Raw genomic sequence first — 56,042 nt, 5'->3', positions numbered from 1 at the left:
TCCTGTCCTCCTTCACGGCCGAAGGCAATGGAGACCATATCCAGGATGGGGATGGTGAGGAAGCTGGCAAAAGGCAGGCGGTGCCACGGAACCACAATGCACAGCGCCAACAGGAACGCCTGGCTCAGCAGGAAAATAAGGAACAGGGGGTTTTCGAGCGTGGCGGGGAAAAACAGCCAAACCAGAATGGCCGAAAGACAGACACACACCGATAACGGCAATTGGCTGAGGACAACCCGCATCCGCAGGGTATGTTCGTGGAACGAGCGCTGAAAAACCAGCAATTTCTTCTTTTCACCAATATCCCAAGCAGAGGGTTGGGTCATGGCACAACCACCTCGGGTGCGGAAGAAATTCGGTTCATGGGATCAGCCTAACCATAACGGATATACTTCTGAGGTTATCGAAGGGGCTGAGGGGCAGCGATGAGTGAAGTACGTGTGGGGCTGGTCATTGAAGATGACCAGGATATTCGCGAATTGGTGCGGGTGGTTCTCTCCCAGGCAGGTTTTGACGTTCACACTGCGTCGACGGGTTCGGCAGGTGTTACGTCTGCCCGCGAATTGAATCCGGACGTTATTACCCTGGACCTTGGCCTTCCTGATATCGACGGTTTCGAGGTCGCACGGCAGATCCGCAAGTCCTCTGACGCGTACATCATCATGCTCACTGCCCGGGCCGAGGAACTCGATACGCTCATGGGCTTGGAAGCCGGTGGCGACGATTACCTCACCAAGCCCTTCCGGCCGCGCGAGTTGCGCGCCCGCGTGGAGGCCATGATGCGGAGGCCGCGTGCGTCGTCGGACGTCAAGAGCGCGCCGGAAGAAACCGATCCCGAGATGATCCACAACGGACTGGTCGTTTCAGCCGGTTCCCGCACGGCAACCCTGAACGGCACCGAGCTGAAGCTCACCCGCACGGAGTTCGACCTCTTGCTGGCGTTGCTGGAGACCGGCCGTATTGTGCGGACCAAGGCCGATCTTGCCCGTCGCCTTCGCAATGAACCGTACGACGTCGGCAGTTACGTCAGCGACGCGGACGAACGTGCCGTTGAGGTACATATGGGGAACCTGCGTAAGAAGCTGGGCGACAGCATCCAGGGACCCCGCTGGCTCGAGACGGTCCGCGGCGTGGGCTACAGGCTCGCTCCGGCCGTGAACAACAACTAAGCCACCCGCGGTATTTACGGGAGCGGGGTTTCCAGCTCCCGGATGGTGCCGACGACACAATTCTCGATCGTGATGACCTGATCCACGAGTTCGGGCAGGTGACTGGCGTTCGGCAACAGCCGGATGCTCATTTCCAGCTCCGTCGCCAACCGGTTCATGCAGACTGCGCCCACCATGTGGCTGGATGTTTTCAGGCTGAGGACGGCGTCCATGGCGTCTTCGATGTCGAGGTTGTCCAAGGCCCGATGCAGACGGGAAACCCGCCACGGCAGCAACGCTACGTAGTTGCGGACAAACGCATGGATGATGGCTGGGTCTCCGCCGAGCTCGGCCTGGAGTTCAACGAGGACGGTGTGATCCACCACGGCGTCTGTGCACTCGTCATACTCAGACACCAAACCCCTCCCGCCTCCGAACAATAGGTTCACGATTCAACAGTAGGACCCGCGGAACAGCCCCAACGCCAGAAAAGTAAAGATTGATCCAATCTTGAGCGGACTCAGAGGGAGTCTTGATTCCCGGGCCGGAAAGTAGCAAAGAACACAAGAAATCCCGGGACCCGGGACACTTCAGGACGTGAACAAGGGAGAGGTAAACCGCATGGACACTGGTGCTCGCCCATCACCTGGGCTGATGGTCATCATCGTCTTTTGCATGACCATCCTTCTCGGCATTGGCGGCACCGCCGCCTACGCATTGTGGACACAGAGCTCACATAGCGCGGGCTCCGATCACCCTGTCGAGTCCGCCCCGTCCACGTCCTCCAAGCCGTAATTGGGTCGGGCCCCCAGAAAGGCCGTCAACCGGTTTTCCAGGGCCGGCAGGTCCTTCAGCTCGCATTCCCAGACCGTCAGCACCTCCCAGCCTGCACTGCCAAGTTGCTCCCGCTGCTGAGCGTCTCTCTCCTTGGTCCGGGTGCGTTTGGCTTCCCAAAATGCGGCATTTGCCGCAGGAGCATGCAGGCCCACTTTGCAGTCGTGGAAGTGCCAGAAGCAGCCGTTGACGAAGATGACTTTGCGACGGGCGGCGAACACCAGATCGGGACGGCCGGGGAGCTTGGTTCCACCGGATTGCCCGTGCAGGCGATACCTGTAGCCCTTGGCGTGCAGGAGCCCGCGGACCAGTAACTCCGGTTTGGTGTTCTTGCCCCGGATTTTGGACATGTTGCGGCTGCGCTGTTCCGGCGTCAGCAGGTCACGGCTCTCGCCCATAACAACCAGCCTACCCAGGGACTTTTTGTACAGATAATGCCCTTATGGAGCGCTCTAAGGGGCAGTATCTGTACGAAAACTCCTGGAGCCGTGACGGGAGCATTCCGCGCTCCAGCCCAACGGCGTAACCTGGACTTTCATCCGCCGCCGGCACTGGGGACAAAAGCGCGGCGGCTCCATCGCCAACTGCTGCTGGCAGCTTTGGTGGGCGTTCGACGTCGGGCTGTCACCTCCGCAGCGCCCGCAGTAGGCGGCCGGATCCGCGCCGCTCACAGCGACTTCTGGAGTTCCTTGATGGGCATGTTCAGCTCCACCAACAGGTTCAGGTCGGCGTTGGCGGGCCGGCCCAGGGTTGTGAGGTAGTTACCGACGATCACCGCGTTGATCCCGCCGAGCAGGCCCTCGCGGGTGCCGAGGTCGCCGAGGGTCAGCTCGCGGCCTCCCGCGTAACGGAGTACGGTGTGCGGCATCGCCAGGCGGAACGCAGCAATGGCGCGGAGGGCATCCTTGCCGTCCATGATTCCTTGGTTCTCCAAGGGTGTTCCGGGGCGCGGGTTGAGGAAGTTCAGGGGAACTTCGTGGGGTTCCAAGGCTGCGAGCTGGGAGGCAAGTTCCGCCCGCTGTTCCAGGGACTCACCCATGCCGATCAGGGCGCCGCAGCACAATTCCATGCCCGTCGCCTTGACCATGGCGCAGGTTTCCAGGCGTTCTTCGTAACTGTGGGTAGTGACCACTTCGGGGAAGTAGCTCCGGGCGGTTTCGAGGTTGTGGTTGTACCTGTGCACGCCCCATCCGGCGAGCTGGTCCACTTGGCGCTGGGTCAGCATGCCCAGCGAGCAGGCGATGTTGATGTCCACTTCTTCGTTGATGCGGTCGATCGCGAACTTGATCTGGTTCATGAGCTTGATGTCGGGCCCCCGGACGGCCGCGACGATGCAGAACTCCGTGGCTCCTGTTGCGGCTGTTTCCTTGGCGGCTTTGACGAGTTCCGGAATGTCCAGCCATACGCCGCGGACGGGGGAGTCGAACAGTCCGGACTGGCTGCAGAAATGGCAGTCCTCGGGGCAGCCGCCGGTCTTGATGGAGATGATGCCCTCCACCTCCACGTCCTCCCCGCAGTGCTTCAAGCGAACCTCGTGCGCAAGTTGCAGGGCCGCCGGGATGGCGTCGTCAGGCAGCTGCAGGATCTCGACAAGCTGGCCTTCATCGAGCCCTTCGCCGCGTTCCAGGACTTGCTTTCGCGCGGTGTCGAGGATGGCGTAGCGGGTGGCTTCTTGGGGTGCGTGGGTCATGTCCTCGACGGTATCCGTGCAGGTGGGAGGCCATTTTGTGGGGTGCGCACAAAGCGAGACTGCGGATTTTGGCGTTGTTTTTGGGACGGCTGGTGCAGAAGTTACACCTGCGAAACATGGCCGTGACTGAATTGACGCGCTGCGTGACTAGCGTCGTGGACGAGCCAAGGACCACGAAGAAAGCGAGCCCGCATGAGCGACGACAAGACGAGCACCGCAACGCTGGAGCCGACGACGGCGGCAAGCACCGCCGTCGCGCCCGGTACCTCAGCTGTCCCAGCGTCAGGCAACGCCGACGCCATGAGCGCCGCGAAGGAAAGCCTGGAGGACTACACCCTCCGGTTCGCCCCGCGCTCTTACCGGAAGTGGAGCGCGGGCGTGGTGGCCACGAGTGCCCTGGGCGGCATCGCCTACCTTGCCGACTTCTCCATCGGCGCGAACATCGGCATTTCCTACGGAACAGTGAACGCGATATTTGGCATCATCGTGGCCGCTGTGATCATCTTTGCCACCGGCTTCCCGCTTGCCTACTATGCCGCCCGGTACAACATCGACCTTGACCTCATCACCCGCGGCTCAGGTTTTGGCTACTACGGCTCAGTGGTCACCAACATCATCTTTGCCACGTTCACCTTTATCTTCTTCGCGCTTGAAGGCTCCATCATGGCGCAGGGGCTGCAATTGGGCCTGGGCATTCCGCAGTGGATCGGTTACGCGGTGTCCACCATCATCATCATTCCGCTGGTCATTTACGGAATGAAGACGCTGGCCACCCTGCAGGTGTGGACCACTCCACTGTGGCTGCTGCTGATGGTGGTCCCCGTGGGGTACCTCCTGCTGTCCCACCCCGAAAGCATCGATGCCTTCTTCGCGTTCACCGGTGCTGCGGGCGAGGGTGGCCCGAACCTGGCCTCGGTGATGCTCGCCGCCGGCGTCTGCCTCTCCCTCATGGCGCAGATCGCAGAGCAGATCGACTACCTGCGCTTCATGCCTCCCAAGACGGCCGAGAACAGGGGCGCTTGGTGGCGTGCGGTGATCCTCGCCGGACCGGGCTGGGTGATTTTCGGTGCCATCAAACAAATCATTGGCCTGTTCATCGCCATCTACCTCATTGCCAAGCTCGATCCCGCAGCTGCGGTCCACGCAAATGAACCCGTCCACCAGTTCCTGGGCGTCTATGAGGAAATGATGCCGGCCTGGCTCGCCATGACGCTCGCTGTGGTGCTGGTTGTCATTTCGCAGATCAAGATCAACGTCACCAACGCCTACTCCGGTTCGCTGGCATGGACCAACTCCTTCACGCGCATCACCAAGACGTACCCGGGCCGCATGGTGTTCGTGGTGGTGAACCTGGTCATTGCGTTGATCCTCATGGAGTCGAACATGTTCGAATTCCTGAACACCATCCTGGGCTTCTACGCCAACTGCGCCATGGCCTGGGTTGTGACGGTGGCTTCGGATATCGCCATCAACAAGTACCTGTTGAAGATCTCACCCAAGGTTCCCGAGTTCCGCCGCGGCATGCTTTACGCCGTGAACCCTGTGGGCTTTGCTTCAATGCTGGTCTCAGCCGGGGTGTCCATAGCTGTGTTCTTCGGTGCGTTCGGTGCCGCGGTCCAGCCCTTCTCGCCTATCTTTGCCGTGGGGCTGGCTCTGGTGCTGCCGCCCGTGTTGGCGTTGGCGACCAAGGGCCGGTATTACCTGCGGCGCACGGACGACGGCATCGACCTGCCGATGTTCGACGCCGACGGCAACCCCAGCGACGTGAAACTGCTGTGCCACGTGACGGGCCTGGAGTTCGAACGTCCGGACATGCTCCGGTCAGGTCAGGACACGCCCGACGGCGAACCCCAGTACATCTCATCTCTCGCCTTGTCCACGGATAAGTCGGGTGAGCTGGTGCTCCCGGCGCAAAAGTAGCCTCCCCGGACCCGACGTACTTCGGTTCACGCGAACGCCCCGGTTCCCTTCAAGGGAACCGGGGCGTTCGCGGTGTTCTGTGTGTTGCTGTGGGGGCTTACTTGTCGAAGGCGTCCTTCGCGGCGTCCTTGACGTTCTCGCCGGCCTGCTTGGTCTTGGCCGCTGCCTGGTCGGCAACACCTTCGGCCTGCAGTTTCTCGTTGTTTGTGGCGTCTCCCAAGGCTTCCTTGGCCTTGCCGGTGACTTCCTGTGCCTTGTTGCTGATCTTGTCTCCGAGTCCCATGGGGTCTCCTTCGATGTAGTCCAACGCTGACAATTGCTAGGCTAACGAGCGATTCTGGGTACTTCCTGAAAGCGTTCGGGCAAATGTCAGGATGCTTACACTGATCTCATGGCTGAAGGAACCCGGGACGGGGAAACGGAACAGGAAGAGCTGGACGAGGACCTCGCCATGGCCCTGGTCAACCAGGTGATCCAGCCGGCCGCGGAGGTCCCGGAAGAAGCCGAGGCGCCTCAAAGCCCTGACTTGCCTGCGGCCAATGCGCCCCGGCTCCAGGAGCTCGCCGGATGGACCGAGCCCACCAAGCCCCGCCCGGACTATGGCGAGCAAAGCTACATAGGCAACCACAGGATGATGGGCATGCGCGCTCTAATCACTGGCGGAGAGAGCGGTATAGGCAGGGCCGTTGCCCTTGCCTATGCCCGTGAAGGCGCGGACGTCGCCTTCACCTATCTGCCGGAGGACGAGCAGGATGCCGAACAGACCGTCAAGCTCATCGAAGACGCCGGTGGCCGGGCACTGGCGTTGCCGGGGGACCTGCAGGACGAGGAATTCTGCCAGGAAGTGGTTGCGCAGACCGTTGCAGAATTCGGTGGGCTGAACGTCGTCGTGAACAATGCCGGAATCCGCGTGCCATGCAAGGAAGGCATTGAAGGCCTCTCCACCGAACAGTTCGACAGGACCTTCAAATCCAACGTCTACGCACTTTTCTGGCTCTGCAAAGCTGCCCTGCCGCACCTGCAGCCCGGAGCCGCGATCATCAACACCTCCTCTATCGAGGCCTACCATCCAAGCCTTGGACTCATGGATTTCGCAGCCAGCCAAGCGGCGGTAAAAAGTTTGACATTTTCCCTGGCCGAGTCCTTGGGACCCCGGGGGATCCGCGTCAATGCCGTGGCTCCGGGGCCAATTTCGACGGCGGCCCACTCACCTCAGGAGTCCCCGCAGCCCTCGGAGCCCCCTGAGGTCCTTGCCGCGTACGGCAAGGACGCCCCGCTGGGCAGGGAAGGGCAGCCCGCCGAACTCGCCTCAACCTACGTGCTCCTGGCCACGGAGGAATCCAGCTACATTTCCGGATCGGTCATCGGCGTGACCGGGGGAATGCACCTGGCCTAGGCATCAGAGCAGTATCGCGTCAGGGCTTGATCGCGCCAGGGCTTGATCGAGTCAGGGCTTGAGCACCACCTTGATGCACCCGTCCTGCTTCTTCTGGAATTTCTCGTACAGTGCAGGCGCCTCATCCAGGCCTCCAGTGTGGGTGACCAGGTGCATCACTCCCAGGGGATCGGCGTCGTCCTCCACCAAGGGAAGCAGATCGTCTATCCAACTCCGCACATTGCATTGACCCATGCGGAGCTGGATTTGCTTGTCAAACATGGTCATGAGGGGCATGGGATCGGCCTGGCCGCCATAGACCCCGCTCAGGGAAAGCGTGCCGCCGCGGCGCACCATGTCAACGGCCGTGTGGAGGGCCGCGAGCCGGTCAACGCTCATGGTCTCCATGGCTACCTGGGCCGGTTTGTCCGGGAGGAGGGACACTGCCCGGTGCAGGAATGAGGCCACCGGCGAACCGTGGGCCTCCATACCTACAGCATCCACCACGGAGTCGGGTCCCCGGCCAAGTGTTTCCTCGCGGACCTTCGCAGAGACGTCCGAGCTGTAATCCAGTGTCTCCACGCCGTGGGATTCAGCCATGGCGCGGCGTTCGGGGACGGGGTCAAAGCCAATGACGCGGAACCCCTTGTGGAGTCCGATCCTTGCCGCGAACTGGCCCACGGGTCCCAACCCCAGGACAGCCAAGGTCCCGCCGTCAGGAACGTTTGCGTACTCCACTGCCTGCCAGGCGGTGGGCAGAATATCGGAAAGGAAAAGGTAGCGTTCGTCGGGCGCGTCCGAGTCCACTTTCACCGGGCCATAGTCAGCGAACGGAACGCGCAGGTACTGCGCCTGCCCGCCTGGAACGGAACCATAGAGTTCGGAATAGCCAAACAGCGCCGCTCCTGAGCCTTTCGCCTTGACCTGGGTGGTTTCGCATTGGGACTGCAGGCCCTGGTTGCACATGAAGCAGTGCCCGCAGGAGATGTTGAACGGCACCACCACGCGGTCGCCCTTCTTGAGGCGGTGGACCTGCGATCCGACATCTTCCACGATGCCCATGGGCTCGTGACCAATGACATCTCCCTTATGCATATATGGACCCAGGACCTCATAAAGGTGGAGGTCCGAGCCGCAGATGGCGGTTGAGGTGATGCGGACAATCGCGTCCGTGGGCTCCTGGATCGAAGGATCGGGTACGTCTTCGACGCTGAGTGAACGCCGGCCTTGCCATGTCACTGCTTTCACGTTTGGATCTCCCTGCCTTGCTGCCGGGGTGGGTCCCGCTCTTCTGGAGACCTTTCCAGCGAAGCAGAGATCATGTCCTGGCACAAGGTTGCCCACTCTCGACACGGGTCGCTGGCGAAGCCTACATTGAGGCCATGAGCGAAGAACCAAACAAAGCCGAACAGGCACCTTCCGGATCGTCGGAACCGGAGGCGCCTGACGCCGTCGAACGTGACAAAGGGACTGTCGGATCGGGCGACTTCACGACGGAACTTGACCCCACGTTCATACCGGATGACACCGGCGCGACGCCGGAAGAAAAGCGCGCCAGGGAACATCCCGAGGAGACTGGCAGCTGAAACTAGTAAGTAACCTGATAACTAGCTACGATACAAGGAGAGGCGGGACCGGAATCGTTTGGGAATGACCCGATTGGGGTACACCTCGAACACTGAACAGCAAGGGCTGCGAGCGGCGCCCACAGAAGTCCGCTCACCAGGGAGGCAATCCTTATGGACACAGGACAACTGGTACTGATCATCGTGCTGGCCGTGGTGGTCATCGCCGTAGTGATCGTTGCGGTAGTCATCGGACGCCGTAAGAAGGCCGAAATCAACCATCGCCGGGCAGAGGAATTGCGCGAAAAGGCCCAACGGGAAGCAATTGGCGCCCATCAAGCCAAGGCTGAGGCCGCGCAAGCCGAGGCAAGTGCCCTCCAAGCCGAGGCCGAAGCGAACCGGCTCCGCAAGGATGCCGAACGGCACGCCGAAAAGGCCGACGAGGCGCACGGGCGCGTGGAGGAGCACCTTCGCCACGCCGACAAACTTGATCCAAACGCCACAGCGGGCCGGTCTGCCGATGACGGCCGTGCCAACGATCGTGGCCCGGGCAACGTGGACCGCGACGACGCCGACCGCTCCAACGTCGCTGAGGGCGAGCGGCTGACGCGCGACCGGAGCAGGCGCGAAGGCTCCACGCGGGAGGACGAAAGGAACCTGTAGTTTCGACGACGAAGCGGAGGTAGGGAAGTGAGTATTGTGGTGAGGCGGACAGGTCAGGCAATCCGTACGACCGAGTCGAAGACAAATCGACATGCAGTGGACGTGGTCCTCGGCCATCTTGGCGAGATTGGACCAGCTGTGGCGGCCCTGCGCCGTGAGTCATCGAGGTTGGCTGAATGGGGCGAAGAGCTTGCGCGTGTCCGCCTCCGGGGCGGAAGCGTATTCGCTGCTGGAAGCGATGGCTCAGCCCATGAAGCCCAACGGTTCGCCTCCGAGCTCACGGCCCATGATGCCGCCCACGATCATGGCGGCAACCCTGACTCCTTCAAGGCCGTCGTCGCCAACAAAGATGCCGGAGAGACCATCGCCGACCAGATCCCGTCGCTGGTCAAAAAGGGCGACATCGTGGTGCTCCTGGCAGCCAAAGGCATTACCGACGACCTCCGTAACGCTGCAGCTGCTGCCAAGAGCGTCGGGGCGCGGGTGTGGGCGTTGACTGGCCGGGACTCCAAAGAACTGGGCCAGTCGGTCAACGAAGCCATCAATATTAACACCGATCCGCCCCACGCCGAGGAAGCCCACCTGGTTGCGGTCCTGGCCCTTTGCGAGTGCTTCGACGAGTCCATGCGGGAGCTGGCCAAGTAACGGCGCGGTGGTGTGCCTGCCCAAGGCGGGCTCGTCGCCGTGGCACGCTTTTCCTGTGAAGAATACGGTTATCAGCTACTTTGCGGTGCTCGCGCTCGCGGGTCTGGTGTCTCTCAGCGTCCTCGGCGCGTCCATGCTGCAACACGACGATAACAGGGGCATCGCCGTCCTTGCCCTGGTGGTGGGCGGGCTCCTGCTCACTTTCGTCTACGGGATTATGCTTGGCCGGGCAGCCCGCGCCGCGGAGCGCAATCTGCGCTCTAACAAAGCCGGCGTGCCGGAGTTGAAAACGATCACCATCGACGCCTCCGCGGACTTCGCCTATGCACCTTCCGCAGTCTGGGCGCTGGTTCGTCCTGCCGAATCGCCACTCTCGTTCGTGGATGGCGTTTACCACGCGATATCGGTCCCTGCTGTTGATGGAGGGCCTGGCGAACTGCAGTGCTTCTTTCATCGCAACGGCGAGATCGGCGCCATTGAAGTGCTCGAGGAGATCCCCGAGCAGATGGCAGTCACCCGTTCCCTTCTCCCTGCCGGCCGAATGGACATGGAGACCAGGTACCGCTTGGAGGCTACGGGGCGCGGATCTCGGCTGACCATCGAGACTGACTTTGAACTGCCCTCCGAAGTGGACATCGACCAGGAGGCAGGCCGCAGCTTTTGGAACTCCTACTTTGACAAAGTGGGGGCGTTGCTGGACCAGCAGGCTGCCGAAGTTGTCGGACCCGGGATTTTGTGATCTGTGCCTCAGGCGGAATAGTTGCAGACGCCATGCAGTTGTGCGCAATGAACCTGTTTCATTCTGAAAGGAACCGCGCATGCTGTTTTCCCCCTTGGCCCTCGGCGAGCTGGAGCTTGCCAACCGCTTGGTGATGGCCCCGCTGACCCGCCTGCGCGCAGGCCAGGATGGCGTACCGAACGACCTGATCGCCGAGCACTACCGCCAGCGCGCCTCCCTGGGGCTGATCGTGAGCGAAGGAACCTACCCGGCTCCGGCGGGCCAGTCCTACCCCGGCCAGCCCGGTCTCGTCACCGAAGCCCAGGTTGCAGGCTGGAAAAAGGTCACTGACGCTGTCCACGCCGAGGGTGGCCGGATGTTCGCCCAGATCATGCACGGTGGCCGCGTTTCGCATGCCGACATCACGGGCGGACACGAGATCGTGGGCCCCAGCGCAGTCGCCATCGACGGCGAGGTCCGCACCCCCAATGGCAAGCAGCCCTACCCGGTGCCGCGTGAACTCCGCACGGACGAACTGCCGGGAGTCATCCAGGAAATCGTCACCGCCTCCAAGAACGCGATTGAGGCAGGATTCGACGGCGTTGAACTCCACTCCGCCAACGGTTACCTCCTGCACGAATTCCTTGCCCCGAACTCCAACGTCCGCACCGACAGCTACGGTGGTTCCCCCGAGAACCGCGCCCGCTTCGTGATCGAGACTGTCAACGCTGTGGTGGAAGCCCTGGGAGCCAACCGCGTTGGAATCCGGATCTCCCCGGAACACAACGTCCAGGGAATTGCCGAAACTGACGCCGCCGATGTCCGGGCTACCTACGAGGTCCTGGTGGACACCATCGCACCGCTCAACCTGGCGTACCTGAGCATCCTGCACCACGACCCCAAGGGCGTGATGGTCCAGGACCTCCGCGAGCGATTCAACGGAACGTTCCTGGTCAACACGGGCTTCAGCGAGATCACCACCCGCGATGAGGCCTTCGCCATCATCGAAGAAGGCCTCGCCGACGCAGTAGTGGTTGGCCGCCCGGCCATCGCCAATCCGGACCTGGCCCGCCGCTGGCGTGAAAGCCTGCCGCTGAACGAACCGGATGCCTCCACGTTCTATGCGGACGGCGCCGAGGGTTACACCGACTACCCGTTCTACGCGAACTAAACAGCAGGAGAAGCACGACGCCGGCACCCAGCCAGGGTGCCGGCGTCGTGCTTTAAGCGCTGGGCACCAAAGCAAGGCAGAATGTGACGGCCGCTCCTTGTCGGCCTCGGGACCGCGTTCCTATAGGATTTGTGGCATGTCTGAACCTTCGCCGGCAGTCGCCCGCCCCGGCTTTCCTGTCAGCCGCCAAGTACTGGCCGACCACGTTTATGAAGCTTTGCTTGAATGGCTCATGGACGGCCGGCTGGAGCCGGGGGCCGCACTCAGTATCGACGGAATGGCACGGGAGCTGGATGTCTCGCCGACGCCCGTGCGCGAGGCACTTGCGCGGCTGGAACACACGGGTATGGTGCGCCGCGTCGCCCTGAAGGGGTACCGGGTGGCTCCAGTGTTCACGCGGGAGGACTTTGCCGAGCTCATGGAGGCGCGGCTGTCCATCGAGCCGGTCAATGCCCGCTTGGCTTGTGCGCGCATGACGCCCGAAGGTTTGGAGTCCCTCAAGCAGGCCGTGGAGGACTTGAAGACTGCCCCCCGAGGCGGCACCTTCGCTGAATACCGCAGTTACCTCGAAGCGGACGAACGGTTCCACCAGCTCATTGCCGCCCAGGCCAGCAACCAATTCCTTCTGGCGGCGTACAACACTTTGGGTGGTCAGATCCAGCGTTTCCGGCTGTTCGGGGGAGTGGGCATCACGGATGCCGAACAGGCAATCTCGGAGCACCAGGCTGTCCTGGAGGCCATGATGAGCGGCGACCCCGAGCAGGCCGCACAGAAAATGATCGAACACGTGGAGAAGGTCCGCGGACGCGCGATGGCGGACGCTCCCCAAGAGTAGCCATGCTCCTCCCGAGGTCCGCCGGTTCAGCCGGCGGACCCTTTTTGTGACCCCCTTCACGAACATACGTAAGACATATAGGATCTACGAAGTTTCCAAAAAAGCTTGACAGTTTCCTCTCAGTCGTAAATCCTATAGGAAACAGGATTCCACGAAGGAGTGATTATCATGGCGTACACCGCCGAGAATTGGCCCATAACAGCGGCCCTCCTGCAGTTCCCCGGCAAAGACGTCACGGGCAAGGACATCAACGACGCCGACGCTTCCGTGTGGGCAGAGGTCCTCCAGGAAGTGAAAGAAGCAGGTTTCGCCAACGCGGACCTCACCGACAGCTGGGTGCGTCCCGGAGACCTCAGCAAGGACCGCCTGGCCGAGTTCAAGCAAACGGCGGACCACGTCGGCATCGGCGTACCGGTCATCTCAGCCATCCGTCGCAGCGTCATCCACGCCACGGACTGGGCCGACAACCTCGCCTACAGCCACCGCACCATAGACGCCGCTGCAGAGCTCGGCTGCGAGGTAGTCTCCATTGGACTCCACCAGGCCATCACCCCGGAGCAGCAGAAACAACTGTGGTTCTGGACCGTGGAGGGTTACAAGGACCCCTTGGGGGACAAGGAAGCCTGGGGCAACGCTGTCTCCCGCATCCGTGAACTCGGCAAGCACGCAGCGGAGGCGGGCATCCTGCTCTCCCTGGAAATGTATGAGGACACCTACCTGGGCACGTCCGATTCTTCTGTCCAACTGGTCCAGGACATCGGCCTGGACAACGTTGGCCTGAACCCGGACATCGGCAACCTGATCCGCCTGCACAGGCCCATCGAGGACTGGCGGGAAATGGTGGCCAAGACTTTGCCGTACTCCAACTACTGGCACATGAAGAACTACATCCGCGACGAAGACGTGGCCCGCGACAGCTACATCACCATGCCCGCGCCGATGGAAAGCGGGCTCATCAACTACCGCGAAGCTTTCAAGGTAGCGCTTTCAGTGGGCTTCCAAGGCATCCTCTGCACGGAACACTACGGAGGCGACGGCCTCAGTGTCACCGCGAGCAACCAGGACTACCTCCGCCGGCATGTCCTCCCCAAGGCCGATGGCTATGCGCTGGGCAAGAGCCAAGTGGCCCAGGGCCGTCAGCAGCCCGCGGAGGCTTTGGCAGGAGCCGCGAAATGACGCAGATCTTCGACAATCCGGCAGACTTCGCCGACGAAGCACTGGATGGCTTTGTCGCCGCAAACCGCAACTACGTGGCCCGTGTTGACGGCGGCGTAGTCCGCTCCACCGAAGTTCCTGCCGGCCAGGTAGCACTGGTGGTTGGCGGCGGTTCGGGCCACTACCCGGCTTTCGCCGGGCTTGTGGGTCCGGGCCTGGCAGCAGGTTCCGCCTGCGGCAACATGTTCGCTTCACCGGCAGCTGGCCAGGTGTACCGCGTGGCCAAGGCTGCCAACGCAGGGGGCGGAGTCCTTCTCAGCTACGGAAACTACGCCGGCGACGTCCTCCACTTCGGCCAGGCCCAGCTTCGGCTCAACGCCGAGGGCATCGAAACCCGGACGGTCACCGTGACCGATGACATCGCGAGCGCCCCTATCGAGCAGTTGGAGAAGCGCCGCGGCATCGCGGGGGACCTCACCGTGTTCAAGATCGCCGGAGCCGCCGCAGAAGCGGGACTGGACCTTGACGGCGTCGAGCGCTTGGCCATCAAGACCAACTACCGTACGCGTTCCCTCGGCGTGGCCTTTGACGGCTGCACCCTCCCGGGCGCCAAGGACCCGCTGTTCCATGTACCCGCGGGGCAGATGTCCCTTGGCCTTGGAATCCACGGCGAGCCCGGCATCTCCGAGCACCCCATGCCCACAGCTTCCGAACTCGCCGAACTCCTGGTGTCCAAGCTCCTGGCGGACAAGCCTGAGGACGCTGGAGAACGCGTGGTGGCGATCGTCAACGGCCTGGGCACCGTGAAGTACGACGAACTTTTCCTGCTGTTCGGCAAGATCGAAAAGCTGCTCAGCGCAGCCGGACTCACAGTAGTTGAACCCGAATGCGGCGAGCTGGTGACCAGCCTGGACATGTCCGGACTCTCGCTGACGCTGCTGTGGCTGGATGAGGAACTTGAGCAGTATTGGGCCGCCCCTGCGGACACTCCGGCGTTCCGGAAGGGCAGCATGTCACCGCGGGCAGCCCGCGCCGAGGCGACGCTTGACGACGCCGAAACCGCCGATTTCGAACAGCCCACCGTGGCTGCCGCCGAACTCGGCCGCGAGGCCGTGGCCATCCTCGCCCAGGTGAGGGACGTCGTCGTCGAACATGAAGAGGAACTCGGCAAGCTGGACGCGATCGCGGGCGATGGCGACCACGGTATCGGCATGCGCCGCGGCGTGGACGCTGCCGCGGCCGCCGGGGAGGCTGTAAGCGGTTCTTCGGTAGCCCGGATCCTGGCCAGCGCGGGCGAGGCATGGAGCGAGCGTGCCGGCGGCACATCGGGCGCATTGTGGGGTTCGGCCGTCATCGCGGCCGGGCAGTCGCTCGGAAACCGTGAGTCCTACGACTCCCGGGATGCCGCCGCAGCCGTAAAAGCCTTCGTCAGCGCCATCACCGAACTCGGCAAAGCCGAGCCGGGCGACAAGACCATGGTGGACGCGCTCCTGCCGTTCCGGGACGCTTTCCTGGCTGAGCTCGACGGCGGTGCTCCCGTTGACAGGGCGCTGGCAGTAGCCGCTGCGGCGGCCGAGTCCGCTGCCGCGAGGACAGCGGAGTTACGTCCCCTCAAAGGCCGCGCACGTCCCTTGGCCGAGAAGAGCCTCGGCCACCCTGACCCCGGTGCTGTGTCCTTCGGCTTGATTGCCGCAAGGATCTCCCACCACATCGATTCACAACTGGCTGCCGCGACTACCGCGGTATCGGCCGGAAACGGAGCCTCGGAATGAGCAACACCCAAGGCTGGCGCATCGTCGTCGGCAACGATGAAGCAGGCGTGGAATACAAGAACGCGTTGAAGGCCTTGCTTGAAGCCGACCCGCGTGTCGCATCCGTGACCGACGTCGGAGTAGGCCCTGACGATTCCACTGCCTACCCGCACGTGGCTGTCGATGCCGCCCGCAAGGTAGCTGAAGGCGAAGCTGACCGGGCCTTGTTGATCTGCGGAACCGGCCTGGGCGTGGCTATCGCAGCCAACAAGGTGCCCGGCATCCGTGCCGTCACCGCCCATGACAGCTACTCCGTGGAACGCTCCGTCCTGAGCAACAACGCCCAGGTCCTCACCCTTGGACAGCGCGTGATTGGCCTGGAACTGGCCAAAAAGCTCGTCGGGGAGTGGCTGAGCCACCGCTTTGACCAAAATTCATCCTCCGCCGCCAAGGTGGACGCCATTTGCTCGTACGAGCCCGACTACACGAAGGCAGTCTGATCATGACTTCACCAGAAACCCAAGCCCGGAAGATCGCCGTCGTAGGCTCCGGTTACATGGGCGGCGGCATCGCCCAGGTCCTGGCGCTCGGTGGCGCCCGCGTTGCCCTGGCGGATGTTTCTGCCGAGGTAGCCCAGAAGAACTACGAGCGTTTGCTGGAAGAGTCCGAGCAGTTCATTGCTGACGGCCTCTTCCCGGAAGGGTCCACGGAGATCCTCAAGCAGAACCTGTGGGCGGCCAAGGACATCGAAGAAGCCGTTGCGGACGCCGACTTCATCGAGGAGTGCGTTCCGGAGGTCCTGGAGATCAAGCACCAGACCCTCGCCCGGATCAGCGCGGCTGCCCGCCCGGACGCCCTGATCGGCTCCAACACCTCCACCATCTCCATTGCAGCGCTGGCCGAAGCCGTGACCAACCCGGAGCGGTTCCTGGGCATCCACTTCTCCAACCCGTCGCCGTTCATTCCGGGCGTCGAGGTCATTCCGCACGCAGGAACTTCCGCCGCCACGGTCGCCGCCTCCCGCGACCTCGTGCACGCAGCCGGCAAGCAGACCGCCGTCGTCAAGGACGTCACCGGATTCGTGCTCAACCGCCTGCAGTACGCGCTGTTCCACGAAGCCGCGCAGCTGGTGGAGCAGGGCATCGCAACAGCGGACGACGTCGACACCCTGGTGCGTACGACGTTCGGCTTCCGCCTGCCCTTCTTTGGCCCGTTCGCCATCGCGGATATGGCCGGGTTGGACGTCTACAACTTCTGCTACAAGTCGCTGCAGACCGGTTTCCCGGAGCGTTTCGCAACGCCGAAGATCCTCTCGGACCTGGTGGAGGCCGGCAAGCTCGGCACCAAGACCGGTGCAGGCTTCCTCAACGTTCCGGCAGAACGCACCCCGGAACTGATCGCCTACCGCAACAAGGCCTACGTCGCCATGCAGAAGCTCATTGAAGAGCTCGGCCCGGCTCCCATCAACTAACGGAGGAGAACCACATGACTTTCCCCGCATCACGGACGGCTATCGTCACTGGAGCTGTCTCAGAGCGCGGCATCGGGCGCGCAACGGTCAACTACCTGGCTGCGCAGGGCTGGAACATCGGCATCATCGACCTTGACGATGCCGCGTGCAAAGCTGCCGCCAAGGAAATCGCCTCCGAATACGGGGTCCAGGCCCACGGCGTCGGAGCCAATGTTGCCAGCGAAGCCGAAGTCCGTGCAGCCATTGACGAGCTTGAAAACGAGCTGCCGCAGATCGTGGCGCTGGCCAACGTGGCCGGCGTCAGTTCGCCCATCGGCTACCTGGAACTTGAACCGGCCGAGTGGGACCGGGTGCTGAACATCAACCTCAACGGTGTCCACTACGCCACCCGGCGCGTGGCCGAGTCCATGGTGAAGAACCGGATCGGCCGCATCGTCAATATTTCCTCGGTCTCCGCACAGCGCGGCGGCGGTACGTTCTCCAAGACCCCCTACTCGGTAGCAAAAGCGGGCGTCATTGGCTTGACCCGTGCGACGGCCCGCGAGCTGGGCGAATACGACATCACCGTCAACGCCATCTCACCCGGCCCCATCGATACCGACATCATGGGCGGCACCCTGAGCCAGGAACGCAAGGACGAGCTCACCAAGGACCTTGTGGTGAACCGGGTGGGCTCCACGCGTGACATCGCAGCGGCCATCGCCTTCCTCATCAGCGAGGACTCCGGATACATCTCCGGCCAGACGCTGAATGTGGATGGCGGGCTGTACATGCACTAGGCCTTCGTCGATGAAGACCTGGACTCGAGAACGAAAGATCTATCTTGCCGTGGGCGTCCTCGCCTGCGCTGTGGGCCTGGTGCTCATCTTCCTCCCGCGCTGATAACCCGCTTAGGTTATCTCCCCCCCAATTGACTACTCAAAGAGGAGTTTCGATGTCTGTTGCCTCGAGTTCCACCAAGGAGCTCTTGGACTCGCCGGTTCTGAAATCCGCGATCTCCAAGGCTTCATTCCGGCTTATGCCCATGCTGGTCATCCTTTATGTGGTGGCATTCCTTGACCGCACCAACGTTGGTTTTGCTGAAGCCGCCCTGGGGGTGGACAAGGGCATCACCGCCGGGGCCTACGCACTGGGTGCGGGCATCTTCTTCATCGGTTACGCGCTGTTCGAGATCCCCAGCAACCTGCTTCTGACCAAGTTCGGCGCCAAGATGTGGCTGGCCCGCATCGCGGTCACCTGGGGCATCGTGTCTGCGTGCTTCGCTTTCGTTCAGGGTGAGACCTCGTTCATCATCCTCCGGTTCCTGCTGGGCGTCACCGAAGCAGGGTTGTTCCCGGGCGTCATTATGTTCCTCGCCGCCTGGTTCCCCAACAAGGTGCGCGTGAAGATGTTCGCCATCTTCTACCTGGCACAGCCGCTCTCGCAGATGTTGGGCGCTCCGTTGTCCGGTTGGCTCATCAACATTGGCGACCAGGTTCCCGGCGTTGCCGGCTGGCAGGTCATGTTCTTCGTCGAAGGCTCACTGGCCATCCTGGCCGGTATTGCCTCATTCTTCTTCCTGATCAACAGCCCCCAGGACGCGAAGTTCCTGAGCAAGGAAGAAAAGGTTGCCCTGACCGATGTCATGGCTTTGGAGGACACGGTCAAGGAAGAATCCGGTCCGCGCGGCGTCATGGCCGCGATGCGCAACGGGCGTGTCTGGTACTTCACCATCATCTACTTCTGCCTGCAGATCGCGGTGTATGGCGTTACCTTCTACCTTCCGCAGCAGGTAGCCCAGCTCACCGGACAAAAGGTGGGGCTCGCCGTCGGGCTGATGGCCGCCATTCCTTGGTTCTTCGGTATCTTTGCCTGCTACTTCGTCGGCAAGGCCGCGAACACTGTGGTGCGTCGGCGGATCTGGGGCACGGGACTCTTCGTTTCCACCGGCCTGTGCATCTTCGGTTCCGCCTGGGCCGGCGCCAATCACCTTCCGGCGCTGGGCATCATCTTCATTACCCTTGCGGTGTGCAGCTTCCTGGCAATTGGTCCCATCTGCTGGTCCTATCCGACGGCGTTCCTCACCGGCACGGCTGCAGCCGCCGGCATCGGCCTGATCAACTCCCTGGGAAACCTGGGTGGCTTCGTCGCTCCGATCCTGCGCACCACGGTCAATGAAATGACGGCGTCGGATACGGGAACCATGGGCGTCTACGCACTTGGCGTCCTGCCCTTCCTGGCCGCGGCGATGATGTTCGGCACCCGGGCATTCTCCAACAAAGCCGACGAGCTGCTTGGTAAGTAAGAAATGGATCGGACAGCCATGAATACTCCAGAAACCTTGTACATCGGAGTCAGTACCAAGATGTACATGGGGTACGCCGGCAGCCTTGCCTGGCTGGAGCAGTTGGTGGCAGAAGTGGACGCCCGTCCGGCCCTCGCGGCCGGGCGGGTTGTCCCGTTTGTCATCCCGTCGTTTCCGGTCCTTCCCGCCGCGGCTGAGCTGGCTGCTGGTTCTCCGCTGGTCCTGGGCGCACAGAACTGTGGCTGGTCTGATGGCCCGTGGACCGGCGAGGTAGCCCCATCGATGCTGGCGGAGCTCGGGGTTGTCCTGGTGGAGATCGGCCATGCCGAACGTCGCCGCCACTTTGCCGAAGACGATGCCATGGTGGCACTGAAGGTGGGCGCCGCCGTCGAGTCCGGCCTGACACCGTTACTGTGCGTGGGGGAGGACAAGGCCTGCGCCCCCGAGGCTGCGGCAGAGGTCGTCTACCACCAGATCAAGGCAGCCGTCTGCGGTGACTGGTCCTTGGCTGTTCGGCTCGTCGTCGCCTATGAACCGGTGTGGGCAATCGGCGCTCCGGAACCGGCCTCGGCAGAGTACGTTTCAATGGTGGTGGGCGCGTTGCGCGCCGCATTGGGGCAGCATGGCCTGGCCAGCCTCCCGGTGATTTATGGGGGCTCGGCGAAGCCCGGACTCCTGCCCAAGCTCTCGGGCGTATCAGGCCTCTTCCTTGGCCGCTTCGCGCACGATGCCGCCAACTTCGGCCGCGTGTTGGACGAAGCCCTCGCCCTGGCCAAGTAGGTCGCAGTTCAGGTCGTTCCCAGCGCTGGGAACGACCCCAAGTGCGACTCAGTTGGGTGCGGAGGCGCGTTGGCACAGCGCCACGAAGCCGCCGAGGTTTTCGAGTCCCTCAGGATGCGTCGGCAGGTAGTTGGTCAGCTCGGGAGAACGCACGACGACGGCGCGCCACTGACCGCGCGACACCGCCACGTTGATCCGGTTGCGTGACAGCAGGAACTCCATGCCGCGGGGGACTTCGCCGGCGGCGGATGCAGCCATGGACACGATGACCACCGGCGCTTCCTGGCCTTGGAACTTATCTACCGTGCCTACGCGGACCTTGTTCAAGCCGGCGGCGTGCAGTTCATGCTTGATGAGTTGAACCTGCGCGTTGTAGGGCGCGACCACCAGGATGTCGGTTTGGTCCAGGGGACGGGTTTCCGGGGATTGGGACGGATCCTGCCATTTCAGGCCGAGATGGGTCCGTACTTGCCTGGCCACCTCCGCAGCTTCCTCGGGTGAGGACGTCGAGTTCCCGGTGTGGTCCACGTAGATGCACGAAATGCCTGATTCGGCACCTTCCAGCCGGCGCTGTGATGCCGCTGGGGCTGCCTCCAACCGGGAGTCGTAGGACAGTTCGGACACGGCCCCGCAGAGATCCGGGTGCATCCGCCATGACAATGCCAGGAAGTAGCCGAGCTCAGGTGGCAAGGTGTTGTAGCCGTCGGAGAGCCAGCCAAGCGCGGACTCGTCGACGGGTTCGGGATGCTTGCCCTGGGTGACCTGCGGCAGCTGCTGCGGATCGCCTAGAAGGAGAAGCCGCTTGGCAGCACGACTGACCGCCATGGTGTTGGCCAGGGAGAACTGGCCGGCTTCGTCGATGACCAGCAGGTCCAGTGATCCGGCCGGAACCTCCTTGCCCACCATGGCCCAGGCGGTGCCCCCGATCAGGGCGCCACCGGGCATGGCCAGGGCTTCGCTGACGTCGGCCTTTCCGCACCCGCTCCACGGCACAGGATCGTTGTGCTTGACCTCCTTGGCAACCCGCTGAGGGTCCACGCCGGCCTTCTCGACGGCGGCGCACAGCATGTGTTCAACCACCGCATGGGATTGTGCCACGACGCCGACTTTCCACCCATCGGCCACAAGCCGCGCCAGAACGTGCGCACCGACATGGGTCTTTCCACTACCTGGAGGACCCTGCACCGCAAGGTAGGAATGGTCAAGGTCCTTGACTGCTGCGGTAATGGCATCAACATACCCATCGGGACAGGCCCCCACGGCAGGCAAAACTTCCAGGCTTCGAAGCCGTGGAGGTTGCCGGCGGACCAGGTCCAGTGCCGGGTCTTTTGGCCAGGACGGGAGCGCCGCGCGGAGTTTTGTTGCCAGTGCCGCGAGGGCTGCCCTCTGGCCGCTGGTCGGGATGGGGCTGTCGGGAGTCAGCGCCATGGGAAGTTGGGTGAACTCCGTGGAGTCCTTGCGCAGGCTTTCGGATATGGTGACTGACTCGAAGTCCCCGTCTTCGCCGACCTCGGTAACTTTGGTGTTGCTCCAGCCGGCCCGGCCGAGGACCGACGACTCCTTCGGGAGCAATGAGTCAGGCAGCGGGGGCTCGTACATTCTGAAGTAGCTCTTGCCTGGGTCCAGTCCCGCGCCGTCACCTGAGCGTCCGAGCAGCTTGATGACCCGCGCCGGATTACTGCGGGGCGTCGGTTTGGCCCAATCCTGGAGAAGCTCGGCATGGTCCACGATGAACAGATCACGGCCGTCATCCCATTGGGACGTTGGCTTCTCCAGGCGATCGAAGTGGCTCCACCAGTGTTGCTTGTCCTCGCGGCGGTGGTAGCCCACGCCCGCGGCGACAATCCCTATGGCGCGGGCATCCGGAGAGGAACGCTCGGTCTCGGGGAGCTGGGCAAGGTACTCAAAAAGTGCCGTCTCCTCAGGCGCGGCCTCGTACTTGGTTGTGTCCTTGCCATTCTCCGAATCACCTGGCTCCGGGTCACCAGGTCCAGCAGTGAAGGAGCCCGGGGCGATGGAGCGCTCCGCGGCCCGGGCAAGCAGCCAGTTCCGCAGCTCCAACGTGGAGAGGCAGTCGTACTCGTTGTAGTCCCGGATGCCTTCAAGGATCCGGGCTGCCGTGGCAGCCTGGCCGGTATCCCTGGCCGTACAAAAGTCCGCGTAGGCAACCACGGAAGCTCCGGCGTCGGTCACGTCACCGGAGCGTAAGTGCCGCCCCATGTAGAGCGGCTCGAGCTTTTTGATGCTGTAGGAGTTCGCGGAGATTCTGATGCTGTGCCGGACGGTATCGTAAAGGTCCACCAGGACGCCCTGCTTCAGAAGATCGTCGACGGCGGTTTCGCCCACCACATGCGTCAGGGACAGGTTCCTCAGCGCTGTTTTCTCGTACGCGGCGTAATGGTAGATGTGCATGCCCGGGTACTGTGCACGCCGTTTGGCAACGTAGTCCAGGAAGTCCACGAAGGCCTTGCCTTCCTCGGCCCGGGAATGAGCCCAGAACGGGCGGAAGACTGGGCTGGCACCAGGCCCCACAGGGTTCTCGATGACGCCGAACAGGTATTCCAGCCCCCACTTCCCCGTGACGGGGTCCTGCCACAGGGGATCGCCTTCGAAGTCGAAGAAGATGTCGCCGGGATCCGGAGCAGGCAACCGCCCCAGGGTGTTATCTGCCAGGACGTTGTAGCTGATTGCCTTGGCTTCTCCGGACGGGTCCGTGTACTGCACTGTGCCATCCGGGGTGCCGGCTCCAGTCTGCAACCGGGCCTGTTCGCGCATCCGCAACAAGGTGGGATCGCCCGCTGCCGGTAAGGCGGCCAGTTGGTCGATGGTGGTGACGCCGTCCTCGATCAGTTTCTTGCGGCGGCTGATGCGCATGCCCGCAACCATGAGCAGATCCCTGTGCAGCTGGACCTGTTCGGCGCAGTAGTCACAACGGCCGCAAGCAGAGTACCGGGGGTCTCCCCAGGCAACAGGCTGGTCCCCTGAGACGTGTGAAGTGGTCATTTCAAGGAACCGCTCGCGCCGTTCCTTGAACACGGGGAGGATCTGGGAAAGCGGGTGGTCGCTGTGGACGCGGTTGCCCAGCACCAGGGTGACAGTGGGATCCGGCGTGATCCCCGCTTGGATCAGTTGGTCTCCATAAGCTGCCAGTTGAAGCAGGGCCGTGACTTTGGCATGCCGGGCCAACTTGGTATCGAATACCGCATACTGGCCGCCCGGCTTCTTGACCAGGAAGTCGGAGCGGCCATGGAAGGTGCCATCAAAGAAGGCGGCTTGGAAGACGATGTCCGCTCCGGACCGCAAGGCGTCGATGGATTCCGCGTGCTTGGCCGAAAGGGTGGCGCGGTCCATCGCGGTGGCGGGAACGACGTCGTAAACGCCTTTTCGCGTTGCCGGGTCCCACGGGCCAAATTCGGCCACGAACTCATCCAGGACCCGATGCTCGTGGACATCGCCAAGCTGGGCAGTGCGTTCCAGCATGGCATCCGGTGGGAAGTCCGGCCGGGGAGTCCGGCCCAGCTTTTCGTCGAGCTTGCGCAGCAGCTGGTACTCGCAGGTGGCGGCAATAACGAGATCGCTGGCCGAGAACACCAGATCCTGCGGGGCGCCTGCCAGCTCCGGATCGAGAAAGAACATTGCGGGCCACCTGCCTTCCTTGCCGTGAATACCATTCAAAGCCAAGCTATCAGCGGACCCGGACAAAATAGCGTGCGCTCCACTTAGACTGCACCCATGACTGAAACACCCACCACAGACCCAGCGTTCGAGGCCGCCTACCAGGCCGCACAGAAGAGCCTCAGCGAGGGCGGAATTCCCATCGGGGCAGCGTTGGCCCGAGGCGGGGAAATCATCGCTACCGGGCACAACGAACGTGTCCAGCACGGCGACCCGATTGCCCACGGGGAAATGTCCGCACTGCGTGCCGCGGGCCGGCAGAAGAGTTATCGGGACACCACGCTGTACACCACCCTCGCGCCCTGTGCGATGTGCACGGGGACCATCATCCAGTTCAAGATTCCGCGGGTTGTGGTGGGGGAGGCGGAGACCTTCCCGGGTGAGTTCGACCTCCTCCGCTCCCGCGGTGTGGAGGTCGTGGTCCTGGATGATCAGCGCTGTGTGGACATGATGCGCACCTTCCAGGAGGAACACCGGGAACTCTGGGCTGAGGACATCGCCGAGGCCTGAAATTCATCTGGTCACCGCTACTGGTCGAGCGTAGGCTGGCATCATCGGCGTTGGAGCCGAAGGGCCCCGCGTCGATAATCCCCATCGATGAAGGAGGACCCATGAGTGTCGTACGTGAATTCATGACGACGGACGCCAAGTGCGTCGTCGAGGACCAGACCCTTGAGGTAGCCGCCCGCATGATGAGGGATATGGACTGCGGTTCACTTCCCATCTGCGGCAACGACGGCAAACTGACTGGTTTCATCACCGACCGCGACATTGTGGTCAAGTGCATTGCCGAGGGAAAGGATGCCCGGGAGGTCCGTGCCAGCGAGCTCGCCCAAGGCAAGCCGTACTGGATCGACGCAGATGCCAACGTGGACGAGGCCATCCGGATGATGGAAGAGCACCAGGTACGCCGGCTTCCCGTCATCAGCGACCACGCCTTGGTGGGCATCATCAGCCAGGGTGACATTGCCCGCAACCACTACGCCGAACAGCGCCTGGGCGAAATGGTGGAGCACATCTCGGCCAAGGAGCACATGTCGCACCAGTAGCCGCCGGAGGGCAAGGCCAGCCGCCGCGAGGCACTCCCGGACGGGAACGCCTCGCGGCCCGTTTCCCACACGGGAGCCCGCGTGAGGCAAACTGTCATGGTGACTTCACATCTCCAACACCAGTCAGCTGACTCTGCCATCCACGCACAAATCGCCGAAGAACTCGGCGTCAAGGCCTGGCAAGTAAAGGCCGCGGTGGAACTGCTCGACGCCGGATCCACCGTCCCTTTCATCGCCCGCTATCGCAAGGAAGCCACCGGGACGCTCGATGACACCCAGCTGCGCGACCTCGAAGAACGCCTCAGGTACCTTCGCGAGCTGGAAGAGCGTCGAAAGGCCGTCCTGGAGGCGATCGCCGCCCAAGGCAAGCTGACCCCGGAACTGGAAGCCGCCGTCGTCGGAGCCGATACCAAGGCGCGGCTGGAGGACATCTACCTCCCCTTCAAATCCAAGCGCCGCACCAAAGCCCAGATCGCCCGCGAAGCGGGGTTGGAGCCGCTGGCCGATGTCCTGCTCGCCAACCCGCAACTGGACCCGGCCACCGAGGCCGCCAACTACCTGAACGCGGAGCATTCCATCGATGACGCCGCCTCCGCGCTCGCCGGTGCCCGTGCCATCCTGGTGGAGCGCGTGGGGCAGGACGCGGATCTTGCCGAGGACCTGCGTGAACGGCTTTGGAAGCAGGGCCGCATGGTGTCCCGCGTGAAGAAAGGGATGGAGGCCGAGGGCCAGAAGTTCAAGGACTACTTCGAGTTCACTCAAGTGCCTTCCGGTATGCCATCGCACCGGGTGCTCGCGCTGTTGCGCGGCGAAAAGGACGGCGTCCTTGAGCTGGACCTCGCCGAGGCGGACCCCGCGGACGACGACGCCCTGGCCGCCGCACGCGGCAAGTACGAGAACGCCGTGGCCAAGTGCCTTGGGGTTTCCAACCAGGGCCGTCCTGCCGATGGCTGGCTGATGCAAACTGCCCAGCTGGCGTGGCGCGGCCGCATCCTGGACCGCCTCACCACGGACCTTCGCGGCCGCATGTTTGCCGATGCCGAGGACGAGGCCGTCCGCGTTTTCGCAGCGAACCTGCGCGATGTCCTCCTTGCTGCTCCGGCCGGCAACCGCGCCACCCTGGGCCTGGATCCAGGGCTCCGGACCGGTGTGAAAGTGGCCGTGGTGGATGGGACCGGCAAGGTGGTCACCACTGACACCATCTACCCGCACGCTCCGGTGAAGAAGTGGGACGAAGCACTGGCCACCCTTCACCGGCTGGCCAAGCAGCACAACGTGGAACTCGTGGCGATCGGCAACGGAACTGCCTCCCGCGAGACGGACAAGCTGGCCACTGAGCTCATCAAATCCCTGGAAGCCTCGGGTTCCAAGGGAATCCAGAAACTGGTGGTGTCCGAGGCCGGAGCTTCCGTCTATTCGGCCTCGGCCCTGGCGGCGTCCGAGCTCCCGGGTATGGACGTTTCCCTGCGTGGAGCCGTCTCCATTGCCCGCCGCCTGCAAGACCCTCTGGCGGAGTTGGTGAAGATCGAGCCCAAGTCCATCGGAGTCGGCCAGTACCAGCACGATGTCACCGCAGCGAAGCTGGACCGTTCCCTGGATGCCGTAGTGGAGGACTGCGTCAATGCTGTCGGCGTGGACGTGAACACGGCTTCACCTGCCTTGCTGAGCCGGGTGGCCGGCGTCGGACCTTTGCTCAGCGAGAACATCGTGGCGTACCGGAACGAGAATGGGCCGTTCGCCAAGCGCAGCGACCTCAAGAAGGTGCCGCGGTTGGGCGCCAAGGCCTTTGAGCAGTGCGCCGGATTCCTGCGGATCACCGGGGGAGCGGAACCGTTGGACGCTTCCAGCGTGCACCCCGAGGCGTACTCCGTTGCGCGCAAGATCCTGGTAGCAGCCGGCGGCGGCCCCGCCACCGCCCTGGACCCTCAGGCGTTCGTGGACGGCACCTTTGGATTGCCCACGGTCAAGGACATCATGTCCGAGCTCGAGAAGCCGGGCCGCGACCCGCGTCCAGCGTTCAAGGCAGCGTCCTTCTCTGAAGGGATTGAGAAGATCTCCGACCTCAAGCCCGGAATGATCCTGGAGGGCACGGTCACCAACGTGGCCGCGTTCGGTGCCTTCGTTGACGTCGGAGTGCACCAGGACGGACTGGTGCACGTTTCGGCGTTGTCCAACAAATTCGTCTCGGATCCCCGCGAAATCGTGAAGTCCGGGCAGGTGGTCCGCGTCAAGGTCCTTGAAGCCGACCCGGAACGGAAGCGCATCTCCCTGACACTAAGGCTCGACGACGAACCCGGCACTGCGGCCGGGCGCACCTCGGGCGGGCGTGCCGCAGGCGAACGACGCGACAACCGGGCCGCGGGCGGCCAGCGGAGCTCTGGCCCGGCGAAGCAGGGTGGCGGACAGCCCCGGCAGGGCGACCGTCGCCAAGGCAACCCACGCGAAGGCAACCCGCGCCAGGGCAAGCCGCAGCAGGCTCCAGCCGCTCCCGCGAACACCGCGATGGCCGAGGCGCTGCGCCGGGCCGGCCTCGGCAAGTAGTTCCAACCCCGTCTTCTTGGAAGCAAGGCGGGGTCACTTATGGCCCATCCAGGGGTGGAACATGGGCCATAAGTGACCCCGCGTTGCTCTGTGCAAGGGCCGATTGCAGGGCCACGGGCAGCCAGCGGGCGATCCGTTCAAAGGCTTCCCGCCGGATGGGCTGCGGGGAGAGGAAGATGTCGTGGAAAGCGTTGGGAAGCCGGCTCACCGTGACGGTATCCGCCAAGGACAGCGCACGGTGTGCCACGGCGTCCACGTTCAAGGCCACGTCCGCGGTGAGGGCATCGGCCGACCACTTCGGCTGAAGATAGCTCTTGTCTGAGAGCAGCACCAGCACCGGAACATCAATGCCCAGCCCGGCAGCAACGGTTGCCTGCCCGCGGAACACTGCGTCCAGGAATGCGGGCGTGATCGGGAATCCCCGGTCGGGTCGCCATTCGAGGTTGTAGTCCCATTCGCCGTCGAGTGCCGCTGACACTGCGCGGGTGTAGATGCCCGGATCCACCGGCGGCAGTGGTGCCAGCGGGTGGAGCCTGGCATGCAGTCCCACCAACGGTGCGATCGCGCGGCGGCCCAGTTCGGTTGCCTGGAACTCCAACCACGGGCTGTTGAGGATCAGCGCTGAGGCTATGCCCGGATTACGGTGGGCCCAGAGGCTCAGGGTCAGTCCGCCGGTGGAGTGTCCCAAAAGGATGAGCGGCCGGTCCGCACCCGAAGTACCTGAGCGGCCCATGGCAGAGAGCGCCGCGGCGGTGTCGGCGTCGTAATCGGCGAGGTTGGTGACGAAACCAGGGACCAGTCCCGGCCGCAGGCTCCGGCCGTAGTTGTGCAGGTCCAGCGCATGGAAGCGGGCACCTGCCCTGTACCAGAACTCGGCAAGGTGGCGTTGGAAGAAGTAGTCGGACCAGCCATGGACGTAGAGGACGTCGGCATCGAGGACGCCGGGTTCCGGTGCAGCGTGGTCCGGTTCAGTCCCAACGTAACGCACCAGCGTGGCGACAGCACCGTCGTCGAGCCTCAGTGTTTGTTGTTCAAAGCCTTCGCCAAGAATGTCCGGTACCCACGGCTGCGTCATGGATCCGATCGTAGCGGTTCGCTGGTGCCGGCCCCCTTTTCCTTCTGCCACGGCCAGCGGCCCGTTATTTCCAGCTCGAGGGAGAAGCTGAGGAACGTCCGGATCAGCACGATGATGGCCAGGACGCCGACGCTCTCAAACGTCGGTGTCACCGCGACGGTACGGATGATGTCCGCTGCCACCAGGAGTTCGAGGCCCAAGAGGATGGAACGTCCCAGCAGTTGCCGGTAGGCGCGGTACGGCGTGAACGGCTCCAGGCCGCGAGCGCGTTCCGGTTGGTAGCCGCGCAACGCCATGGGAATGGAGACCAGTGCTCCAATCACCATGACGGCCACCCCGGCGGCGTCCATGTACCTGCCGACAGCTTCGATGATGTGCTGGAAATCCATGGCCCTCCCTGGGTTGGTGGAACGTACCGCTACAGCGCCGGTGCCGGAACCGGGAAGAACACCCGGGGATCCTGCAGGAGTGCGGGGTAGTCGAAGTCGGAGCGCTTGATCACGTTGGTGACCTCGAAGTTGCGGGCGAAGCGCCCGTTGTCCGTGATGGGGCGGCCGTGAATGAGTCCGACGGCGAACGTCTGTCCGTCGTCGAACGGGACGGCCAGTTCGGTCTTGCCGGGCAGGGTGGTGAACGCCTTCTCCTGGGCCTGACGCTTGCGGGTTGGCTTCTTCTCAAGCTGCTTCACGGGGCGCTTCTTGGGGCCACCGACCTGCCGCCGCGACTTTTCTTCGGCGTATACGAACTGGTACTCGTCGGGGTCTGCGGGAGCCGCGGCGCGGGCCTTGCCATGGGGCGGCATGCTGACAGTGGTGAGTTGCTCCGGGCGGATGTCTTCCACGTTGGAACGCAGGATCCACAAGCTGTCCTCTTCCGGGTCCTCCGGGTGGAATTCGTGCAGAGGCTCCGGCCACACATACTCGAGCTTTTCCTCGGTGCCCGGGAAAATCTGCGCGTAGTGCTTCGGGTCCTTGCTGATCAGCTTGGAACGGTGGCTGAGGTGCAGGTCCTCGTGTCCCAACCACGGCGGCATGATGATCCTGGACGCGTAGTCCGGGTGGGCGGCCTGCGGTGCGAACTCAGCGATATTGGTGCGGGTGTTGTCCGGGTGGCCGCGCTTGATCCATTCGTCGGCCATGGCCAGGCCGTACATCGTAAGCGCAGGAACGTGCCCCATCCACATGCGGACAGCCGGGTGGGACTGCCAACCGTACTCCGGGATCACCAACGCGCGGAGTACTTGGAGAGCTTCGACGCGCTGTTTGCCGAGCCTTGAAGTATCGAGCGCCGCGGCACTCTCGCGGAAATCGGCGAAGGGGAGGAAAGTCTGCATCCTTTCAGTTTGAGGGTGCCGGGCGTGAGAACCAAGTTGAGTGCTCCGGGACACGTGCCCGTGTTCGGGCCTAGAGTTGTCGGGTGGAAACTATTGGCGAGAAAACAACCACTACGGCACCTCCGGTTGCCGAACTGCACCTGCACATTGAAGGGACCCTCCAGCCAGAGCTGATCTTTGCCCTGGCCGAACGCAACGGCATTGAACTGCCGTACGAAGACATCGAAGAGCTGCGCGAGAAGTACGAATTCTCGGACCTGCAGTCCTTCCTGGACCTCTACTACGCCAACATGGCTGTCCTGCAGACCGAGCAGGATTTCACCGACATGACCCGCGCCTACCTGGAGCGGGCCGCCGCCGGGGGAGTGCGGCACGCGGAAATCATGATGGACCCGCAGGCCCACACCTCCCGTGGAGTGGCATTGGAAACCTGCGTCAACGGGGTGGCCACCGCCCTGGCAACCTCGGAAGAGGATTTTGGCGTCTCCACCCTCTTGATCGCTGCATTCCTGCGGGATATGTCCGAGGAATCTGCCCTTGAGGTACTGGAACAGCTCCTTGCCATGCATGCCCCGATCGCCGGCATCGGCCTGGACTCTGCCGAGGTGGGCAATCCGCCGTCGAAATTTGAGCGCCTGTACCAGCGCGCTGGCGAGGCTGGGCTTCGAAGGATCGCGCACGCCGGCGAAGAAGGGCCCGCGTCCTACATCACGGAGGCCTTGGACATCCTGCACGTCGAGCGTATCGATCACGGCATCCGGTGCATGGAAGACACTGATGTGGTGCAGCGGCTGGTGGCCGAGCAAGTGCCCCTGACCGTCTGCCCGCTGTCCAACGTCCGGCTCCGCGCCGTGGACAAGCTCGAGGACCATCCCCTGCCGGAAATGCTCGCAATCGGGCTGAACGTGTGCGTCAATTCCGATGACCCCGCCTACTTTGGTGGCTACGTGGACGACAACTTCGAGCAACTGGTTGAGGTCCTGAAGTTCTCCGTGCCCGAACAGGCCACCTTGGCGGCGAACTCTATCCGGTCCTCCTTTGCCAGCGAGCAACGGAAAGCCGTGCTCCTGGACGAGGTCACCGAATGGGTCAAGGCGTCCGTTCCGCACCCGTAAAGCACATCAGCCGAGACCCGTACATCACTTGCGCCGCTTGTGATGTCACACTCAGTCACGACACACGGTGTTTACCAACTGCAGTCGCGGGAATTAACAATTCATTGGCAAACTGCAAGGGAATATCCACCGTAGAAGGAGAAGCATGGGCGCGAACACCGCCGAGAACACCAACCTTCGTCTGAAGGCCGTCCTGGACATCCTCGCCGAGGGCGTGTGGTCCGGGGCAACGCTGAACGCCGGCGAAGTGCTGGCCGAAGCGATCGCCCGCGTTCCTTTCAACGACCACGAGGCCGAGCTGCTCAGTGGCGGCATCCCGCGCGGCCACAAGACGCTCACCTCGGCCTCGGCCAAGCTGGTGAAGGCCGGCTGGCTGGTCAAGGGACGTTCGGGCTGGACCATCCCGGAGGACGGCCTGCGCGCGACGGTCGCCTTCGCGGACGTTGCAGCTTTTGCCGCAGCGCTCGACGCCGGAACGCCGGTCCCTGCCGACGTTCCAGTCCCCACCGCCCCGCCGGTCAAGGCCAAGGCAAAGCGGGTGGCAGCTCCGAAGCGCGCTGCTGCAAAGAAGGAAACCGCTCCCAAGGTTGCCGCCAGCGAGGTAGCCGAACCCAAGGTTGCCGCAGCGAAGGTGTCCGCACCGAAGGCCGCTGCTGCAACAAAGAAGCCTTCCACCCGGAAGGCTCCTGCCAAGGCCGCGGCGACCACCGCCGTCGAGACCGTGCCGCAGCCGGACGCCGTCGCGATTGCCGGGGACTTCAACACAATCCTTGGCGCTCCCGAGGATTGGGCCCCACAGTACGACGAAGCCCAGATGACCTTCAGCCCTTTGGCGCAGGTGTGGACACTGACAGCTGAATTGCCTGCCGGTTTCTACACGTACAAGATCGCGCTGAACCGCTCGTGGGACGAGAACTATGGTGCGTTTGGCGCCCGTGACGGTGCGAACCACGAGTTGAACCACGACGGCGGCCCGGTCACCATCACGTACAGCCACGCAACGCGTGACATCGTGGTGAGCTAGCTTTTCGCCGGCGCATCCTGCCCTTGTTCGCTTCGCCTGCCGTTGAACGGTAAGCGGGACGGACAGGGGCAGGTTTCGTTAAGGTGGGTCCATGAACTCAGTGGGAAATCGACTCACGGCGCGCATCACCGGCGTCGTCCAAGGCGTGGGTTTTCGCTACTGGACTGCCCGAAAGGTCGATGAGCTGGGCTTGGCGGGGACTGTCCGCAACCGCCATGATGGCTCCGTGGAATTGGTGGTCGAGGGGTCCGCAGCAGACATCGACAGCATCGTGGCCTGGCTCCGTTCAACGAATGCGCCGGGCCGGGTGGAGAACGTCGATGTCGAGGTATCGGAAGCAACGGGGGACTTCGACGGGTTCCGGATAGTGGGGTAGGGCCCTTAGGCCCCCGGCGATTCGGTCATTAGTCCGCATTCCTTTGCCGCCAGGAGCAGTTCCTGGTCATATGCCACTACTGCGTCTGCCTGCAATCTGATGGCCGTTGCCAGATGGATTGCGTCGGCGCTCCGGAGTTGCCTGGGCAGTGCTGAGGCGTACATCAGATCGGAGCGGGTGACGTCTACAAGGTTGATGCCCGCAAGGACATTGTTGACGTGGTCAAACGGCAGGTTGCGGCGGCGTGCTGCGCAATGGAGTTCGGTATAGAGGAGCATCGACGTGACCAAGTGGCCTCCGGAAGCGGTGGCCTCGTACAGATGTGCGGCCAAGGCTTCGGACTCCCGCTCTTCCACGACGAGCTTCAAGACTGCGGAGGTATCCGCGTAGATGATCACCGATCGCCGCGCAGGTCGGCCAGGATATCCGCGGTGGACATTTCACTCCGGACGCGCGGCAGGAACCGGAAATCAACCGGCGAGCCAGAGGCAGGTCGAACGTTACCGGCCCGCAGGAGACGTTCAAACGGAGACGCAGAGGGCGGAATAAGGGTAGCTGCAACCTCGCCGTTGTTGGTGACGTCGATCACTTCACCATTTTTGACGCGTTCGAGGATCTTGCTGCTCTGATTACGCAGTTCCCGATGCGGAATAGTCGTCATAGTTGAACCTCCGTAGCAATCGTAGCAGTGTGCATGGAGGCTCGGATGTTCTGTACGCCTCAGGGGCGCTGATCTGCCGTCTGCGTGGCTTCGATGTAGTGTTCCAGTGCTTTGAGTGCGGGCTGGGAAGCGGAATCCCGCACTGCATCCGCCCCGACGGCATTCGCCACGGCCAGGGCGTGTGCGTGCTTTAGCCCAGCCTGAAGGGCCAAAACCAAGGCTGCGCAGAAGGCATCACCGGCTCCGATGGTGTTGGCAATGTCCTTGACGCGCACTGCGGGAGCTTCGGCGACGCGTTCGCCGTCGACGAAGATCGCTGAACCTTCACCTCCGTAAGTCACGGCCACCAGCGGCGCATTCTTGAGGGCGGGGATCAGCTCGTACTCGGTCTCGTTCACGATCACCAGATCGCAGCGTTCCAGCAGTTCCGGGATGATCGGTGCGGCCGGGGCGGCGTTCAGCGCAAAGAAGCCTTTGGCTCGCCGTGCGGCCTCCAGGACAACGTTCTGATCCACCTCCAGCTGGCACAGCACGGCCTCGTCTGTGCCGAATGCGACGCCGTCCAGGGACACCGAGCCGTTGGCGCCCGGGCACACCACAATCTGGTTCTCGCCGTCGCTGTCCACCAGGACCAGCGCTGTTCCCGTCGCGGCGTCCGCTTGGGCAATATCGCTGGTATCGACGCCGGCACCGGCCATTGCGTCCAGAAGCCTCCGTCCGGCGTCGTCCTGGCCGACGGTCCCCACCATGCGGGAACTGCCCGCGAGGCGGGCTGCGGCGACGGCCTGGTTGGCGCCCTTGCCGCCGGGCTGCTGGCGGAGGGTGGCGCCACCGACGGTTTCACCCGGGGAGGGGAGGCGGCTGGCGGTAGCCGTGATGTCGAGGTTGATGCTGCCGACAACTGTCAGTTTGGAGGCCACGATGGGCGCGGAAGAGCGAGGAGTGTTCATGGAAGTTCCTTTGTGGTCGGTCAGCGCGGGGGTGACTCAGGAGGACTGGATGACGGAAAGATGCCCGGCCTTGGCTGCCACGAGGCATTTTGCCAGGTAGAAGGGCGAGCCGTTCCGGCGGACGTACTGGGTTAGGACCAGTACTGGATCGGCGGGGCGCAGCCCGAGCAGTTTTGCGCGGCTGGGCCCGGCGGTGCTTAGGCTGATTTCGCATTCGCCGGGTCCCAGGGACGCGCCGGGGAGTCCGGCGAGGACCTCAAGGAGCGTCGATGCCGGCAGGGTGGGCGTCTCTGCCATGTTGGCGAGTACGTCCGCCTCCGGAATTTCCGGTGACACGTTCTCCTGGAGGTGGGCCACTGGCTCGCCGTTCCGGATGAGCACGCTTTCCCAGAACCAGACATCCTTGCCGGGTTCCACGCCAATGCCCGGTGCCACGAATTCGGACGCCGGCTGCTTGATGGCTGCCACCCTTTTGACCTGGATGTCCTGGTCCGGGCCGCCAAGGAGTTGGTCGAACGGCCGGATGTGTTCAATGCCGATCCGGGGGAGCGAATCGGCAACGAAGCGGCCCACCCCTCGCCGTGCCCGGGTGAGGCCGTCTTCTTCCAACAGCATCAATGCTTCCCGGATCACGGTGCGGCTGACGTCCATCATGGTGCCCAGTTCGGTTTCCGTGGGCAGCAGGGAGCCCGGCGGCAGGATCTTGGTGCGGATCGCTTCGGCGATGCGGGAGTACGCAGCGACGCGGAGGGGCTGCCCGGGCTGGGTAGCTATGGGCCGGGACAGGAACTGGACGGCGTTGTCGGTCAAGGGTGCCTCACTTGGAATGGGTTACCGATACTGTACCGGATCAATGTGATAGGTTGCACAAGCTCGTAATACATGCTTGTATAACAACTCACATCTCGTGGCGCCGCCCCCGCGCCTTAGGACAAAGGAGTTTGATGTGAACATCCCCACCGGCCAGCAGACGGTAGACCCGCAGGCCGCATCTTCGGCTGGAACCAGCCCGGCCTCCGACGAAAACCGGATCCACGGAAAAGCTGCGGCTCTGCTGATCACCACGTTGGTCCTGGCTGTGCTGGCCTTCCAGCTCAACGCCAGCATGATTACCCCCGCGCTCCCGCACATCGGCTCCTTCTTCGGTGAAACCCCGGAGGCCGTGGCACAAGTTCAGTCCATGTTCTTCCTGGCCGGTGCTATTTCCGGTCCTGTCATTGGCCGATGGAGCGACTTCATTGGGCGCCGCAATGCCCTCCTCCTGGTGCTGGCTATCATGGGCGCCGGAACTGTGCTCTGCATCTTCGCTCCCACCCTGCCCCTGCTTGTTACGGGCCGTTTCATGCAGGGCGTTTCCAGTGCCATCTTCGCCCTGTCCTACATCGTCCTGAACGAGTACCTGCCGGCACGTCTGTTCGGCACGTCCATCGGCATCATCGCGGCCATCAACGGTGGCGTCGGCGGCGTGGATGGCTACTTCGGCGGACTCATGGCCGAGACTCTTGGGTTCCAGTCCATCTTTGTTGCCGTGCTCGTCCTGGCCGCGATCGCCGTCGTCTGCGTCATCAAGGTCGTGCCCGCCGGAAAGTCCGCCGTTGCCCCCGGCCGGATGGACTGGTGGGGAGCAGGATCTCTGTCAGTGTTCCTCGTCTTCATCACGTACTTCGTCTCCACCGGTTCGTCGGCGGGCTGGACCTCGCCTGCCGCCCTGGGCCTGCTCGCTGGCAGCATTGCGTCCTTCACCGCGTTCTGGCTCATCGAGAAGAAGCGCGAAACTCCGCTGGTCGCCGTTCACCACCTTCGTTCGCGCCAGGTTTGGCCCGTCATTGCGACCACGGTGCTGACGCTCGCCGGAATCTTCGCCATCATCAACTTCACCGTGGTGCTGCTCAGCCAGGACAAGGAAAATGGCTTCGGTTTGCCGGCGTCGCTGGCGGCATTGTTGTTCCTCACTCCTGCAGCGCTGATCGGCGTCTTTGCGGCTCCGCTCGCCGGTTGGATCGCCGACCGCCGCGGCTGGATCAAGACCGTGCGTGTCGGCACTGCCACCAGCCTTGCCTGCGCCATCGTGGCAGCGGTGTTCGCCAACAACGAGGTCGCGGTACTCGTTGCCATTGCCGCCCTGGGCATCTTCTACAACGGCTTCTTCCTCACCGCCATTAACGGCCTGTCCGTGCTGCTCTCGCCCAAGGAAGCACCTGCCGCGCTGCCAGGCATCAACGGCGCCTCCTTCGGCATCGGGGCGAGTCTCGGCGTCGTGGTTGTAGCGCCGTTCGCAGGCCAGGGCACCGCCGCCGGCTACTCCACGGCGCTCTGGATTTCGGTGTCCATCACCGCTGTCGCCTTTATCGTGAGCCTGTTCATCGCCGCGCCGAAGGGCGAAAAGATCTAAAGCTCGACGCCGGTCCGCCGGCTCTGCGAGTCACCCCACCACCGCTAAACCTGAATTGAGAGAACCGTGAACCAGCCTGCTCCCTTCTTCCTTGACTGCGATACCGGCATCGACGATGCCCTCGCCCTCGCTTACCTCCTGGCCTCCCCGCTGGCGGACCTGGTGGGAATCGGGACGGTGAGCGGCAATGTCAGTGCGGCCGGTGGAGCCCGGAATACCCTGGACCTGCTGCAACTGGCAGGCCACCCGGACATCCCGGTGGCCGTGGGGGCGCACGATCCACAGGTCGGCACTTTCCATGGTGGTGCCCCACATGTCCACGGTGACAACGGGATTGGAGGAGTGGACCTCCTTCCGTCCGACCGCGAATCTGTGGAGGCTACTGCTGCTGAGCTCCTGGTCCAGCTGGCACACCGATACCCGGGGGAGTTGCGTTTGGTGGCCATCGGCCCACTGACCAACATCGCCGAGGCATTGCGGCTGGAACCGAAGCTCCCGCAGCTTATTGCCGAGGTGACTATCATGGGCGGCGCGGCCTTGGCGCCGGGAAACATCACTCCGGTGGCAGAAGCCAACATCGCCAACGACCCCGAGGCGGCCGCCGAGGTCCTGGCCGCTGACTGGAACGTGACCCTGGTCCCGCTGGATGTCACCATGACCAACGTCCTGGAGGAAAACCACCGCCAGGAACTGCTGGCAACCGAACACCCCGTCTCGCAGGCGCTGGGCGAAATGCTGGGCTACTACTTTGGCTTCTACGTGGATATTTTTGGCCGGGCTTGCTCGGCGATGCACGATCCCCTCGCTGCAGCCATCGCCGTCAAGGGAGTGGAGCTTGCGGTAGCGCCGACGGTTCGTGTGCAGGTGGACACCACGGATGGGCCCGGCCGCGGCCAGACCGTCTGCGATCTCCGCGGACAGTACGCCGGTTTCCCGGAGCAGCGCGGAGCCCGATGCCGCGTGGTCCTGTCCATCGGTGAGGAATTCGCGCCGCACCTGCTGGGGACCCTGCAGGCGGCATGGCTCGGCGAAGAGCAGGTAAGCGAGCCCGTCGCCTAACGGGCGGAGGACCAGAACGCGACGACGGCGGCAGCGGCCCGCCGTCGTCGTCGCCATTTAAGGGGTTCTACGCGTACATGAGCGAGCCGGGGGTGGTGAGCTTCTCGCCTGTTTCGAGCCAGGTCTTCAGGCCCGAGAGGATCATTGGCCATCCGCCGTAGAGCTGATCGTTGGCGCCTTCGCGGAGCTGATCGTGCGTGACTGTGAGGTGGCAGGAATCTCCCACAGGTTCGATCTCCCACGTGATCCGCGACGTCCCCTCGGCTTTCACGTCCTCGCCCCACAACGCCGTCATGGCCTGGACCAGCCTGCGTGGAGGGTCGACCTCGATGTTCTCGCCTTCGCCCAGCGGAGCATCCGCCTTGGGGTTGCGCATTTCGAAGCGGCTTCCCGGCGTCCAGTCCGAAGTCAGCGTATTACCGAACTGGTACTTGCTGCGGATTTCGCTGTCGGTGATGGCTTCCCAGAGCTTTTCCGGAGTGGTCTTGATGTAAATCTCAAAGATCTTTTCCATGGGACTTTCCAATCTGGATTTGAGGTCGCTGAGGGCAGCGGCCCATGGTTCTGCGTATTTGCTCACCCAGCGGTCGTGGATGAGCCGGATGGGGACCGGGTTCAGGAAGTGCAGCTTTTCACGCCCCCGACGGCGGACCACCACCAGTCCTGCATCTTCCAGCAGCTTGAGGTGCTTCGCGATGCCGAAACGTGTCATCTCGAACCGGGCTCCGAGGGCGGTGGCGGACTGGCCGTCCTCACGGAACAACTCGTCCAGGAGCTCCCTGCGGGTGGGGTCTGCCAAGGCCTTGAACACGGCGTCCATGGGATCAGAATAGGTGACTGTTTGGTCACGTGTCAACATTTCCCACGATCTATATTTAGCTCCAACCCACTTCAGAAAGTTTCCGATTTCTTATCGAAACTACCGCGCACCATTCGGGGCGACTCTGTGGTCTCCCAAGCAATTTCAGCGCTGATACACCCGTAAACCATGGTTGAATCCGTAAATCACGCTCATAAGTTACTCCCGAGTTTCCGATTCTGGACTGTTGTTATTGCTGAAACTTTACGATAGTTTCTCATCGTGATGTGCGTCGCACTGTAATTCGGAGCGACGAAGCCCGAGTGAAGGACAATGATGACCATCCACCCCGAGGACTTGCAGGCCGCTGAAAAGCGGCTGCAGCAGCTGCATCAGCGATTAGGCGGACTTGCCTACGGCGGCGATTACAACCCTGAGCAATGGCCGCGCGAGGTGTGGCTCGAGGATGCCAAACTCATGCAGCAGGTCGGAGTGAACCTGGTGACCTTGGCTGTGTTTTCGTGGAGCCGCCTGGAAACCAGCGACAACGTCTTCGACTTCGAATGGCTGGACACAGTCATGGATCTGATGCATGAGCATGGGATTGGCGTGGACCTGGCAACACCGGATGCCGTACCGCCGGCCTGGCTCATCGAGCAGCACCCGGACATCATGCCGGAGCGCCCCGACGGCAGCATCTTTGGGTTCGGCTCCCGCCAGCACTTTGACGTTTCCCACCCCGTGTACCGGACCAAGTCACTGACCCTGGCCGAGAGGATGGGGGAGCGCTACGCCAAGCATCCGGCGCTGCGCATGTGGCACGTGGGCAACGAGTACGGTCCCGTGTCCTATGGGCCCTGGGCCGAAAAGGCGTTCCGGGAGTGGCTGCAGCGGAAATACACCTCCGTCGACGAGCTCAACCAGGCATGGAGCACATCCGTCTGGGGCCAGATCTACTCGGACTGGAAGCAGGTCCGTGTCCCCGCGCAACCCCGCACATGGTCCAACCCATCGCGCCGCCTGGATTTCCATCGCTTCACCTCGGACAGCATGCTGGAGCATTTCAAGGCCGAACGCGACATCCTGCGGCGTCACAGCCCGGACCTGCCGATCGTCACCAATTTCATGCGCTTCTACAAAACCAACGACTACTGGGCATGGGCTGCCGAAGAGGATGCCGCAGCCTTGGACATCTACCCGGACCCACGGGAAGAAGACGCGCATATCGCCGCTGCCTTGAACTTCGACCTAATGCGCTCCCTGCGTCAGGGGCAGCCTTGGATGGTCATGGAGCAGGCCACGGGGGCGGTCAGTCAGTGGTCCATCAACGTCTCGAAGCTTCCCGGGAAGATGCGGCTCGGCTCGTACCAAGCAATCGCCCAAGGAGCGGACTCCATCCTTTTCTTCCAGTGGCGTCAGGCCAAGGGCGGCACCGAGCGCTATCACTCGGCCATGGTGAACCACGCAGGCCCGAACACCAGGATCTTCCGCGAAGTGTGCGATCTTGGCCAAGAACTGAAGACCCTTGGCGGACTGACCGGCACCCGCTCCATGGCCAAAGTGGCCATCGTCTTCGATTGGGATTGCTGGTGGGCGCTGGAGTTGGGGAATTCGCCGCGATCGGACCTGAATTACACGCAGGAGGTACTGCGCTTCTACCGGCCGCTGTTCGAAGCCAACATCACCGTGGATTTCGTCAGCGCCAGCAGCGACCTTTCCCCTTACAGCCTGGTGATCATGCCGGCGTCGTACCTACTCACCGATGCGGCCGCCACAAGGTTCGAAAACTACGTGTCGGAGGGCGGGCGGCTTGTGGTCTCGTACCTGTCGGGCATTGTGGACCAGAACAACACCATCCGATTGGGAGGGTACCCAGGCGCGCTGCGGCATGTGCTCGGCGCCTGGAGCGAGGAAATGCATCCGCTCGCGCAAGATGGCGAACAAGTAAAGCTGACAACGGCCGACGGCGGTACCGCTTCCGCTGATTACTGGACGGAACATCTCCACACTGAGACGGCGCACGTCGTGGCCAGCTACTCTTCAGGCCGTCTGTCCGGATCGCCCGCTGTGACTCGGAACCCGTTCGGGAAGGGCTCCGCGCTCTACCTGTCAGCAAGGGTTGAGGGCCGCCTTCTCCAACAGCTGCTCGACGACGAACTTCTCAGTGCCGGAGTGAAACCCGTGCTGGAGGCGCCTGCGGGAGTCCAGGCCCGGCGTCGTTCCGGCAACGGACGGAACTTCCTGCTGGTCCTCAACCATAACGACGCCCCCACCCTGGTTGACGTCAACGACGGCGGCACGGATCGGATCAGCGGGCGCGCGGTTAAGGGGCGGGTAGAGATCCAGGCGAACGACGTCCTGATTCTTGAAGAAGGAGAAGGTTCATGGCACTGAGATTGGACTCCGCGCCGGAGGTAGTCCCCGGAGAGAAGCCCGGGGATACCAAGAAGAGGCGCGATAAGCACGGAAGCTGGAAGCTCGCCATTAAACGTGATTGGCGCCTGTACACGCTCTTGGTGCTGCCGCTGTTGTACCTGCTGATCTTCAGGTACTTGCCCATGTTGGGGAACGTGATCGCCTTCCGCCAGTTCCAGCCTGGCGGCAGCATTTTCGGCGAGAAGTGGGTGGGCCTTAAGTACATCACCCTCTTCATCAACGATCCGAGCTTCTGGCAGGCTTTCCAAAACACCATCGTGTTGGGCGTCCTGACACTGGTTTTCTGTTTCCCCATGCCGATCATTTTTGCGCTCATGCTCAACGAGTTAAGGTCGCAGAAGTTCAAGAAGTTCGTGCAGACCGTGGCGTATCTGCCGCATTTCATGTCCGTGGTGATTATCGCCGGCATGATTCTGCAGAACTTTTCATTGAACGGCACGGTGAACCAGATAGCGGAGTCGCTTTTCGGAAACACGGTGAACTTCACGCAGGATCCGAACTGGTTCCGTCCGATGTACATCAGTTCCGAGGTGTGGCAGACCATGGGGTGGGGAGCGATCCTCTACCTTGCGGCGCTGACGCGGGTGGACGAGTCGCTGTATGAGGCGGCGCGGATTGACGGGGCCAACCGCTGGCAGCAGACCTGGCACGTGACGTTGCCCGCCATTCGACCGACCATCATCACCCTGCTGATTCTGAATATCGGTACGTTCATGGCGGTCGGCTTCGAGAAGATCCTGCTGATTTACAACCCGCTGAACTACCAAACCTCGGATGTCATCTCCACCTACCTGTACCGGGTGGGCCTGGAATCCAGCAACTTCAGCTACGCGGCCGCGATCGGAATGTTTGAATCCGTCATCGGCCTCACGCTGATCCTCTCAGCGAACGCGATTTCCAAGCGCCTCGCAGGAACGAGTCTGTGGTGAACAAGTCTTCAATTGCTGATAGGGGTGTCCTGCTGAAGGACATGAAGATCTCCCGCGGAATGCGGATCTTCAGGGCATTCAATCTGGTGTTTCTCCTGGTGGTGGTTTTCCTCACCGTGTACCCGTTCCTGAATATCATCGCCCAGTCATTCTCGAGCGAGGGGTTCATCAACGCCGGCCAGGTCAACCTGTTCCCCATGGGCTTCAACACGGAAACGTACAAGGTGATCCTGGCGGACTCCTCGTTCTGGAGAAACTATGGAAACACGCTGCTGTACACGGTAGTAGCCACGGCCATCTCCATGGTGCTGACCACCTCCTTTGCGTATGCCATTGCGAAGAAGGACCTGAAAGGCCGCAGCATTTTCATTGGCCTTGCCGTCTTCACCATGTTCTTCAACGGCGGACTGATCCCTAACTATGTCCTCATCAGCTCGTTGGGAATGCGGGACACGATCTGGGCCGTGGTGCTGCCCAACGCCATAAGCGTGTTCAACCTCCTCATCATGAAGTCCTTCTTCGAGAACATGCCGCGTGAACTCGAGGAAGCTGCGTCGATCGACGGGCTCACCCAGTACGGAATCCTCTTCCGGGTGGTGCTGCCGCTGAGTAAGGCGATTGTGGCCACCATGGTCCTTTTCTACGCAGTGGCCAACTGGAACTCCTGGTTCCAGGCGTTCCTCTATCTCGATAATCCGGACCTGTTTCCGGTGACGATCTACCTACGCAACATGATCGCCGGAGTCACCACGGCCGGATCTGCTGGCGGTACGGCCGAGAACGTAGGACAAATCGCGGCAAACATTCAGTCTGTCACCATCGTGCTCACCGTCATCCCCATCCTTTGCGTCTATCCCTTCGTCCAGAAGTACTTCTTCTCGGGCGTGATGCTCGGTTCCGTCAAGGAATAACCCTATGAAAGGAAAGCCAATGATCACTAAACGAGAGTTTCGCAGACGAGACTTTTTGGGCCTCGCATCCGTAGTCACCATCGGATTGATGATGACCAGCTGTGACTCGGACACCGGCGAAAAAGTGGATACGTCAAAGTCGCGCAAAGGAGCAATGGACAGCTTTGGAGTAGGAGACAAGTTCAAGGCAACGGTGCCGCTGACGTTCAGTTTCCTGTTCTCCGACCAGCCCACCTACCCGTACAAGAAGGATTGGTTGCTCTTCACAAAGATGGCCAGTGACAACAACGTCACGCTGGAACCGACCATCGTTCCCAACAGTGACTATGAGCAGAAGCGCAGCCTCCTCATCAGCTCAGGCAGTGCGCCCGAAATCATCGCCAAGACTTATCCGGGACAGGAATCCGCGTTCGTATCAGCCGGCGCGGTCCTCCCTGTCAGCGACTATGTGGACTTGATGCCGCATTTCCAGGAAAAGGTCAAGAAATGGAAGCTTGAACCGGAAATTGAAGCACTGACCCAGGAAGACGGCAAGTACTACGTCCTTCCCGGATTGCACGAGGAATTATGGCCGGACTACTCCCTGTGTTTCCGTAAGGACGTGCTGAAAAAGGAGGGCATTTCCGAACCAAAAACCTGGGAGGAATTCCGCGATGTGTTGCGCTCATTGAAGAAGGCTTATCCGGATGTTATTCCCTTCTCCGACCGGTTCAAGGGTGACAGCGTCCTCAACATCGCCAGCGCAGCCTTCGGAACTGTCGCAGGTTGGGGCTTGGTGGACGGGCTGCAGTTTGACGAAGGTAAGAAGGAGTTCGGATTCGCCGCAGGCTCCTCCAAGTTCAAAGACCTGGTTACATACTTCAATTCACTGGTATCTGAAGGGCTGATGGATCCGGAGAGTTTCACTCAGACGGATGACTCTGCCATCCAAAAGTTTGTTTCAGGGAAGTCCTTCGTCATCAGCGCCAACTCCCAGAATGTCATCACTTATCGGACGTCCATGGAACAGTCGCTGGGCAAGGGCAACTTTGAGATCGGCAAGATCATCGTTCCCGGAGGCCCGGCGGGCGACATCATAGGTGGCAGTCGCTTGGAGAACGGCATTATGTTGAACTCGTCCGTGAAGGACAAGGACAGCTTCGTTGCGCTCATCCAGTACATCGATTGGCTCTTCTACAGTGACGCCGGGCAGGAATTCAGCAAGTGGGGAGTTGAAGGAACCACGTTCACCAAGGAAGGCGGCAAACGCAAGCTCGCGGCCGACATCAACTTCCAGGGACTCAATCCTGCGGGCACCAAGGACCTGCGTGTGGACTATGGCTTCTCCGGCGGCAACTTTGCTTACGGCGGTACTACGGAACTCCTGCAGTCCACGTTCAATGAGGAGGAGCTCGCCTTCCAGGAGGCCATGAAGTCCAAGAAGCCGCGCCCGGTCGCACCGCCTGTGCCGTTCAACGACGTCGATCGCGAACAAGCCACGTTGGCGCTCACACCGCTGAAGGACCACGTCAAACAGAACACCCTCAAGTTCATCACCGGCCAACGTCCCCTCGGCGAGTTCGACGCCTATGTCAAGGAACTCGACAGCAAGGGCCAGACCAAATACGTGGAGCTGGCGAACAAAGCGTACAAAGCGTACGCGGACAAGAAGTAGATCCGATGGCAGGCAGGAAGCCCGAATTCGGGTCCGGACCCTTGTTCAAAGCCGCCGGTGCTGTATACGGCGTCATGACAGGCAGCGCTCTCCTGGTGCTGGCCAATTTGCCGGTGGTTCTCCTGCCGTTGCTGATCGGTGTGCTGGGCCCCTGGGCTTTGCTGGGCTTTGTCCTGGTGGGGCCCTCCGTTGTGGCTTCCTGCTATGCCTTCAATCGACTTCTTGCAGGTGGGGACTGCGGGGTGCTGCACGACTTCCTGACCTCGTACCGCCTGAACTTCAAGCAGGCACTGCTCGTATGGCTGCCCTACGTACTGTTCCTGATGGTAATCGCGTTCAATCTGAGCGTCCTGCCAGGGTCCTTGGATGCTTCCTCCGGCTCCGGCACGCAGCTCGCCGCACGCATGGGTCTGGTGGGGCTCGCGCTCCTGGTCAGCACTGCCGGCATGAACGCGATGCTCATCCTCTCCCGCTTTAGCTTCCGCACCAGGGACATCTACCGCTTGTCCCTCTACGCGTTGGGAGCGGAGAAGAGAGTGTCGTTGGGCACGGCCGGGATCCTTTTCGTGACCGCCTTCATTCTTGGAATGACCACGGTCTGGTTGATGCTCTTTACGGCCGGTTTGGTGCTGTACCTCGTCTGCCTCAATTCCCTTTCACTGCTGAGGTTCGTTGAAGCCAGGTTCACCTAAGGACGGCGCAGGATTCTGCTTGGCGGTGTCCTATCCGAACCGACAGAAATCAATCAGCACTCTTTCAAGAGATCTGCGTCACGTTCTGGAGGGCGGCCCCACAGAAAGAGTAGGGGGTGCAATGGGCGTCCTCTGTGGCAAGTGATGGGGAAAAACATGAACAGGGAGAATTGCGTCCGCGGATCAAATTTCAACTGGGCACAAAAGGGTCGACGTCGCTTCGGCTTAAAATCGCTGACCGTAGGGTTGGTGATACTTCTGATGACAGCACTTGGCATGAGCCCTGCAAAGGCATATGTCCTTGAGGGCGTTCGGTGGGAAGGCACGCCGACCAGCGGTTGTTGCGCAACCATTTACATTCAGTACCAGCCAAGTATGTACAGCATCAACATAGCAGGCTGGGATAATGGTCGTTATGCATGGAACGTCGCTCCGGACAACATCTACCTTCCCAGCGGACCCGGCGCGCTGACGGTTGACGATGCGTACGCCTCTACCGTGGGATGGGATGGTGTCACCTATTACAGCTGGCACAGCTGCTCGACAGGAAACTGCTTTGCTTATGCCAACGCGTATCTGAACTATTACTACACGTCAGGCTACTCTCCGGCCACGATCCAAGGAGTCGCAGCTCACGAGCTGGGTCACGCTATCGGACTAGGCCACGCCGGCGGCTGCGTTCTCATGACTTCCTCCACCTCCACACGAAATAGCTGTGGGGTATTTGGGCCAACCAATGATGACAACAACGGCACTATTGCCCTGTACTGATTGCTCTGTTCAGAGAGGATGCTGAAATCATGAGGACACAATTCATAAAGAAGTCCGCATTTCCACGTATGGCTTCAACGATAATCGCCATAGTAACTACTGCGGGTCTCGCGGGATGCGCCGGTTCGCCTGATGCGGGTGATTCAAGGAGCCCCGTCAGTACCGTAGGCATGGACGCCAGTTGGGCGGAGAGTTACGACAATTTGACTGATCTAAAAGCGCACAGCGCCCTAGCTGTCGAGGGAAGCTTCACGCGAATCATAGACGAATCCAAAATCAAAACTGTCCCTATCACGGATTTTGAGTTCACCGTTGACGAAGTAATCCATGATCCCGCGGGCACCTTGAAAGAGGGGACCCGCATAACCGTGCGACAGACTGGCGGGTCTGTTGACGGGGTTCTTCATCAGATCTCAGACGACCCGTTGTTCAAGATTTCTGAAAATGCCGTCCTGTTCCTCAAAGAGCCGGAGCCTGGCCTATTTTATGTAATCGGTGGACCGTCAGGGCGCTTTGAAGTCATCGACGGAAGGGTCACACCTTTCGACGCTGAGGGAACAAAGTTTGAGGGCACCCTGGAAGACTTCATCGCAGCGGTGAAGGGTTCCTAGGTCGTCAAAACTCAGAGGGGGCTCGTCGCCGAGAACTGCTTTCCTATCCAGTTTTTGGGTAAGCAGTCTTGGTGGCAGCCCCCTCAATCTTCTGTGATCTGTTCCCGCAGGATATCCGCGTGCCCGCAATGCTGGGCAAGTTCACGCAGCATGTGCAGGTACACCCAGCGTAGGGGGAGCGGTCCACGGCGGTTACCGGGCAAAAGATCGTCCAGCCCGAGACCCGACGTGGCATTCCGCGAAGCTTGGCAAGCTGCCGAGTAGTCCGCTCGGACGCTGGCGATCGTGTCGTCTTCCCCGAGGATGAAGGACTCATCTGGTGAGGCCGGAATGCCAATCTCGGCCCGAGACCTGCAGGTGATGGCTTCGTCGAACCACACCTTTTCCACGAAAGTCGCGTGCTTCACCAGACCCAGAAGCGTCGTGCGCGACGCGACCAGTCGCCGTCGTGCTTGTTCTTCGGTGAGTCCGTCCAAACACGTTTCCAAGGCCCGGCGGTGCTCATCCAGAAACGCCTCGAATTGTGTCCGGATGTCCCCGTGCGTGACGTCCTGCGTGGTGGCGCTCATGCGAAAACCACCGTACCGTCCTCGTCGATCCGCCAGCCGGGGTTGTGCGCGATCTCCCAGACGATGCCGTTGGGATCCTTGACGTGCCCGTGGAAGATGCCGCCGAAAGCACCTGCCTGTGCGGGCTTGATCAGCGTGGCGCCCGCTTCAACGAGTGCATCGATGGTGCTGGAAACCTCCGCTGGGCTGCCGACGTTATGGGAGAGGGTCACTCCGTTCACGCCCGGCGTTTGGATGCCTCCTGCCAGGTCCGAGTCGAACTTTTCGGCGTCGAACAGGCCGAGCATCAAACCCGGGGCAACTTGGAAGAAGAGGATCTCGCCGGGCACGTCCATGAGTGGCTCCCAACCGAGCCCGTCCTTGTAAAAGGCTCGGGCCCGGTCGAGGTCAGGCGTGGCGAACGTGATGAAGTGCAGTCGCTGGTCCATACGGACATGCTAGCGACAGGTTACGACGCCGGAACTTAGGCAAGGTGCTGACGGGTACCGTTCAGGTGGGAAGCCGGGGCGTCGAACAGGGCGGCCATGTGTTCGGCAAGTTCAGCGACGTGTGTGTAGCCGGGGAATTTGCGGTGCGGTGCAGCCTCCTTCATGGCGTCGTCAAGAAGGGCTTTGACCACGAAGACCACCGCAGCTGAGGTCTGGTCCTTGGGCTCGGTTTTATGTCCGGACTGTGCTGCCTTGAAGCCATCCGCGACGCCGAGAACCCAAGCTTCGGAGGCCGCCTTGATGGCCGAGTAGCTCGCGCCGCCGGCAGTTGGGTTCGCTGCGGCCGTGGCGGAGACGATGGCAAGGCGACCCCGGGGCGACGCTTCCAGGTCCGGGTAGAACACGCGGGAGGTGTTTCGGAGCGTCGTCATGATGCTGGCGTGCAGCACGTCCCAGTCCTCGTCCCTCTGGCCCGTGATCCCTTCGCCTCCGCGCCAACCGCCGACCAGGTGGATGAGCCCGTCAACGGGACCAAGGTCGTTCCGGACCGAGGCCGCCAGCTTCTCCACCGACTCAAGGTTCGCCAGGTTGCAGGTATAGGGAACTACGCCGTCGTGCTTGCAGGCGAGTTCTTCGAGGCGGGCGGCGTCGAGGTCGACGGCGGCAACACGGGCGCCTGCCGCCAGGAGCGCGGCGACGACCGCCTGGCCGGCGGCACTCGTCGATCCTGCCACCACGACGTTCGGGCCTGGGGTGGATGCCACGTCGTTGTGGTCATTCGTAGTAGGCAAGGCATGTCCTTCCATAAGGGTGATCATGGTCGGGAAGGAGCCTATCCCGTGAGCAAGGTGAACTAACGTGTTTATGGCTTTAGAGTAAAAGACTCTAATGATTTGGGGATGCACGACACCGTTAGGCCGCTGGTGGGTGGCGCTCCTTGAAATCGGACTGTTGAGGGGTAGTCTCCGGCGGTGGGAGGATGGATCAGTGGAACCCCTCTTCGACTTCCTTGGCAGTTACTGGTGGCTCATCTTCCCCATCGGCGGCATGGCCGGTGGCTGGGCCAGGTCATGGTCCAAAGCCAGCGAAGAGCGGCACCGTCGCAGTGGAATTGTTGAAGCTGCGCAACCAATTGGCCGTTCACGAGGAAGCGAACCAGGCTGAGGTGGTTTCGCTGATGGCCGCGCACGATTCCGTAAATCACAGATGGCTGGACTATGAGCTCGACGTCGGGAACCTCATCGATTTCCCTCTGATGACAGATGTTCGCGAGCCTCTGACGGTCGCCTTCCTGCGCGCCAAGAAGGAAGCCGACGGTCTTCGCCCCGGAGCGCCTGAAGAAATCTCGACGCCGGCCCGGCTCGCCGAGTACCGCGCCGCTGTCCATAGCTACGAACTCGCATTCGACGTCGCTGAGCGGGAAGCCCGGCGTATCAAGGACGGCAACTTCAGCGGCCCGGAGCGGCAACGGCTGGCGACCGCGAGGAAGCTGCTGCGTATCGCCGAGGACACCGCCGCCACGCCCGCCGAACGTCAAACGGCATACAAGCGTGCCCGGAAGGAACTCGACGGCCTGATTGTCCTTCCCGAAGCCACAGTTGCTGCCCTGGAAGGCAAGATCGCCGGGATGTTGGATCCCAGGAGGGACCCGGACACGGACGCCCGCCTCGCGTGACGCCCTAGATGGCAGCACCCAACTCCACGCCCATTACTGTCCGGACCATGGAACCTGAAAGGTCATCCTCAAGGTGCCGCATGCCCAGGTGCTCCGCTACACGGCGCGAGGCAACGTTGGAGGGGTGGATGATCGCAACGAGCAGGCCTACGCCCACCACGTCCCGGGCGTAGTCCAAGCAGGCCAGGGCGGCTTCGGTGGCATATCCACGCCCCTGAAGATCCAGGCGCACGTGATACCCCACCTCAAGCTCGGAACGCCCATTGACGTTCTGCCACGTCAGTCCACAGTCGCCGGCAAAACCGCCGTCGAGGGTTTCAATGATCCACAACCCGTAGCCGTGGCGCGCGTATTTCGCCTGGTTCCAGGAAATCCAGGCAGCTGCTTCGTCCCGGGTTTTCGGCGCGGGGTAATAGGCCATGACCCGGGGATCACCAAGCAGTGAGTCCATGTCGTCGAGGTCGTCCGGTGTCATCTCCCGGAAGCGCAGGCGGCTGGTCGGTTGGGGGAGCATATCCTCAGCGTACCGAGTGGCGCTAACTCGCTATAGCCCGCACCAGCACCGGTGTGTGCATCTCGCGATCGAACCCCACCACCCGCCGCGGCCCGTGCAGGATCACTTCGTGGGTGGCGGCATCGGAGACGCTGGAGGTGGACACATGCAGCTTCACCAGTCCCGGTGTCACCACCCGCTGCAGGTCCAGGCCGGTGAAGGAGGTGCGGTCAGCATGGACCGTGAACTCCACATCAGCTGAGGCGCCGGCGGACAGTTCAACCCGCGCATAACCGATCAGCTCGCGGACGGGGCGCACTACTTCGCCCACCGGATCCTCCAAGTAAAGCTGGACAATCTCGGCGCCGCTGCGGGACCCCGTATTCGTGACAGTACAGCTGACGGTGACGGAGTCCGACGTCGTCATAGCTGGTGCGCTGCTTCGGTGACCGGACAGCTCAAAGGTTGTATAGGACAGGCCGTGCCCGAAGCCAAACAGCGGCGAGGGGTCCAGCGAACTCACTTCCGTGGGTCCAGCGAGCCGCGAATGCAGGTAGGTGCCGGGCTGGCCGCCTGACGAACGCGGGACCGAAACCGGCAACTTACCGGAGGGGTTTACGACGCCGGTCAGCACATCCCAGATCGCCTCGCCGCCTTCTTCGCCGGGGAAGAACCCCTGAACGATTGCGTGGGCACGGTCGACGAAGTCGCCCAGCGCATACGGTCGCCCGCTGAGGACCACCACTACAGCCCGTGATCCGGAGTCGGCGCAGGCAGCGAGAACCCGGTCGAGCATCCGGTACTGGTCGCCGGGGAGGCGGAGGTCTGCGGCGTCGTTTCCTTCCCCTGAGGTGCCCCGACCGAACAGTCCGGCGTTGTCTCCGACCACCACCACGCAGGTGTCCACGGAAGCAGCGACGCGGCACGCCTCGGCGATTTCGTCCTCCGTAGCTGACTCACAATTGCCGGTCACGGATGTCACCACGGACACAAAGCGTGCAGCGGCCACTGAACCGACCGAGGGAACGGAGATGCCCATTGGGACATCAGGATGCGAGGCGCCGACGTGCGCATCAAAGGAGTAGCAGCCCAACATCGCGAACGGGTCATCGGCCAACGGTCCCACGACCCCAATAGATCCAGTAGCCGGCAAGGGGAGTGCGGGAGTGCCGTCAAAGGAGCGGTTGCTCAGCAGGACGAGGGATTGCGCCGCCAATTTACGTGCCAAGGCACGGTCTTCTGCAGGGTCGAGATCGATGGCAGCACCCAATGCCGGCGGGGCGGCAGGAAAGTCGGGAGACAAGAGCCCCAGCTCGGCCTTCTGCGCCAGCACCCGCCGGAGGGCCTGGTCCACCAGAGACACATCGACGGCCCCCTCGCGAACACGGGCAAGCAGCGGCGCGCCAAAGCAATTCACGGTAGGCAGTTCCACATCCACGCCCGCGGTTAGCGCCAGCACTGCGGCATCCCCGGAGTCGGCGGCCACACGATGCGTGACGTCAAGGAAGGAAACGCCGAAGTAGTCGGCAACCACTGTGCCAGTGAAACCCCAGTCCTCACGAAGCAGCCCGGTCAAAAGGGCGCGGTTCGCCGCGGCAGGTACGCCATCGACGTCGGTATAAGCGTGCATGACCGACCGCGCGCCACCGTAACGCAGTGCCATTTCGAATGGCGGCAGCATGACATCGGCGAACTCACGCGGCCCCATGGACACTGGTGCGTGGTTGCGGCCCGCCCGCGATGCCGAGTAACCCACAAAGTGTTTGAGGGTGGAAACGATCCCCGAGGACTCCAAGCCCTGAACATACGCTGTGGCGACCGTTCCCACTAGATACGGGTCCTCGCCGATGGTTTCCTCAACGCGGCCCCAGCGGAGATCGCGGACAACGTCGAGCACCGGCGCCAAGCCTTGGTGAACCCCGAGGGACCGCATGCTCTTGCCGATCCGGGCCGCCATCTGCTTTACCAGGGCCGGGTTAAATGTGGCACCCCACGCCAAGGGGACCGGAAACGCTGTGGCTTTCCAGGCTGCAAGACCAGCCAGGCATTCCTCGTGAACCTGGGCCGGAATGCCGAAACGGGAGGCGGCCATAATCTGCTCCTGTGCCGCTGCCAACCGCCGCGCACCTTCGGAAGGTTCCAAGGGGACGGTGCCGTACATGCGCGTGATCTGCCCCAGGCCGTCGGCGATGATGTCGTCCCACTCGCGGGCGTCTCCGGCCATTTGGCTCTGCAGTGGAGCCACGGAATCGCCGTCTGTGGAAGCGTTGACCCACACCCCGACCAACTGGGCCAGTTTTTCCTCGAGCGTCATTTCGCTGATGAGGTGCTCCACGACGTTGGACGCTGGTACACGGGCAAGTGCGTGCTGGTCGGCGGCGCCGGTGCTCACAGGCTTCTCCTTGTGATCGAGGTTGTTTCTAAGAAAGTATCAGAAACTTTAATCGAGTTTCTAGGGACGTTTTCTGTTGATTTATGAGGCAAATCTCCCTAGCGTTGAGGTGTCGGCGGTTCTGGCGAGTCAAATAGCCCGCCCTGAAATCAGAAACTTTCGGACATTTTCCATGCTCAACGGAGAGACCCATATGCAGACCTACAGAGTGGCCATCGTCGGAACGGGTGGGATTGCCGCGGTCCACGCCTCGAACTTGGCCCGTACCCACAACCGGGCGGAGTTGGTGGCCGCTTGCGACGTCGACCAAGCCCGGCTCCAGGCCTTTGCGGACGAGCACAACATCCCTGGGCGCTACCAGAGCCTCACCGAACTGCTGGACGAGGCCAAGCCCGACATCGTCCATCTGTGCACTCCGCCCATGATGCACATCGACCAGGCCATCGAGTGTCTCGAAGCCGGCGTCCACGTCCTGTCCGAAAAGCCGCCGGCCCTCAGTCTTGCCGATTTCGACCGCCTCAACGACGCCCAAGCAAAGGGCGGCGCGCAGTTCTCCTGTGTGTTCCAGCACCGCTTCGGCGACGCCTCGGCGGCTGCCCGCTCCCTGATCGGTGGCAGTGACTTCGGCCGGCCACTCGTAGCCCGTTGCGACACCCTCTGGTATCGGCCGGATGACTACTTCGACCTTCCCTGGCGCGGCACCTGGAAGGCCGAAGGAGGCGGGCCGACCATGGGCCACGGCATCCACCAGTTCGATCTCCTGCTCCACCTTCTGGGTCCGTGGGATGAGGTGACGGCCATTGCGTCCCGGCAAGCCCGGGCCACCTCCACGGAAGACCTTTCTGCCGCGTTGGTTCGCTTTGAGAACGGAGCGGTTGCGACAGTGATCAACTCGCTGCTCTCGCCGCGTGAAACCTCGGACATCCGTGTCGACTGCGAATTCGCCACCATCGAGCTCAGCCACCTTTACGGCTACGGCTCCAAGGACTGGACCATTACGGCCGTGCCCGGCCATGAAGAGGCAGTGTCGGCAGCGTGGACAGGCCAGCCCCTTGAACGCGGCAGCGGCCACTCCGCGCAATTCCTGGCTATGTATGACGCGCTCGACGCCGGATTGCCGCTTCCAGCCGGAGCGGACTCAGCGCGGCAAACCCTGGAGTTCGCTGCCGCGATTTACGCCTCCGCGTTTACCGGGCAAGCTGTACGCCGCGGCGGGATCGTTCCCGGCCACCCCTTCTACGACGGCATGGATGGCGGGGGCCTCGGTACCCGTGTCCTGGACTCCACTGCCCTGGCCTCCGCCGCACACGCTTGATCAACCACTTAATCGGAGAACCCCATGACAACCCAGCCCACACTGACCGAAACCCTCAGCTATACCGATGATGGCCATTCCCTGACTTTCACTGTAGGCACCCGGGACATCGCCACTTACACGTACCTTCCGGCTGATGAGCAGTATGAAAGCCCCCGCCCGTACTTCCATCCGTTGACCACGTTGGAAGGCGATGAAGTCAGCATCTCAAGGCCATGGGATCACGTCTGGCACAAGGGGCTCTCCTGGGCTTTGCCGAACGTCGGTGCACACAACTTCTGGGGTGGGGCCACATATACCCGCGAGACCGGTTACGCGAACCTGGACAACAACGGAGCCATGAAACACCAGGCGTTCACGTCCATCGAAGAGAGCCCGTCGGCGGTTTCCGCCCGCGAATCCCTGCTCTGGACAAGCCAGCCTGCTGAAGCATCAAAGGAGGGTACCCAGCTCGTCCGGGAAGAGCGCCGCTTCGCCATCCAGCTGCTACCAGCAGTCAACGCTTGGGCGGTACTGTTCGAATCCACCCTGGCCAACGTTTCGGGCACCACCATAGAGATCGGCAGCCCTACCACCGAGGGCCGGGAAAACGCGGGGTACGGCGGCCTGTTCTGGCGCGGACCGCGGTCCTTTACCGGGGGAGAATTCCGTTCTGCTGCAGGCGTTGGCGGCGACGAATTCATGGGCACCCGCTCACCTTGGATCGCCTTCACTGGCCAGCATGATGTCAGTTGCCGCAAGTCCAGCATCCTGTTCGTCGAAGACCAGGCGAACCCGGGTGCCCCCAACCAGTGGTTCGCCCGCTCGTCCATGTTCGCGTGCCTGGGATCGGCCCCCTTCTTCAGCGAAGTAGTCACGCTCAAGGAGGGCGAGCCGCTCACGTACCGCTACGCCGTCGTGATTGCCGACGGTGCCTTGGACGAGGACCAGGCAGCCGCGCTCGCCGACGCCGCCCAGGGCGCGCTGGAGGGCTGGGCCTAGGATGGGAAGTTCCTTTCCTGGTGCCACCGCGGTGTCCGAGGTCAGCATCTACGATTGGCCGGGTCTGGACGGGGCAGCGGGCGGATCGCCGCACCTGCATACTGCGTCCACCGAGGCCTATGTGGTCCAGCAGGGCACGGGTCGGCTGGAAACGCTGGACTCCCGCGGATTCACCACCACCCCTCTGGCGCCCGGGACAGTGGTCTGGTTCACGCCAGGCACCGTGCACAGGGCCATCAACGACTCCGGCGATCTGAGGGTGCTGGTGGTGATGCAGAATGCCGGGCTGCCGGAGAATGGCGACGCCGTGATGACTTTCCCGCCGGAGCACTTGAAGGACGTCGACGCTTACGCCCGCGCCGCTGCCCTGCCCGGAGGAAGGAACGCCGACGCCGGTGACGAGGCCGCTGAGGCGGCAGCGCGCCGTCGTCGCGACCTGGCGCTGGAGGGTTACCTTGAGCTTAAGGCAGCGGTGCAGTCCTCCGGCGTCGGGGCGCTCGCTTCCTTCCACGCTGCGGCAGCGCGGTTGGTTAGCGGCCGGACCGACGTTTGGCGTGACTATCTGGCCGGGGGTGCGGAGCGCCAAGCTGCCCTGACTGGTCGGCAGCTGCACTCCCTGAAGGCCTTGGAAAGTTTCTACTTGCAGGACGCGAGGACTACGATGGGCGAACGGAAAACCCGCAGGATTTATGGCATGTGTGGCCGGATCCAAGCGTGGGAACTTTCCGAAACTGACATCGCCGGGGGCTGATCCCTGGCTGGAAAGGTGGGGACCGATGGCGACCAAGCAGGACTCGGGACGGGCCACGATCAGTGAGATCGCCCGGGAGGCCGGCGTCTCTGTACCCACAGTTTCGAAGGTCCTCAACGGCCACGCCCACGTTGCGGCAGCCACCAGGGCCCGGGTGGAAGAGATCATCGCCAAACGCGACTATGCCCGCCGGCCAGCGAAGCGGACCAAAAGGGCCGGCCTGGTGGACCTCGTGTTCCCTGGCATGGGCTCGGAGTGGGCCTGCGAGATTATTGAAGGCGTGGAGCGCGTAGCCCAGGAAGCCGGATATGGCACCGTGGTCAGCAGCCTGTCCCTGGATGGTTCCAGGATCCGCCCCTGGCTGGCGAACCTCGCCGAGCGAAAGTCCGACGGCGTGCTGCTCGCCGTTTTCGGACTGGACTCAAAGCAGATCCAGCGCATCAAGTCCCTGGGAATCCCCGTCATCCTCATCGACCCCGTGGGTCAGCCCGGGCCGGATCTGATGACCGTGGGCGCAGCGAACTGGGACGGTGCCTTCTCGGCGACGGAGCACCTGCTGAAGCTGGGGCACACACGGATTGGCATGATTGGTGGCCGCGAAGATCTCCAGTGCAGCGGCGCTCGCGAAGACGGATACGAGGCCGCCCTGCGCCGTGCAGGGATAGAGGTGGATCGGTCCTTAATTGTGCCGGGCGATTTCTCCACAGAATCGGGTGCCCGGGGAACCGAGGTCCTCCTGGCTCTCAAAGAGCGGCCGACAGCCATCTTCACCGGTAACGACGCCCAAGCCCTGGGCGCCTACCGGGCTGCCCGAGCGGCCGGTCTGCGGATTCCCGAGGACCTGTCCATTATTGGCTTTGACGACATCCCAGCCGCTGAATGGATCGAGCCCGGCCTCACCACCATCCGCCAGCCGGTTGTTCAGATGGCGGAGACTGCCATGCGGGCGCTCCTTCGCCACCTTGAAGGCGACGAGGAGCTGCCGCAAAGGATCGAGCTCGGAACCGAACTTGTGGTCAGGGGCTCGACGGCGACGCGGGCCTCCTAGCCGCGACCCATGCTTGTCGAGGGGTCGCCGCCGCCTTCGGAGGGGTCGGCGCGAAGGTCGTCGGGGTCTCCGCTGGGCAGCCCGGCCGGGCCCGTGACGTCACCTGAAGCGGCCGGCACATCGGCGTCGTCTTCGCTTGCTTGGCGGGTTCCGGCGTCGTCTCCGTTACCGCCGGTGTTCTTAACGCCGTCGGGTTCCCCCGGAGCGCGCCGACGACCGGTGGGGCGACTCTCCTTGGGCGGGAGGTCCTCGTCCATAGCGTTGGAGCCCTCGCTGATGGACGAGTGGACCTGGATGTCATCGTCCTTCTCGCCGGGCTCGGGGACTTGGCC

56 protein-coding genes and 1 pseudogene (2 of these 57 only partly in view) are annotated in these 56,042 nt (G+C 62.6%); 36 read left to right on the top strand and 21 right to left on the bottom strand.

The annotated features are described in order from the left end of the window. Window positions 1–326, bottom strand: the beginning of a protein-coding gene (locus AB0N72_RS06525) for an ATP-binding protein (protein WP_363930149.1). It extends 1,345 nt beyond the left edge of the window; only the first 326 of its 1,671 coding nucleotides appear in the window; the start codon lies at window positions 324–326; the stop codon falls past the left edge of the window. Window positions 327–425: 99 nt separating this feature from the next. Between AB0N72_RS06525 and AB0N72_RS06520 the strand changes: the two genes are divergently transcribed. Further along, window positions 426–1,169 (top strand): response regulator transcription factor, encoded by a 744-nt coding sequence (locus AB0N72_RS06520; protein WP_363930148.1) that lies wholly within the window; start codon window positions 426–428, stop codon window positions 1,167–1,169. Between the two features lie 14 nt (window positions 1,170–1,183). Here AB0N72_RS06520 and AB0N72_RS06515 read toward each other — a convergent pair whose 3' ends face one another. The 3 genes from AB0N72_RS06515 to bioB all read right to left on the bottom strand — a co-directional run bounded on the left by AB0N72_RS06515 (window position 1,184) and on the right by bioB (window position 3,672). Beyond that, window positions 1,184–1,564, bottom strand: a complete 381-nt coding sequence (locus AB0N72_RS06515) for an Hpt domain-containing protein (protein WP_363930147.1) — start codon at window positions 1,562–1,564, stop codon at window positions 1,184–1,186. A 336-nt stretch (window positions 1,565–1,900) separates the two neighbouring features. Beyond that, window positions 1,901–2,380, bottom strand: a complete 480-nt coding sequence (locus AB0N72_RS06510; protein ID WP_363930146.1) for a very short patch repair endonuclease — start codon at window positions 2,378–2,380, stop codon at window positions 1,901–1,903. Window positions 2,381–2,649: 269 nt separating this feature from the next. Further along, on the bottom strand, window positions 2,650–3,672 hold the full coding sequence (gene bioB, locus AB0N72_RS06505) for a biotin synthase BioB (protein ID WP_363930145.1): 1,023 nt from the start codon (window positions 3,670–3,672) through the stop codon (window positions 2,650–2,652). 192 nt (window positions 3,673–3,864) lie between these two features. Here bioB and AB0N72_RS06500 point away from each other — a divergent pair, with 192 nt between their 5' ends. Beyond that, window positions 3,865–5,592, top strand: a complete 1,728-nt coding sequence (locus AB0N72_RS06500) for a hypothetical protein (RefSeq protein ID WP_363930144.1) — start codon at window positions 3,865–3,867, stop codon at window positions 5,590–5,592. Between the two features lie 97 nt (window positions 5,593–5,689). Here AB0N72_RS06500 and AB0N72_RS06495 read toward each other — a convergent pair whose 3' ends face one another. Next, the gene (locus tag AB0N72_RS06495) at window positions 5,690–5,875 is read right to left on the bottom strand and encodes a CsbD family protein (RefSeq protein WP_018777112.1); all 186 of its coding nucleotides are present in this window, start codon (window positions 5,873–5,875) and stop codon (window positions 5,690–5,692) included. Between the two features lie 108 nt (window positions 5,876–5,983). On the opposite strand from AB0N72_RS06495, the gene AB0N72_RS06490 reads away from it, so the two are divergent. Next, window positions 5,984–6,988 carry an SDR family oxidoreductase gene (locus tag AB0N72_RS06490; RefSeq protein ID WP_363930143.1) on the top strand — a complete coding sequence of 335 codons (1,005 nt, stop codon included), beginning with the start codon at window positions 5,984–5,986 and terminating at the stop codon, window positions 6,986–6,988. A 51-nt stretch (window positions 6,989–7,039) separates the two neighbouring features. Here AB0N72_RS06490 and AB0N72_RS06485 read toward each other — a convergent pair whose 3' ends face one another. Further along, window positions 7,040–8,215 carry a zinc-dependent alcohol dehydrogenase gene (locus tag AB0N72_RS06485; protein WP_363930142.1) on the bottom strand — a complete coding sequence of 392 codons (1,176 nt, stop codon included), beginning with the start codon at window positions 8,213–8,215 and terminating at the stop codon, window positions 7,040–7,042. A gap of 134 nt (window positions 8,216–8,349) precedes the next feature. On the opposite strand from AB0N72_RS06485, the gene AB0N72_RS06480 reads away from it, so the two are divergent. From AB0N72_RS06480 to AB0N72_RS06420, 13 genes are all read left to right on the top strand, one after another. Continuing rightward, window positions 8,350–8,553, top strand: coding sequence for a hypothetical protein (locus AB0N72_RS06480; RefSeq protein ID WP_363930141.1), 204 nt, complete (start codon window positions 8,350–8,352; stop codon window positions 8,551–8,553). Window positions 8,554–8,706: 153 nt separating this feature from the next. Beyond that, on the top strand, window positions 8,707–9,195 hold the full coding sequence (locus AB0N72_RS06475) for a hypothetical protein (protein WP_363930140.1): 489 nt from the start codon (window positions 8,707–8,709) through the stop codon (window positions 9,193–9,195). A gap of 96 nt (window positions 9,196–9,291) precedes the next feature. Beyond that, on the top strand, window positions 9,292–9,840 hold the full coding sequence (locus tag AB0N72_RS06470; RefSeq protein ID WP_363930139.1) for an SIS domain-containing protein: 549 nt from the start codon (window positions 9,292–9,294) through the stop codon (window positions 9,838–9,840). A 55-nt stretch (window positions 9,841–9,895) separates the two neighbouring features. Continuing rightward, the gene (locus AB0N72_RS06465) at window positions 9,896–10,579 is read left to right on the top strand and encodes a hypothetical protein (RefSeq protein WP_363930138.1); all 684 of its coding nucleotides are present in this window, start codon (window positions 9,896–9,898) and stop codon (window positions 10,577–10,579) included. Window positions 10,580–10,658: 79 nt separating this feature from the next. Then, the gene (locus tag AB0N72_RS06460) at window positions 10,659–11,729 is read left to right on the top strand and encodes an alkene reductase (protein ID WP_363930137.1); all 1,071 of its coding nucleotides are present in this window, start codon (window positions 10,659–10,661) and stop codon (window positions 11,727–11,729) included. Window positions 11,730–11,865: 136 nt separating this feature from the next. Beyond that, window positions 11,866–12,564 carry a GntR family transcriptional regulator gene (locus AB0N72_RS06455; protein ID WP_363930136.1) on the top strand — a complete coding sequence of 233 codons (699 nt, stop codon included), beginning with the start codon at window positions 11,866–11,868 and terminating at the stop codon, window positions 12,562–12,564. A 168-nt stretch (window positions 12,565–12,732) separates the two neighbouring features. Further along, window positions 12,733–13,740: a sugar phosphate isomerase/epimerase family protein gene (locus tag AB0N72_RS06450; RefSeq protein ID WP_363930135.1), complete on the top strand. Its 1,008-nt coding sequence runs from the start codon at window positions 12,733–12,735 to the stop codon at window positions 13,738–13,740. Further along, entirely contained in the window at window positions 13,737–15,491 is a 1,755-nt protein-coding gene (gene dhaL / locus AB0N72_RS06445; RefSeq protein WP_363930134.1) for a dihydroxyacetone kinase subunit DhaL, read from the top strand. Before AB0N72_RS06450 ends, dhaL begins: the two co-directional genes overlap by 4 nt. Beyond that, the gene (locus tag AB0N72_RS06440) at window positions 15,488–15,970 is read left to right on the top strand and encodes a ribose-5-phosphate isomerase (protein WP_363930133.1); all 483 of its coding nucleotides are present in this window, start codon (window positions 15,488–15,490) and stop codon (window positions 15,968–15,970) included. Before dhaL ends, AB0N72_RS06440 begins: the two co-directional genes overlap by 4 nt. Window positions 15,971–15,972: 2 nt before the next feature. Beyond that, the gene (locus AB0N72_RS06435; protein WP_363930131.1) at window positions 15,973–16,941 is read left to right on the top strand and encodes a 3-hydroxyacyl-CoA dehydrogenase family protein; all 969 of its coding nucleotides are present in this window, start codon (window positions 15,973–15,975) and stop codon (window positions 16,939–16,941) included. A 14-nt stretch (window positions 16,942–16,955) separates the two neighbouring features. Then, on the top strand, window positions 16,956–17,720 hold the full coding sequence (locus AB0N72_RS06430; protein WP_363930130.1) for an SDR family oxidoreductase: 765 nt from the start codon (window positions 16,956–16,958) through the stop codon (window positions 17,718–17,720). Between the two features lie 155 nt (window positions 17,721–17,875). Beyond that, window positions 17,876–19,225 carry an MFS transporter gene (locus AB0N72_RS06425; RefSeq protein ID WP_363930129.1) on the top strand — a complete coding sequence of 450 codons (1,350 nt, stop codon included), beginning with the start codon at window positions 17,876–17,878 and terminating at the stop codon, window positions 19,223–19,225. Window positions 19,226–19,243: 18 nt separating this feature from the next. Next, on the top strand, window positions 19,244–20,005 hold the full coding sequence (locus tag AB0N72_RS06420) for a triose-phosphate isomerase family protein (RefSeq protein WP_363930128.1): 762 nt from the start codon (window positions 19,244–19,246) through the stop codon (window positions 20,003–20,005). 48 nt (window positions 20,006–20,053) lie between these two features. Here AB0N72_RS06420 and AB0N72_RS06415 read toward each other — a convergent pair whose 3' ends face one another. Further along, window positions 20,054–23,641, bottom strand: coding sequence for a TM0106 family RecB-like putative nuclease (locus tag AB0N72_RS06415; RefSeq protein WP_363930127.1), 3,588 nt, complete (start codon window positions 23,639–23,641; stop codon window positions 20,054–20,056). Between the two features lie 96 nt (window positions 23,642–23,737). Between AB0N72_RS06415 and AB0N72_RS06410 the strand changes: the two genes are divergently transcribed. The 3 genes from AB0N72_RS06410 to AB0N72_RS06400 all read left to right on the top strand — a co-directional run bounded on the left by AB0N72_RS06410 (window position 23,738) and on the right by AB0N72_RS06400 (window position 27,270). Next, window positions 23,738–24,190, top strand: coding sequence for a nucleoside deaminase (locus AB0N72_RS06410; RefSeq protein WP_363930126.1), 453 nt, complete (start codon window positions 23,738–23,740; stop codon window positions 24,188–24,190). Between the two features lie 101 nt (window positions 24,191–24,291). Then, window positions 24,292–24,729, top strand: coding sequence for a CBS domain-containing protein (locus tag AB0N72_RS06405; RefSeq protein ID WP_363930125.1), 438 nt, complete (start codon window positions 24,292–24,294; stop codon window positions 24,727–24,729). Between the two features lie 96 nt (window positions 24,730–24,825). After that, window positions 24,826–27,270, top strand: a complete 2,445-nt coding sequence (locus AB0N72_RS06400; RefSeq protein WP_363930344.1) for a Tex family protein — start codon at window positions 24,826–24,828, stop codon at window positions 27,268–27,270. Between the two features lie 37 nt (window positions 27,271–27,307). Here the strand turns inward: AB0N72_RS06400 and AB0N72_RS06395 are convergent, their stop codons facing one another. From AB0N72_RS06395 to AB0N72_RS06385, 3 genes are read right to left on the bottom strand one after another with little or no spacing between them, the layout of a single operon-like run. Next, window positions 27,308–28,345 (bottom strand): alpha/beta hydrolase, encoded by a 1,038-nt coding sequence (locus AB0N72_RS06395; RefSeq protein WP_363930124.1) that lies wholly within the window; start codon window positions 28,343–28,345, stop codon window positions 27,308–27,310. After that, window positions 28,342–28,734, bottom strand: coding sequence for a DUF1622 domain-containing protein (locus tag AB0N72_RS06390; protein ID WP_363930123.1), 393 nt, complete (start codon window positions 28,732–28,734; stop codon window positions 28,342–28,344). Before AB0N72_RS06390 ends, AB0N72_RS06395 begins: the two co-directional genes overlap by 4 nt. Before the next feature lie 29 nt (window positions 28,735–28,763). Continuing rightward, a complete protein-coding gene (locus tag AB0N72_RS06385) occupies window positions 28,764–29,678 on the bottom strand; it encodes an MSMEG_6728 family protein (RefSeq protein WP_363930122.1) in 915 nt (304 codons plus the stop codon). Between the two features lie 83 nt (window positions 29,679–29,761). On the opposite strand from AB0N72_RS06385, the gene AB0N72_RS06380 reads away from it, so the two are divergent. The 3 genes from AB0N72_RS06380 (at window position 29,762) to AB0N72_RS06370 (ending at window position 32,193) form a co-directional block, all read left to right on the top strand. Then, window positions 29,762–30,793, top strand: a complete 1,032-nt coding sequence (locus AB0N72_RS06380; RefSeq protein ID WP_363930121.1) for an adenosine deaminase — start codon at window positions 29,762–29,764, stop codon at window positions 30,791–30,793. Between the two features lie 145 nt (window positions 30,794–30,938). Next, complete coding sequence (locus tag AB0N72_RS06375) at window positions 30,939–31,817, top strand: glycosidase (RefSeq protein ID WP_363930120.1); 879 nt, start codon at window positions 30,939–30,941, stop codon at window positions 31,815–31,817. 91 nt (window positions 31,818–31,908) lie between these two features. Next, on the top strand, window positions 31,909–32,193 hold the full coding sequence (locus AB0N72_RS06370) for an acylphosphatase (protein ID WP_363930119.1): 285 nt from the start codon (window positions 31,909–31,911) through the stop codon (window positions 32,191–32,193). Window positions 32,194–32,198: 5 nt separating this feature from the next. Here AB0N72_RS06370 and AB0N72_RS06365 read toward each other — a convergent pair whose 3' ends face one another. Genes AB0N72_RS06365 through AB0N72_RS06350 form a run of 4 tightly spaced genes read right to left on the bottom strand, consistent with a single transcriptional unit; the run spans window position 32,199 to window position 34,614 of the window. Continuing rightward, window positions 32,199–32,591, bottom strand: coding sequence for a type II toxin-antitoxin system VapC family toxin (locus AB0N72_RS06365; RefSeq protein ID WP_363930118.1), 393 nt, complete (start codon window positions 32,589–32,591; stop codon window positions 32,199–32,201). After that, window positions 32,588–32,854, bottom strand: coding sequence for a type II toxin-antitoxin system prevent-host-death family antitoxin (locus AB0N72_RS06360; RefSeq protein ID WP_363930117.1), 267 nt, complete (start codon window positions 32,852–32,854; stop codon window positions 32,588–32,590). Before AB0N72_RS06360 ends, AB0N72_RS06365 begins: the two co-directional genes overlap by 4 nt. 59 nt (window positions 32,855–32,913) lie before the next feature. Beyond that, window positions 32,914–33,804, bottom strand: a complete 891-nt coding sequence (locus tag AB0N72_RS06355; protein WP_363930115.1) for a ribokinase — start codon at window positions 33,802–33,804, stop codon at window positions 32,914–32,916. A gap of 36 nt (window positions 33,805–33,840) precedes the next feature. Continuing rightward, window positions 33,841–34,614 carry a GntR family transcriptional regulator gene (locus AB0N72_RS06350; RefSeq protein ID WP_363930114.1) on the bottom strand — a complete coding sequence of 258 codons (774 nt, stop codon included), beginning with the start codon at window positions 34,612–34,614 and terminating at the stop codon, window positions 33,841–33,843. 136 nt (window positions 34,615–34,750) lie between these two features. Between AB0N72_RS06350 and AB0N72_RS06345 the strand changes: the two genes are divergently transcribed. After that, the gene (locus AB0N72_RS06345; RefSeq protein WP_363930113.1) at window positions 34,751–36,196 is read left to right on the top strand and encodes an MFS transporter; all 1,446 of its coding nucleotides are present in this window, start codon (window positions 34,751–34,753) and stop codon (window positions 36,194–36,196) included. A 66-nt stretch (window positions 36,197–36,262) separates the two neighbouring features. Then, window positions 36,263–37,255 (top strand): nucleoside hydrolase, encoded by a 993-nt coding sequence (locus AB0N72_RS06340; RefSeq protein WP_363930112.1) that lies wholly within the window; start codon window positions 36,263–36,265, stop codon window positions 37,253–37,255. Between the two features lie 67 nt (window positions 37,256–37,322). Here AB0N72_RS06340 and AB0N72_RS06335 read toward each other — a convergent pair whose 3' ends face one another. After that, window positions 37,323–38,075, bottom strand: a complete 753-nt coding sequence (locus tag AB0N72_RS06335) for a metalloregulator ArsR/SmtB family transcription factor (RefSeq protein ID WP_363930343.1) — start codon at window positions 38,073–38,075, stop codon at window positions 37,323–37,325. Window positions 38,076–38,390: 315 nt separating this feature from the next. Between AB0N72_RS06335 and AB0N72_RS06330 the strand changes: the two genes are divergently transcribed. From AB0N72_RS06330 to AB0N72_RS06300, 7 genes are all read left to right on the top strand, one after another. Beyond that, on the top strand, window positions 38,391–40,448 hold the full coding sequence (locus tag AB0N72_RS06330; protein ID WP_363930111.1) for a beta-galactosidase: 2,058 nt from the start codon (window positions 38,391–38,393) through the stop codon (window positions 40,446–40,448). Continuing rightward, a complete protein-coding gene (locus AB0N72_RS06325) occupies window positions 40,439–41,419 on the top strand; it encodes an ABC transporter permease subunit (RefSeq protein WP_363930110.1) in 981 nt (326 codons plus the stop codon). Before AB0N72_RS06330 ends, AB0N72_RS06325 begins: the two co-directional genes overlap by 10 nt. 41 nt (window positions 41,420–41,460) lie before the next feature. Next, a complete protein-coding gene (locus tag AB0N72_RS06320; RefSeq protein WP_363930342.1) occupies window positions 41,461–42,330 on the top strand; it encodes a carbohydrate ABC transporter permease in 870 nt (289 codons plus the stop codon). A 19-nt stretch (window positions 42,331–42,349) separates the two neighbouring features. Further along, window positions 42,350–43,984: an extracellular solute-binding protein gene (locus tag AB0N72_RS06315; RefSeq protein ID WP_363930109.1), complete on the top strand. Its 1,635-nt coding sequence runs from the start codon at window positions 42,350–42,352 to the stop codon at window positions 43,982–43,984. 5 nt (window positions 43,985–43,989) lie between these two features. After that, complete coding sequence (locus AB0N72_RS06310; RefSeq protein WP_363930108.1) at window positions 43,990–44,676, top strand: DUF624 domain-containing protein; 687 nt, start codon at window positions 43,990–43,992, stop codon at window positions 44,674–44,676. Window positions 44,677–44,832: 156 nt separating this feature from the next. Continuing rightward, window positions 44,833–45,447, top strand: coding sequence for a matrixin family metalloprotease (locus AB0N72_RS06305; RefSeq protein ID WP_363930107.1), 615 nt, complete (start codon window positions 44,833–44,835; stop codon window positions 45,445–45,447). Window positions 45,448–45,476: 29 nt separating this feature from the next. After that, window positions 45,477–46,058 (top strand): hypothetical protein, encoded by a 582-nt coding sequence (locus AB0N72_RS06300; protein ID WP_363930106.1) that lies wholly within the window; start codon window positions 45,477–45,479, stop codon window positions 46,056–46,058. Between the two features lie 83 nt (window positions 46,059–46,141). Here AB0N72_RS06300 and AB0N72_RS06295 read toward each other — a convergent pair whose 3' ends face one another. The 3 genes from AB0N72_RS06295 to AB0N72_RS06285 are packed head-to-tail and all read right to left on the bottom strand — an operon-like array spanning window position 46,142 to window position 47,846. After that, window positions 46,142–46,627 (bottom strand): DinB family protein, encoded by a 486-nt coding sequence (locus tag AB0N72_RS06295; protein ID WP_363930105.1) that lies wholly within the window; start codon window positions 46,625–46,627, stop codon window positions 46,142–46,144. Beyond that, window positions 46,624–47,055, bottom strand: a complete 432-nt coding sequence (locus tag AB0N72_RS06290) for a VOC family protein (RefSeq protein ID WP_363930104.1) — start codon at window positions 47,053–47,055, stop codon at window positions 46,624–46,626. The genes AB0N72_RS06295 and AB0N72_RS06290 overlap by 4 nt, the downstream gene beginning before the upstream one ends. 35 nt (window positions 47,056–47,090) lie before the next feature. Beyond that, window positions 47,091–47,846: an SDR family oxidoreductase gene (locus AB0N72_RS06285; RefSeq protein WP_363930103.1), complete on the bottom strand. Its 756-nt coding sequence runs from the start codon at window positions 47,844–47,846 to the stop codon at window positions 47,091–47,093. 196 nt (window positions 47,847–48,042) lie between these two features. Here AB0N72_RS06285 and AB0N72_RS06280 point away from each other — a divergent pair. Continuing rightward, a pseudogene (locus tag AB0N72_RS06280) lies at window positions 48,043–48,730 on the top strand (hypothetical protein). Between the two features lie 4 nt (window positions 48,731–48,734). Here AB0N72_RS06280 and AB0N72_RS06275 read toward each other — a convergent pair. Further along, window positions 48,735–49,244: a GNAT family N-acetyltransferase gene (locus AB0N72_RS06275; protein WP_363930102.1), complete on the bottom strand. Its 510-nt coding sequence runs from the start codon at window positions 49,242–49,244 to the stop codon at window positions 48,735–48,737. A gap of 22 nt (window positions 49,245–49,266) precedes the next feature. Continuing rightward, window positions 49,267–51,615, bottom strand: coding sequence for a glycoside hydrolase family 3 N-terminal domain-containing protein (locus AB0N72_RS06270; protein WP_363930101.1), 2,349 nt, complete (start codon window positions 51,613–51,615; stop codon window positions 49,267–49,269). A gap of 193 nt (window positions 51,616–51,808) precedes the next feature. Between AB0N72_RS06270 and AB0N72_RS06265 the strand changes: the two genes are divergently transcribed. Genes AB0N72_RS06265 through AB0N72_RS06250 form a run of 4 tightly spaced genes read left to right on the top strand, consistent with a single transcriptional unit; the run spans window position 51,809 to window position 55,710 of the window. Beyond that, window positions 51,809–52,930, top strand: a complete 1,122-nt coding sequence (locus AB0N72_RS06265) for a Gfo/Idh/MocA family oxidoreductase (protein WP_363930100.1) — start codon at window positions 51,809–51,811, stop codon at window positions 52,928–52,930. A gap of 24 nt (window positions 52,931–52,954) precedes the next feature. Further along, a complete protein-coding gene (locus tag AB0N72_RS06260; protein ID WP_363930099.1) occupies window positions 52,955–53,911 on the top strand; it encodes a PmoA family protein in 957 nt (318 codons plus the stop codon). Window position 53,912: 1 nt separating this feature from the next. Continuing rightward, entirely contained in the window at window positions 53,913–54,662 is a 750-nt protein-coding gene (locus tag AB0N72_RS06255) for a cupin domain-containing protein (RefSeq protein WP_363930098.1), read from the top strand. A gap of 25 nt (window positions 54,663–54,687) precedes the next feature. Continuing rightward, window positions 54,688–55,710, top strand: a complete 1,023-nt coding sequence (locus AB0N72_RS06250; protein WP_363930097.1) for a LacI family DNA-binding transcriptional regulator — start codon at window positions 54,688–54,690, stop codon at window positions 55,708–55,710. Here AB0N72_RS06250 and AB0N72_RS06245 read toward each other — a convergent pair. Next, window positions 55,707–56,042, bottom strand: partial view of a hypothetical protein gene (locus tag AB0N72_RS06245; RefSeq protein ID WP_363930096.1) — the 3' portion only. 81 nt of this gene lie beyond the right edge of the window; 336 of the gene's 417 nt are visible here — the last part of the coding sequence; the start codon falls outside the window, past its right edge; its stop codon occupies window positions 55,707–55,709. The genes AB0N72_RS06250 and AB0N72_RS06245 overlap by 4 nt on opposite strands.

The organism is Paenarthrobacter sp. NPDC089307, from assembly GCF_040685055.1.
Taxonomy (GTDB): Bacteria; Actinomycetota; Actinomycetes; order Actinomycetales; family Micrococcaceae; genus Arthrobacter.
Note: the sequence above shows the minus strand (reverse complement) of the source record. Positions and strands in the feature narration are given on the sequence as shown.

Bases quoted from the DNA above. Each gene is read 5' to 3' on its own strand.
- AB0N72_RS06520 (WP_363930148.1), top strand. From the start codon at position 426: ATGAGTGAAGTACGTGTGGGGCTGGTCATTGAAGATGACCAGGATATT.
- AB0N72_RS06510 (WP_363930146.1), bottom strand. From the start codon at position 2,380: ATGGGCGAGAGCCGTGACCTGCTGACGCCGGAACAGCGCAGCCGCAAC.
- bioB (WP_363930145.1), bottom strand. From the start codon at position 3,672: ATGACCCACGCACCCCAAGAAGCCACCCGCTACGCCATCCTCGACACC.
- AB0N72_RS06500 (WP_363930144.1), top strand. From the start codon at position 3,865: ATGAGCGACGACAAGACGAGCACCGCAACGCTGGAGCCGACGACGGCG.
- AB0N72_RS06495 (WP_018777112.1), bottom strand. From the start codon at position 5,875: ATGGGACTCGGAGACAAGATCAGCAACAAGGCACAGGAAGTCACCGGC.
- AB0N72_RS06490 (WP_363930143.1), top strand. From the start codon at position 5,984: ATGGCTGAAGGAACCCGGGACGGGGAAACGGAACAGGAAGAGCTGGAC.
- AB0N72_RS06480 (WP_363930141.1), top strand. From the start codon at position 8,350: ATGAGCGAAGAACCAAACAAAGCCGAACAGGCACCTTCCGGATCGTCG.
- AB0N72_RS06475 (WP_363930140.1), top strand. From the start codon at position 8,707: ATGGACACAGGACAACTGGTACTGATCATCGTGCTGGCCGTGGTGGTC.
- AB0N72_RS06460 (WP_363930137.1), top strand. From the start codon at position 10,659: ATGCTGTTTTCCCCCTTGGCCCTCGGCGAGCTGGAGCTTGCCAACCGC.
- AB0N72_RS06455 (WP_363930136.1), top strand. From the start codon at position 11,866: ATGTCTGAACCTTCGCCGGCAGTCGCCCGCCCCGGCTTTCCTGTCAGC.
- AB0N72_RS06450 (WP_363930135.1), top strand. From the start codon at position 12,733: ATGGCGTACACCGCCGAGAATTGGCCCATAACAGCGGCCCTCCTGCAG.
- dhaL (WP_363930134.1), top strand. From the start codon at position 13,737: ATGACGCAGATCTTCGACAATCCGGCAGACTTCGCCGACGAAGCACTG.
- AB0N72_RS06440 (WP_363930133.1), top strand. From the start codon at position 15,488: ATGAGCAACACCCAAGGCTGGCGCATCGTCGTCGGCAACGATGAAGCA.
- AB0N72_RS06435 (WP_363930131.1), top strand. From the start codon at position 15,973: ATGACTTCACCAGAAACCCAAGCCCGGAAGATCGCCGTCGTAGGCTCC.
- AB0N72_RS06430 (WP_363930130.1), top strand. From the start codon at position 16,956: ATGACTTTCCCCGCATCACGGACGGCTATCGTCACTGGAGCTGTCTCA.
- AB0N72_RS06425 (WP_363930129.1), top strand. From the start codon at position 17,876: ATGTCTGTTGCCTCGAGTTCCACCAAGGAGCTCTTGGACTCGCCGGTT.
- AB0N72_RS06420 (WP_363930128.1), top strand. From the start codon at position 19,244: ATGAATACTCCAGAAACCTTGTACATCGGAGTCAGTACCAAGATGTAC.
- AB0N72_RS06415 (WP_363930127.1), bottom strand. From the start codon at position 23,641: ATGTTCTTTCTCGATCCGGAGCTGGCAGGCGCCCCGCAGGATCTGGTG.
- AB0N72_RS06410 (WP_363930126.1), top strand. From the start codon at position 23,738: ATGACTGAAACACCCACCACAGACCCAGCGTTCGAGGCCGCCTACCAG.
- AB0N72_RS06405 (WP_363930125.1), top strand. From the start codon at position 24,292: ATGAGTGTCGTACGTGAATTCATGACGACGGACGCCAAGTGCGTCGTC.
- AB0N72_RS06400 (WP_363930344.1), top strand. From the start codon at position 24,826: ATGGTGACTTCACATCTCCAACACCAGTCAGCTGACTCTGCCATCCAC.
- AB0N72_RS06395 (WP_363930124.1), bottom strand. From the start codon at position 28,345: ATGACGCAGCCGTGGGTACCGGACATTCTTGGCGAAGGCTTTGAACAA.
- AB0N72_RS06390 (WP_363930123.1), bottom strand. From the start codon at position 28,734: ATGGATTTCCAGCACATCATCGAAGCTGTCGGCAGGTACATGGACGCC.
- AB0N72_RS06385 (WP_363930122.1), bottom strand. From the start codon at position 29,678: ATGCAGACTTTCCTCCCCTTCGCCGATTTCCGCGAGAGTGCCGCGGCG.
- AB0N72_RS06375 (WP_363930120.1), top strand. From the start codon at position 30,939: ATGGGCGCGAACACCGCCGAGAACACCAACCTTCGTCTGAAGGCCGTC.
- AB0N72_RS06370 (WP_363930119.1), top strand. From the start codon at position 31,909: ATGAACTCAGTGGGAAATCGACTCACGGCGCGCATCACCGGCGTCGTC.
- AB0N72_RS06360 (WP_363930117.1), bottom strand. From the start codon at position 32,854: ATGACGACTATTCCGCATCGGGAACTGCGTAATCAGAGCAGCAAGATC.
- AB0N72_RS06355 (WP_363930115.1), bottom strand. From the start codon at position 33,804: ATGAACACTCCTCGCTCTTCCGCGCCCATCGTGGCCTCCAAACTGACA.
- AB0N72_RS06335 (WP_363930343.1), bottom strand. From the start codon at position 38,075: ATGGACGCCGTGTTCAAGGCCTTGGCAGACCCCACCCGCAGGGAGCTC.
- AB0N72_RS06330 (WP_363930111.1), top strand. From the start codon at position 38,391: ATGACCATCCACCCCGAGGACTTGCAGGCCGCTGAAAAGCGGCTGCAG.
- AB0N72_RS06325 (WP_363930110.1), top strand. From the start codon at position 40,439: ATGGCACTGAGATTGGACTCCGCGCCGGAGGTAGTCCCCGGAGAGAAG.
- AB0N72_RS06320 (WP_363930342.1), top strand. From the start codon at position 41,461: ATGAAGATCTCCCGCGGAATGCGGATCTTCAGGGCATTCAATCTGGTG.
- AB0N72_RS06315 (WP_363930109.1), top strand. From the start codon at position 42,350: ATGATCACTAAACGAGAGTTTCGCAGACGAGACTTTTTGGGCCTCGCA.
- AB0N72_RS06310 (WP_363930108.1), top strand. From the start codon at position 43,990: ATGGCAGGCAGGAAGCCCGAATTCGGGTCCGGACCCTTGTTCAAAGCC.
- AB0N72_RS06305 (WP_363930107.1), top strand. From the start codon at position 44,833: ATGAACAGGGAGAATTGCGTCCGCGGATCAAATTTCAACTGGGCACAA.
- AB0N72_RS06300 (WP_363930106.1), top strand. From the start codon at position 45,477: ATGAGGACACAATTCATAAAGAAGTCCGCATTTCCACGTATGGCTTCA.
- AB0N72_RS06295 (WP_363930105.1), bottom strand. From the start codon at position 46,627: ATGAGCGCCACCACGCAGGACGTCACGCACGGGGACATCCGGACACAA.
- AB0N72_RS06290 (WP_363930104.1), bottom strand. From the start codon at position 47,055: ATGGACCAGCGACTGCACTTCATCACGTTCGCCACGCCTGACCTCGAC.
- AB0N72_RS06275 (WP_363930102.1), bottom strand. From the start codon at position 49,244: ATGCTCCCCCAACCGACCAGCCGCCTGCGCTTCCGGGAGATGACACCG.
- AB0N72_RS06265 (WP_363930100.1), top strand. From the start codon at position 51,809: ATGCAGACCTACAGAGTGGCCATCGTCGGAACGGGTGGGATTGCCGCG.
- AB0N72_RS06260 (WP_363930099.1), top strand. From the start codon at position 52,955: ATGACAACCCAGCCCACACTGACCGAAACCCTCAGCTATACCGATGAT.
- AB0N72_RS06255 (WP_363930098.1), top strand. From the start codon at position 53,913: ATGGGAAGTTCCTTTCCTGGTGCCACCGCGGTGTCCGAGGTCAGCATC.
- AB0N72_RS06250 (WP_363930097.1), top strand. From the start codon at position 54,688: ATGGCGACCAAGCAGGACTCGGGACGGGCCACGATCAGTGAGATCGCC.